The 57671-nt window shown below is 46.4% G+C and carries 47 protein-coding genes, 1 tRNA gene and 2 pseudogenes (2 of these 50 running past the window's edge); 16 read left to right on the top strand and 34 right to left on the bottom strand.

Going from position 1 to position 57671, the window contains the following annotated elements:
• The 3 genes in view from PCO85_03870 to PCO85_03860 are tightly spaced (at most 5 nt apart) and all read left to right on the top strand, a layout consistent with a single transcriptional unit that may run on beyond the window.
• Positions 1 to 1195, top strand: partial view of a glycosyltransferase gene (locus PCO85_03870; GenBank protein ID WJV54597.1) — the 3' end only. The gene continues 3431 nt to the left of window position 1, outside the view; only the last 1195 of its 4626 coding nucleotides appear in the window; its start codon lies off the left edge, out of view; its stop codon occupies positions 1193 to 1195.
• Positions 1192 to 2106 carry a glycosyltransferase family 2 protein gene (locus PCO85_03865; protein ID WJV54596.1) on the top strand — a complete coding sequence of 305 codons (915 nt, stop codon included), beginning with the start codon at positions 1192 to 1194 and terminating at the stop codon, positions 2104 to 2106. The genes PCO85_03870 and PCO85_03865 overlap by 4 nt, the downstream gene beginning before the upstream one ends.
• 5 nt (positions 2107 to 2111) lie before the next feature.
• Positions 2112 to 3347: a class I SAM-dependent methyltransferase gene (locus tag PCO85_03860; protein WJV54595.1), complete on the top strand. Its 1236-nt coding sequence runs from the start codon at positions 2112 to 2114 to the stop codon at positions 3345 to 3347.
• A gap of 403 nt (positions 3348 to 3750) precedes the next feature.
• On the opposite strand, the gene PCO85_03855 is transcribed toward PCO85_03860, so the two are convergent.
• The 11 genes from PCO85_03855 to PCO85_03805 all read right to left on the bottom strand — a co-directional run bounded on the left by PCO85_03855 (position 3751) and on the right by PCO85_03805 (position 16300).
• Positions 3751 to 5535, bottom strand: coding sequence for a hypothetical protein (locus PCO85_03855; GenBank protein WJV54594.1), 1785 nt, complete (start codon positions 5533 to 5535; stop codon positions 3751 to 3753).
• 45 nt (positions 5536 to 5580) lie between these two features.
• Positions 5581 to 6393, bottom strand: a complete 813-nt coding sequence (locus PCO85_03850; protein WJV54593.1) for a class I SAM-dependent methyltransferase — start codon at positions 6391 to 6393, stop codon at positions 5581 to 5583.
• A 7-nt stretch (positions 6394 to 6400) separates the two neighbouring features.
• Complete coding sequence (locus PCO85_03845) at positions 6401 to 7696, bottom strand: ABC transporter ATP-binding protein (protein ID WJV54592.1); 1296 nt, start codon at positions 7694 to 7696, stop codon at positions 6401 to 6403.
• Complete coding sequence (locus PCO85_03840; protein WJV55984.1) at positions 7696 to 8481, bottom strand: ABC transporter permease; 786 nt, start codon at positions 8479 to 8481, stop codon at positions 7696 to 7698. The genes PCO85_03845 and PCO85_03840 overlap by 1 nt, the downstream gene beginning before the upstream one ends.
• Before the next feature lie 14 nt (positions 8482 to 8495).
• Positions 8496 to 9857 carry a phosphomannomutase CpsG gene (locus PCO85_03835; GenBank protein WJV54591.1) on the bottom strand — a complete coding sequence of 454 codons (1362 nt, stop codon included), beginning with the start codon at positions 9855 to 9857 and terminating at the stop codon, positions 8496 to 8498.
• Entirely contained in the window at positions 9854 to 11284 is a 1431-nt protein-coding gene (locus tag PCO85_03830; protein ID WJV54590.1) for a mannose-1-phosphate guanylyltransferase/mannose-6-phosphate isomerase, read from the bottom strand. The genes PCO85_03835 and PCO85_03830 overlap by 4 nt, the downstream gene beginning before the upstream one ends.
• Positions 11285 to 12287: 1003 nt before the next feature.
• Positions 12288 to 12848: a dTDP-4-dehydrorhamnose 3,5-epimerase gene (rfbC, locus tag PCO85_03825; GenBank protein WJV54589.1), complete on the bottom strand. Its 561-nt coding sequence runs from the start codon at positions 12846 to 12848 to the stop codon at positions 12288 to 12290.
• Positions 12849 to 12854: 6 nt separating this feature from the next.
• The gene (gene rfbD, locus PCO85_03820; GenBank protein WJV54588.1) at positions 12855 to 13727 is read right to left on the bottom strand and encodes a dTDP-4-dehydrorhamnose reductase; all 873 of its coding nucleotides are present in this window, start codon (positions 13725 to 13727) and stop codon (positions 12855 to 12857) included.
• A 25-nt stretch (positions 13728 to 13752) separates the two neighbouring features.
• The gene (rfbA, locus tag PCO85_03815) at positions 13753 to 14616 is read right to left on the bottom strand and encodes a glucose-1-phosphate thymidylyltransferase RfbA (GenBank protein ID WJV54587.1); all 864 of its coding nucleotides are present in this window, start codon (positions 14614 to 14616) and stop codon (positions 13753 to 13755) included.
• The gene (rfbB, locus tag PCO85_03810) at positions 14616 to 15683 is read right to left on the bottom strand and encodes a dTDP-glucose 4,6-dehydratase (protein ID WJV54586.1); all 1068 of its coding nucleotides are present in this window, start codon (positions 15681 to 15683) and stop codon (positions 14616 to 14618) included. The genes rfbA and rfbB overlap by 1 nt, the downstream gene beginning before the upstream one ends.
• Before the next feature lie 239 nt (positions 15684 to 15922).
• Complete coding sequence (locus tag PCO85_03805; protein ID WJV54585.1) at positions 15923 to 16300, bottom strand: helix-turn-helix domain-containing protein; 378 nt, start codon at positions 16298 to 16300, stop codon at positions 15923 to 15925.
• 636 nt (positions 16301 to 16936) lie between these two features.
• Between PCO85_03805 and cspA the strand changes: the two genes are divergently transcribed.
• Entirely contained in the window at positions 16937 to 17149 is a 213-nt protein-coding gene (cspA, locus tag PCO85_03800; GenBank protein ID WJV54584.1) for an RNA chaperone/antiterminator CspA, read from the top strand.
• 368 nt (positions 17150 to 17517) lie between these two features.
• On the opposite strand, the gene PCO85_03795 is transcribed toward cspA, so the two are convergent.
• The 7 genes from PCO85_03795 to xerD all read right to left on the bottom strand — a co-directional run bounded on the left by PCO85_03795 (position 17518) and on the right by xerD (position 24500).
• Positions 17518 to 17688, bottom strand: a complete 171-nt coding sequence (locus tag PCO85_03795; GenBank protein WJV54583.1) for a YnfU family zinc-binding protein — start codon at positions 17686 to 17688, stop codon at positions 17518 to 17520.
• 315 nt (positions 17689 to 18003) lie between these two features.
• Positions 18004 to 18077 (bottom strand) — tRNA-Gly (locus PCO85_03790).
• 170 nt (positions 18078 to 18247) lie between these two features.
• A complete protein-coding gene (lysS, locus tag PCO85_03785; GenBank protein ID WJV54582.1) occupies positions 18248 to 19765 on the bottom strand; it encodes a lysine--tRNA ligase in 1518 nt (505 codons plus the stop codon).
• 9 nt (positions 19766 to 19774) lie between these two features.
• Positions 19775 to 20873, bottom strand: a protein-coding gene (gene prfB, locus PCO85_03780; protein ID WJV54581.1) for a peptide chain release factor 2 whose coding sequence is annotated in 2 segments (ribosomal slippage) — positions 19775 to 20797 and positions 20799 to 20873 — 1098 coding nt in all. Because the reading frame shifts where the segments join, the coding sequence is not laid out codon by codon here.
• Positions 20874 to 21061: 188 nt separating this feature from the next.
• Positions 21062 to 22795, bottom strand: coding sequence for a single-stranded-DNA-specific exonuclease RecJ (gene recJ / locus PCO85_03775; GenBank protein WJV54580.1), 1734 nt, complete (start codon positions 22793 to 22795; stop codon positions 21062 to 21064).
• On the bottom strand, positions 22796 to 23512 hold the full coding sequence (dsbC, locus tag PCO85_03770; protein ID WJV54579.1) for a bifunctional protein-disulfide isomerase/oxidoreductase DsbC: 717 nt from the start codon (positions 23510 to 23512) through the stop codon (positions 22796 to 22798). It lies immediately after the preceding gene.
• Between the two features lie 88 nt (positions 23513 to 23600).
• A complete protein-coding gene (xerD, locus tag PCO85_03765; GenBank protein ID WJV54578.1) occupies positions 23601 to 24500 on the bottom strand; it encodes a site-specific tyrosine recombinase XerD in 900 nt (299 codons plus the stop codon).
• A 315-nt stretch (positions 24501 to 24815) separates the two neighbouring features.
• Between xerD and PCO85_03760 the strand changes: the two genes are divergently transcribed.
• From PCO85_03760 to fldB, 6 genes are all read left to right on the top strand, one after another.
• Positions 24816 to 25598: an IclR family transcriptional regulator gene (locus tag PCO85_03760; protein ID WJV54577.1), complete on the top strand. Its 783-nt coding sequence runs from the start codon at positions 24816 to 24818 to the stop codon at positions 25596 to 25598.
• Positions 25599 to 25633: 35 nt separating this feature from the next.
• Positions 25634 to 26839, top strand: a complete 1206-nt coding sequence (gene rhmD, locus PCO85_03755) for an L-rhamnonate dehydratase (GenBank protein WJV54576.1) — start codon at positions 25634 to 25636, stop codon at positions 26837 to 26839.
• 72 nt (positions 26840 to 26911) lie between these two features.
• Positions 26912 to 28198 (top strand): MFS transporter, encoded by a 1287-nt coding sequence (locus PCO85_03750; protein ID WJV54575.1) that lies wholly within the window; start codon positions 26912 to 26914, stop codon positions 28196 to 28198.
• A gap of 25 nt (positions 28199 to 28223) precedes the next feature.
• Entirely contained in the window at positions 28224 to 29060 is an 837-nt protein-coding gene (gene yfaU / locus PCO85_03745; GenBank protein WJV54574.1) for a 2-keto-3-deoxy-L-rhamnonate aldolase, read from the top strand.
• Between the two features lie 341 nt (positions 29061 to 29401).
• Entirely contained in the window at positions 29402 to 30727 is a 1326-nt protein-coding gene (locus PCO85_03740) for an MFS transporter (protein WJV54573.1), read from the top strand.
• 350 nt (positions 30728 to 31077) lie between these two features.
• The gene (fldB, locus tag PCO85_03735) at positions 31078 to 31596 is read left to right on the top strand and encodes a flavodoxin FldB (protein WJV54572.1); all 519 of its coding nucleotides are present in this window, start codon (positions 31078 to 31080) and stop codon (positions 31594 to 31596) included.
• A gap of 207 nt (positions 31597 to 31803) precedes the next feature.
• Here the strand turns inward: fldB and PCO85_03730 are convergent.
• The 5 genes and pseudogenes from PCO85_03730 to cydD all read right to left on the bottom strand — a co-directional run bounded on the left by PCO85_03730 (position 31804) and on the right by cydD (position 38232).
• Positions 31804 to 31962, bottom strand: a pseudogene (locus PCO85_03730) (IS5/IS1182 family transposase).
• A gap of 73 nt (positions 31963 to 32035) precedes the next feature.
• Positions 32036 to 33082 carry a cytochrome d ubiquinol oxidase subunit II gene (locus PCO85_03725; GenBank protein ID WJV54571.1) on the bottom strand — a complete coding sequence of 349 codons (1047 nt, stop codon included), beginning with the start codon at positions 33080 to 33082 and terminating at the stop codon, positions 32036 to 32038.
• Positions 33083 to 33103: 21 nt separating this feature from the next.
• Positions 33104 to 34558, bottom strand: coding sequence for a cytochrome ubiquinol oxidase subunit I (locus PCO85_03720; protein ID WJV54570.1), 1455 nt, complete (start codon positions 34556 to 34558; stop codon positions 33104 to 33106).
• Positions 34559 to 34783: 225 nt separating this feature from the next.
• The gene (gene cydC, locus PCO85_03715; GenBank protein ID WJV54569.1) at positions 34784 to 36463 is read right to left on the bottom strand and encodes a thiol reductant ABC exporter subunit CydC; all 1680 of its coding nucleotides are present in this window, start codon (positions 36461 to 36463) and stop codon (positions 34784 to 34786) included.
• Positions 36460 to 38232, bottom strand: a complete 1773-nt coding sequence (gene cydD / locus PCO85_03710) for a thiol reductant ABC exporter subunit CydD (GenBank protein ID WJV54568.1) — start codon at positions 38230 to 38232, stop codon at positions 36460 to 36462. The genes cydC and cydD overlap by 4 nt, the downstream gene beginning before the upstream one ends.
• Positions 38233 to 38353: 121 nt before the next feature.
• Between cydD and PCO85_03705 the strand changes: the two are divergent.
• Positions 38354 to 38916, top strand: a pseudogene (locus tag PCO85_03705) (transposase).
• Between the two features lie 31 nt (positions 38917 to 38947).
• On the opposite strand, the gene rlmF reads toward PCO85_03705, so the two are convergent.
• The 3 genes from rlmF to sdhE all read right to left on the bottom strand — a co-directional run bounded on the left by rlmF (position 38948) and on the right by sdhE (position 40759).
• Positions 38948 to 39880 carry a 23S rRNA (adenine(1618)-N(6))-methyltransferase RlmF gene (gene rlmF, locus PCO85_03700; protein WJV54567.1) on the bottom strand — a complete coding sequence of 311 codons (933 nt, stop codon included), beginning with the start codon at positions 39878 to 39880 and terminating at the stop codon, positions 38948 to 38950.
• A gap of 200 nt (positions 39881 to 40080) precedes the next feature.
• Positions 40081 to 40512: a protein YgfX gene (locus PCO85_03695; protein WJV54566.1), complete on the bottom strand. Its 432-nt coding sequence runs from the start codon at positions 40510 to 40512 to the stop codon at positions 40081 to 40083.
• A complete protein-coding gene (sdhE, locus tag PCO85_03690) occupies positions 40493 to 40759 on the bottom strand; it encodes an FAD assembly factor SdhE (GenBank protein ID WJV54565.1) in 267 nt (88 codons plus the stop codon). Before sdhE ends, PCO85_03695 begins: the two co-directional genes overlap by 20 nt.
• A gap of 271 nt (positions 40760 to 41030) precedes the next feature.
• Between sdhE and ygfZ the strand changes: the two genes are divergently transcribed.
• Entirely contained in the window at positions 41031 to 42017 is a 987-nt protein-coding gene (gene ygfZ / locus PCO85_03685) for a tRNA-modifying protein YgfZ (protein ID WJV54564.1), read from the top strand.
• A 67-nt stretch (positions 42018 to 42084) separates the two neighbouring features.
• On the opposite strand, the gene PCO85_03680 is transcribed toward ygfZ, so the two are convergent.
• The gene (locus PCO85_03680) at positions 42085 to 42732 is read right to left on the bottom strand and encodes a hemolysin III family protein (GenBank protein WJV54563.1); all 648 of its coding nucleotides are present in this window, start codon (positions 42730 to 42732) and stop codon (positions 42085 to 42087) included.
• A 226-nt stretch (positions 42733 to 42958) separates the two neighbouring features.
• On the opposite strand from PCO85_03680, the gene PCO85_03675 reads away from it, so the two are divergent.
• On the top strand, positions 42959 to 43567 hold the full coding sequence (locus PCO85_03675) for an HD domain-containing protein (protein ID WJV54562.1): 609 nt from the start codon (positions 42959 to 42961) through the stop codon (positions 43565 to 43567).
• Positions 43568 to 43935: 368 nt separating this feature from the next.
• Positions 43936 to 44868 (top strand): restriction endonuclease, encoded by a 933-nt coding sequence (locus PCO85_03670; GenBank protein ID WJV54561.1) that lies wholly within the window; start codon positions 43936 to 43938, stop codon positions 44866 to 44868.
• Between the two features lie 411 nt (positions 44869 to 45279).
• On the opposite strand, the gene PCO85_03665 is transcribed toward PCO85_03670, so the two are convergent.
• The 4 genes from PCO85_03665 to gcvT form a co-directional block, all read right to left on the bottom strand.
• Positions 45280 to 46493 (bottom strand): IS3 family transposase gene (locus tag PCO85_03665; GenBank protein WJV54560.1). Its coding sequence is split into 2 segments (ribosomal slippage): positions 45280 to 46151 and positions 46151 to 46493, totalling 1215 coding nucleotides; the frame shifts between segments, so codons are not numbered across the junction.
• Between the two features lie 158 nt (positions 46494 to 46651).
• Positions 46652 to 49525: an aminomethyl-transferring glycine dehydrogenase gene (gene gcvP / locus PCO85_03660; GenBank protein ID WJV54559.1), complete on the bottom strand. Its 2874-nt coding sequence runs from the start codon at positions 49523 to 49525 to the stop codon at positions 46652 to 46654.
• A gap of 80 nt (positions 49526 to 49605) precedes the next feature.
• Positions 49606 to 49998 (bottom strand): glycine cleavage system protein GcvH, encoded by a 393-nt coding sequence (gene gcvH, locus PCO85_03655; GenBank protein WJV54558.1) that lies wholly within the window; start codon positions 49996 to 49998, stop codon positions 49606 to 49608.
• 33 nt (positions 49999 to 50031) lie between these two features.
• Positions 50032 to 51132 carry a glycine cleavage system aminomethyltransferase GcvT gene (gene gcvT / locus PCO85_03650; protein WJV54557.1) on the bottom strand — a complete coding sequence of 367 codons (1101 nt, stop codon included), beginning with the start codon at positions 51130 to 51132 and terminating at the stop codon, positions 50032 to 50034.
• 917 nt (positions 51133 to 52049) lie between these two features.
• Between gcvT and fucO the strand changes: the two genes are divergently transcribed.
• Positions 52050 to 53201 (top strand): lactaldehyde reductase, encoded by a 1152-nt coding sequence (gene fucO / locus PCO85_03645; GenBank protein ID WJV54556.1) that lies wholly within the window; start codon positions 52050 to 52052, stop codon positions 53199 to 53201.
• A gap of 135 nt (positions 53202 to 53336) precedes the next feature.
• Here fucO and alsS read toward each other — a convergent pair whose 3' ends face one another.
• Together alsS and budA are read right to left on the bottom strand one after the other, a co-directional pair.
• Positions 53337 to 55064: an acetolactate synthase AlsS gene (gene alsS, locus PCO85_03640; protein ID WJV55983.1), complete on the bottom strand. Its 1728-nt coding sequence runs from the start codon at positions 55062 to 55064 to the stop codon at positions 53337 to 53339.
• 113 nt (positions 55065 to 55177) lie between these two features.
• A complete protein-coding gene (gene budA, locus PCO85_03635; protein ID WJV54555.1) occupies positions 55178 to 55960 on the bottom strand; it encodes an acetolactate decarboxylase in 783 nt (260 codons plus the stop codon).
• A 116-nt stretch (positions 55961 to 56076) separates the two neighbouring features.
• Here budA and PCO85_03630 point away from each other — a divergent pair, with 116 nt between their 5' ends.
• The gene (locus tag PCO85_03630; GenBank protein ID WJV54554.1) at positions 56077 to 56970 is read left to right on the top strand and encodes a LysR family transcriptional regulator; all 894 of its coding nucleotides are present in this window, start codon (positions 56077 to 56079) and stop codon (positions 56968 to 56970) included.
• Positions 56971 to 57152: 182 nt separating this feature from the next.
• Here PCO85_03630 and PCO85_03625 read toward each other — a convergent pair whose 3' ends face one another.
• Positions 57153 to 57671 carry the end of a gamma-aminobutyraldehyde dehydrogenase gene (locus PCO85_03625; GenBank protein ID WJV54553.1) on the bottom strand. It continues 900 nt past the right edge of the window, so the window shows 519 of its 1419 coding nt (coding positions 901–1419); its start codon lies beyond the right edge, outside the window; the stop codon is at positions 57153 to 57155.

Below are 57671 nucleotides of genomic sequence, written 5' to 3'. Positions count from 1 at the left end.
GAAACTTGTGGAAGAGGCATTAAATCGCCACTTTAAGACATGGAATCAATATGCAGAGGAGCTTGTTTCACTCATTTGCAAACATACTGCGTATAAAAAGGTGGCAGTTCTACCAGAAGTACCAGATACGTCAATTTCATTGTTCCTTCCGGAAAGGCCCAAGCTGTCTGTTTGCATAACAACATATAATCGTAAAAAGTGGCTTGCGATTAACATTGAGAACTTTATCTCGGTATCTACCGGTCTGGAAAAGGACGTCGAACTAATTATTTGCGATAACTACTCTCATGAATGTATAGATGATCTGATTGCGAAATATCACCATTATTCAAACATAACGATTTACCAGAACAGTGCGAATATCGGGATGTTAAATAATCTTCCCCAGACAGTTTCGTTTGCAAATGGCGAATATGTCTGGCTGATAGGTGATGATGATCTGATCCACAAAGATGCTTTGCAAAACATCCTTGACATAATTAAGAAAAAATCTCCCGACCTTATCAATTTGAATTACAATGTCAGTAGTGCTGATGTGCCGGAAAGTCTGGATTCTCTCGATGAATATTTAGACAAAGCTCAGAATTATACCCTGGACGGGGTGAGCAAAGTTGCACCGATCAGGGAAATATCGTCTCGGAACGAAAATTATTACACAGCCATTTATTCCTTTGTGGCGCGCCGAAATTTCTCATGGCGTATTTTTAACCAGGATACGTCAGGCGCTCCGTTCAGCAGCATGCAAACCTGTGTTCCTTCATCAAAATATATCCTGTCCAAGATGATGGAGGAGAAAGGCTATTGGTTAAACAAGCCAGCAATAACCATCAATCTGAAGGTATCCTGGGGAGAACATGCGTCAATCTGGCTGCTGGAACGAATCCCTGAAGTATACGATCTGGCTGAGTTGAATGGTGCGCCAGAAAAGGATGTATCTCATTGGCGTGACCATACATTCCGAAATAGTATCCATTGTCTAGATCTTCTCCAGAAAGCTGACAATAATGGATCTTACCCTAACTTCAGTTTTGCTCGCTATCTTCGTCGTAACCGAGGGGTGGACAGTTTTGAAACATATCTTCCAATCGTCAAGAAGAGCTATCAAAAAGCTCGGGATAATGGGATCCCATTTGCGGATCTTACCGAAGAAGAGTTTGCCACAATCTCAACTACTAGAGTGGAGCAGCAGCAATGAGCAACCCTCTTCTTAGTATTGCTATCCCTACCTATAATTTCGGCCGATTTCTTCCGGATACGCTCAATACTCTTCTGCCGCAGGCAGAGGAGTATGATGTCAATGTTTTGGTTTTTGATGGCTGCTCGACTGATAATACACAAGAAATTGTTTCACAATTTCAAGAGCGCTACAATAACCTTAGATATATAAAGGCTATGGCGAAAGGCGGCATTGATTATGATATGACATTGAGTGTTTCCTTTGCCGACAGTGATTATTGCTGGCTTTTTTCGTCAGATGATTTGTGCCTTGATGGCTCTGTAGATTATCTTCTGAGCCGAATTAAACGATATAGACCCGATTTGCTTTTGGTCAGGCACAATGAATGCGATTTTGATATGAATGTGCTGACAGATTGGCCTATTCTTAATCATAAAAATGAACGTTTGTATGATCTGAATAATCCACAAGAGTTAGAGCAATATTGTGGCTCGTCAAAAACATCAGAGGCGTTTTTCTCGTTTATGGGTGGTCTCGTTGTCAATCGTAAAACATGGTTCGATGTTCCGTTGAATCTGGATGCCACGAACAAAAGCTGGGCACATGTTACCCGCATTTTTTCGTTGACCCGTAAAAGCTTCAAGTTGCTTTATTGCCCTCAAGTGTTACTTAATAGACGTGGTGGCAATGACAGTTTTTCTCAGAGCGGGATGCTCGAACGTCTGAAACTTCAGGTTAATGGCCTTCAGTCTGCTGTTGCGAAATCAACTGAAAATCCGGTAGTTATGCGAAATCTGAAGCGTGTTATTTTGAACGAAATTTATCCTAATTGGTATAGGGCCGTTGAGGCTGACCTTGTGTCTCAAAATGCATCAGCAGAAACGATGTCGGAATTGGGATGCTTACTTCAATCAGTCAAGGAAGTTTAAGCTAAATGAAATATAATGCCATAAAACAGTGTAGAATCGGAAAGTCGGAAAATCTTCAAATGGTTCTTTCGTTAGGGAATCAGGCTCTTACTGGCGTTTTCCCCAAAAGTCCTGATGAAACTATCACATCAGGCCCGCTGGAACTTGGCTGGTGCCCGGATAGCGGCTTGCTGCAGTTAATGCATTCTTATGAACCTGATGAAATGTATGGTGATAATTACGGGTATCGCTCTGGCTTAAACCAATCAATGGTAGATCACCTTACCAGAAAGATTTCCTGGTTGGAACGTCGTGCTGAATTGCAGAATGGCGATACAGTTCTGGATATTGGATCAAACGACTGCACTTCTCTCAAAGCCTATTCTGTATCACATATCAAACGCATCGGCATTGATCCAACGGGACGTAAATTCAAGCAGTACTATCCTGATGATGTGAAACTAGTCCCTGATTTTTTCAATGCTGTAAATTTTAAATCCGCTAGTAATGAAAAAGCCAAAATCGTAACCTCGATTGCTATGTTTTACGATCTGGAAGATCCGATTGCCTTTGCGCGGGACGTATCGTCCATCCTGCATCAGGATGGAGTCTGGCATCTTGAGCAAAGCTACATGCCTTCCATGCTCAGGATGACATCTTATGACACTATATGTCATGAGCATCTGGAATATTATTCTCTCGAAGCCATTTGCTACATCATGGACCAGGCCGATCTCAAAGTAGTTGACGTGTCAATGAACGCAGTCAACGGTGGCAGCTTTGCGGTAACAGTTGCACATAAAGGTAACACTCGTATTAAACCAAATACGCCAGTTATCGAGTGGCTTCTGGCTCAAGAGGACGCAATGGGACTTTATACTCCGCGCCCTTATCGTGATTTTGAAGAACGCGTATATCGCCATCGTAAGGATGTTACCAATTTGATCCGTACCTTGACGGCTGATGGGAAAAAAGTTCTGGGTTATGGCGCGTCGACGAAGGGCAATGTGTTGCTGCAATTCTGTAATCTGACAGCAGCAGATATTCCAGTGATCGCTGAAGTAAACGAAGAAAAATTTGGTCGCTTTACGCCGGGAACGAATATTCCAATCGTGTCCGAGGCCGAGGCACGTGCAATGAAGCCTGACTATTTCTTTGTCCTGCCATGGCACTTTAAAGAAGGTATACTTAAGCGGGAAAAAGACTTCTTGAACTCTGGTGGCCACTTCATTTTCCCATTCCCGGAAATTGAAATCATCTGATACAATTTCTAGTGTTATAGGGAAAGATTGAGTCTATCTTGTCAACTACTGGAGAAAGGTTTTAAGTCTTTAGAACCTTTCTCAATATCAGCGCAGCGGACTTTTTGGCTGAGTAGGAATTAGATATTCATCGGCATCCAAACCGTGACCAATCGGCTAACTCTCGTTGTGTGGATAAAAAGATAACGTAATAATCTGGACAGATATCAAAACTATTTTCGACGTAGGACAACAGCTCGTTTATCCGGCTGCTGAGCCAATGTAGCATTATAAAAGACAGAGTCTATCCCTCCGCCCCTTACATTTCACATTTCAAGCATTTAACTTTTTAAACTCTTAGATACAGTTATCATAACATCTGCATTTACCATATATTCAATTTTCTTCAAATATCATTATTTATTCATTTTTGAATAAATAGAAATAATTTCATGAAACATCTTTTTATAAAACGAAAAGGGGATGTTACTATCCAAGACCTACTATTAAGTAATGCATTTACATGTTGCTCACTGCGTTCTAACTCTATCAAATAATAGTTATTTCGCTCCTCTAGGTTAGAAATCTCATCCTGTATAGTTTTAATTACAGCATATATTTCCTGCTCTTTATTATTGGTTGTGGTATATACTCTCTGCTCTTTACTATTAATTTTGGCATATATTCCCTGCTCTTTTCTATCAATTGTAGTATATATTTCCTGATCTTTACTATTAATTTTGGCATATATTCCCTGCTCTTTGTTATCAATCGTGGTATATATTCCCCGCTCTTTACTATTAATTGCAGTATATATTTCCTGATCTTTATTATTAATTTTTGCATATATTTCTTGCTCTTTATTATTAATTGTTGTATATATTCCCTGCTCTTTATTATTAATTTCGGTATATATTTCTTGCTCTTTACCATTAATTTTTGCATATATTTCCTGCTCTTTATTATTAATTGTTGTATATATTCCCTGCTCTTTATTATTAATTTCGGTATATATTTCTTGCTCTTTACCATTAATTTTTGCATATATTTCCTGCTCTTTATTATTAATTATGGTATATATTCCTTGGTCTTTAGCATTTATTTTGGCATATATTCCCTGCTCTTTATTATTAATTGCGGTATATATTTCCTGCTCTTTATTATTAACTGTGGCATATATTTCCTGCTCTTTATTATTAATTTTGGTATATATTTCCTGCTCTTTAGTGTTAATTATGGTGTATATTTCTTGTTCTTTAGTAATATACCCCCAAGATTCATATACATCCCGCAGATAATTATCTGGAACGGCTATCGATATATTAAACGAATTAGAACACAATCCCATATTAAGGAATTTATTGCCCCAAAAATCACGATCATCAAGAAGAGATTTATAATTTACTGCAACACCATATTTCCTGGCTCTATCATCTAAATTAACAGATTCAACTCCAAAATAGGGTGATTCTGTATTTACAGATGAACTTATTGCACAGCATTTATCTATAGACTCTGTTATTAAAAATTTATAAAAATTTTTCTCTGGTACAATTTCCGCGCCATATCGTTCTATAATTATTTGATCAACACTTTCGTCGGTCAAATTAGGGTGTGGGCGATATATAACTCGCGGATAATCTCTGGCTAAGGCATCAATCTTATCGAGATAAGACGTTAATTTTTTAAATTCGCCATCGAAATAGATGCTCTTATCAATTGGAGTTTGGCCAAATATTGCTAGCGTTTTTTCTTTCTTTATTGATGTTGAATTAATAGATGATTTAATTTTATTGACACAAAAATCGATTAAACCAGTGCTTGCCGCATGATTTGAAAGATCATAGTCAAATGATGTTGTAACGTCAAAATATAAATCATCTAAGAAACGTATAGGATGAATAGAAAAATTAATCCATGGTATTTTATTTTCAGAAAAATAATTTATGTCTGCATCAGAAATTTCAAAACCAATAATAGCCGTATTAGACAAATCTAGACTGGCAATTTCTGATACTCTATTTTTATCAATGGACTCCCGCCATACCTCAAGCCAATCAGATATGCTTACCTTCTTATTTACCTCACTTATATACATAGAGGCTGTGACGTTAACTTCTTTAAATACAGGAGAAAAAAGGCGGAATAACCGCTCTATATTCACATCTTGGGCACCGCGATTCACATCACCAATAAATAAGACATTCATTAATTATTTCCTGTTTTCATTACTATATTTGGCAAGTATTGAATCTTATAAATTGTATCTTTTTTCAAGAATGTAAATATTAACCTGACCAAACTGGTTTTCCACAAGCTTCATTTCATCCATAGGTAATAACTGGAATGTATTTATTCCATCTTGTTCAAATCTATAAACATCTTGACCAAACCATTTTACAAGTTTCACTTCTGGAGGAAGCATTTCTATAAATTTAGAATGTTTATAATGCCGGAAATGAAATTTATGAGGATTTTTCTCTAAAGAATGAATCTCATCATTAGGCACTGAAATAAATGCAGTACCACCAGTTTTCAATGAACTGATGATTTCATTTAGCATCTTTTGATCTTCTTCTACATGTTCTAATGATTCAAAACATGTGACGAAATCAAAAGATGAAATGGGTAATTTAAACGGGAAAAGTTTGTGGCTGAAATAGTTATTTTCTTGAGTATAACACTCATTTGCTAGTAATATTGCTTCCTCAGATCCATCCAATCCAATTACCGTAGCTCCAGGTATATTTTTAGATATAATATAAGTACCATATCCATTTCCACAGAACACATCGGCAATATGAATAGAAGCGTCTTTTTTACAATCAGCTATATACTCAACAGCCATATAATATCTATTGGTATGATCTGATCTAATATCATCCAATTCTCTTCCAACTTGTCTTTCGCCACTTGTTAAAGAATAATCTTTATCCGTATCACAAGAAGCCTCTATATTTTTATCATCATTAGAATGATCATTCGTAACCGAATCATTATTTTTATCATGAGTATTTATTGCTTCATCGGTTCTACCAACAAGGATTTTTTTAATAAAATTGATCATATTTAACTCACTTAGCTACTTTAATTTTTTCAATATGAATATCAGCATCAGCAAAAATATATCCACCAAAATTTCTTTTCAGTAATTCTATTTTTGGCGTTACCGTTATCACTTTTGCACAAAAAACTCTATCATAGAATATGATCGAATAGGGATCTGGTTTGATACCAATATCTATACGAATTTCACCTGACGCTAAAGGAAACTTCATTTTCCATCTAATTACAATTAATTCTCCCTTATTTACTGCAGGTAAAAAATAGTCATAGTAATTTGAATTACACGCTACCAATGGATAGCCTGTTTTATCAGCCATTAATAATCCAATAGCGGAACCAGCTTCTACGTCATTATTAGCTTTGATATATGCAGAAAACTCTACAAGCTCACCTTGAGTACAGTTTGTAATTTGTACTCCTTCACGATTTTTTAAATCAAATTTTAAAAACTGTAAATGAAATGTACCAGTTTCAGAATCCAGAGAGTATTTTCTCAAATTTTTATCTTCTTCGATTATTTCACTCCCTATGTCATTTTCTATTTTAGAAGTAACTTCATCTTTCACTTCTCTATCTAATCCAAGAAGATCATTTTGAAATAAATCACATACTTCTGATACATTTGAAAATTGTTCTAATCTTCCATCTTTAATATATATAGCTTTATCACAAAATTGCCTAATTTGATTAATCGCATGGCTAACAAATAGAATAGTCGTCCCAATGTTTTTCAAATACTCCATACGCTGCATACATTTTGCTTGGAAGGCTATATCACCAACACTTAATGCTTCATCAATAATAAGGATGTCCGGTTTTACACAAGTTGCGACTGAAAACGCTAATCTAGACTGCATCCCACTAGAATATGTTCTTAATGGCTCATCAATATATGATCCTATATCAGCGAAGGCTTCTATTTCGGGCATTAACTTGGTTATTTCTTCTATGCTTAGCCCTTGCAACTGCCCTGACATGTAAGTATTCTGACGACCGGTAAAATCAGGATCAAACCCCATACCCAGTTCAAGCAAAGCTGCTACTTTGCCGTCAGCTCTAATAGATCCTTCGGTCGGCTCCGTTGTGCCGGTAATCATCTTTAGCAACGTGCTTTTACCAGCACCATTTTTCCCAACGATTCCAATAACCTCTCCAGGCTCAATATCAAAATTAATATCTTTTAAAATCCATGTCAGAGTGTGCTTTTGTACAGGAGTTAAGCTAATCCATTCAATTAGTCTTCCCCACTTATTATGATATTTTTTGTAGGCTTTACCTACTCCTCGAACTGATATATTTGCCATTACAATTCATCCACCATCTCGCCCACATGTTTTCTAAATAGATGCATGCCCAAAAAGCACATCGCAATACTAATAATTGTTACTAATATTAAGCCATCCCATTTTGGAACCTGTTTTAAAACAAAAATAGACTGAAATGCAGAAATGATTGGAGTCATAGGATTGAGTGATATTATCTTCCTTATGTTTTCTGGCAGTGCATTTATTGGATAAACAATAGGGGTAAACCAGAACCAAAATTGAAGAATGATATTAAATAGCTGTCCGACATCCCTAAAAAATACATTTAAAACGCCCAATGTGATGCCTAATCCAATTGAAAAAATGCATACTATGATTAGTACTGGAATAAAAGAAAAATATACAAAACCAGGATTTTCTCCACTAATAAGTAAAAAAACAGTGAACAGAGAAAATATAATAATAAAATTAATTAATGCATTAGCTACTACCACAATCGGTAGGCACATTCTGGGGAAACTAACTTTCTTTAGTAAGTTTGCATTATCAATAAAAACATTTTGAGCCCTACTGACAATTTCTGAAAATAGTCCCCACGTCAGCACACCAGAACATAAATAGATACTATAAGCATACGTATCGTCAATTCCAGCAATTTTTGCTTTCATTACATGTGAGAAAATTACAGTATACACAATGATCATCGCCAGAGGATTTAGTACCGTCCATGTGGCTCCCAATAATGAATTACGATATTTGCTCTGAAATTCGCGCTTAACATTGCCGAGAATAAATCCCCGGTAATTCCACAACGCTCTCAACATTATGAGTGGCATACTTATCCTTTAATCAAGTGATCTATTTCAGCAACCTTTGCCCATACCAGCCCTGGCTGAGCCTGGGTTTCAATGTTCAGGCGCAAAAGAGGCTCGGTATTTGAGGTACGGACATTAAGACGCCAACCTGGCATATCCATACCAAGACCATCAGTGCGATCAATACTAACAACCTCAGACTTAAAGGTTTCTTCAATACGAGCAATGATTTCTTTAGCATTGGTAACTTTATAATTAATTTCACCACTACATGGATAAGCTCGCATACGAGCACCAACCAATTCGGACAACATCGCTCCCTTAGAAGACAGTAGTTCAATAACCAACAGCCATGGAATCATACCGCTATCACAATAAGCAAAATCACGAAAGTAATGGTGGGCACTCATTTCGCCACCATATATGGCGTTTTCAGCGCGCATACGCTCCTTGATAAAAGCATGACCCGTCTTGCACTGTACTGGTGTACCACCAGCTTCCTTCACCATCTCAATGGTATTCCAGGTCAGACGTGGGTCATGGATAATCCTGGCCCCTTGGTTTTTAACCAGGAAAGCTTCAGCCAGAAGACCTACGATATAATAGCCTTCAATGAACTCACCATTTTCGTCAAACAGGAAGCAGCGGTCAAAGTCACCATCCCATGCAATGCCTATATCAGCCTTATGCATCTTGACAGCATTAGAAGTTACGGAACGGTTTTCAGGCAATAGCGGATTAGGGATTCCATTTGGAAAATTACCATCCGGCTCATGATGAATTTTGATAAACTCAACGGGAATCTGCTGTTTCTGCAGCATCACTTCAATCGCGTCCACTACATGCCCGGCAGCACCATTACCTGAATTGACCACCAGCTTCAACGGTTTAATTTTTTTTACATCAATATAAGACATTAGATGATCGACATACTCATCCACCAGAGACAATTTGGTATAACCCCCTCTCTGATTCACAGTACAGAACTTACCCAGCTCAACTAAATCACGTATATCATTCAGCCCTGTATCACCACTAATCGGTTTGGCTCCACGGCCGACCAATTTCATTCCGTTGTAATCCATAGGATTATGGCTGGCCGTCACTTCAATCGCCCCATCCACATCTAGATGAAAAGCAGCAAAATAGATCTCTTCTGTTCCCGTTATGCCAAGATCAATAACATCAGCACCAGCATCCATCAATCCCTCAGACAAGGCTGATTTTAGTTCTTCACTACTCAGACGAATATCACCGCCTATAGCCACTTTTTTCGCCTGCATGTATTGACCAAAAGCACGCCCAATTCGATAGGCAAGATCTACATTCAGTTCATCACCCAAACGGCCACGAATATCATAGGCCTTGAAGCAAGCTAATGTCATTGGTGAACACTCCCATTTTCATCAAATCTAACAATATCGTCGTCCCCCAGATATTCCCCACTCTGCACTTCAATCATGATGAGATCGATAACGCCTGGATTTTCTATTCTGTGTTGTTCACCTGGAGGGATGTAAGTGGATTGGTTCGTGGAAAGGAAAATATGTTTATTACCGTTGACGATCCTTGTCGCTCCAGCCATTACGATCCAGTGTTCACTTCTGTGATGATGTAACTGCATACTCATCTTCGCGCCTGGTTTGACAAGAACACTATTGATCTTGAAATTGTGTCCTTGTTCCAACACTGTCGATGTGCCCCAGGGACGATGAACCGTTCGGTGAATCTTGTAGGCTTGATGCCCCTTGTTTTTGAGCTGGTTATAGATAGATTTTACATCCTGACCGCTATCCTTGCTTGCAACAAGCAAAGCATCCGGGGTATCGACAATGACCAGGTTATCGACACCTACCGCACCAATCACACGCTCATCAGCCTTGATATAACAGTTAGTTGCATTATGCGTCAGTATTTCAGCATCACCTTCTATGGCATTACCATTCTCATCTGGCACGATTAATGCCCCAAGCGCCGTCCAGGAACCGATATCACACCAGCCAATATTGCAGGATACAACGGATACCTGTCTGGATTTTTCCATCACTGCATAGTCGATGGAGATATCTTCAACTTGTGAGAATGTATTCATATCTAACTCAAGTTGAGTCGCCCCACCACCTTCAAGCCTGCGAGACAGGCTCATGCTATGCTTAACATCTGACAGCACCTGTGGACACAACATTTCCATTTCTTTAAGGATAGTTCCACAAGAGAAACAGAACATACCGGAGTTCCAAAGGTATTTCCCCGACTCAAGATATTCCAATGCTTTGTTATAGGAGGGTTTTTCAACAAAATGCTCAACCAGGTTACCCCGATACTTGATATATCCGTATCCGGTTTCTGGTTTTTCCGGCTGAATACCAAAAGTAACTAATCGAGATTGTTTCGCAAGTTGAGAAGCTTCTGATACAGCCTGTATGAATGCAGTATGATCTTTTATCAGATGGTCGGCAGCCAGAATCATCAGTACGGCATCATCACCATATTTTTGATGTGCCAAAAGCGCCGCTGATGCAATTGCAGCGGTAGTGTTACGACCAACAGGCTCCAAAATATAAGAGATGGGAACGGTTCCTTTGTACACCTCAGAAAATGCATCAACAGCTTTAAAAAGAAGTTCCTTATTCGTGACGGTAATGATCTCCTTAACACCATCAAATGTTAGAGCACGCAACAGAGCCTTTTGAATCAGACTACTTCCGTCGGCCAAACGAATAAATGGTTTCGGGTGTTGCTCACGAGAAACTGGCCAAAGCCGTGATCCACTTCCACCACACATGATCACGGGAATAATCGTTATTGACAAAGAGACCTCCTGCCCTTATGGGTTTCTCTTGCACCATAAGGAATGTAATTACATGAAATTTTCTTTAAAAATAGTAACAAAAGATAAAAAATACTAGTTTCAGGCAAAGCTACCGCACGAAAGTAGACACTCTCGATGCAAATATATTGTACAAATTTTGCTTTTGGTATTCACCAAATCACCCTAGGCCAAATCCCCAAGACAGTGTGCGGGTTGGTCCTTTTCACACTACATCTACATTTATTACACGGTAATGATCAACACTCGCGCAGATGTATCTTTCTTACATTTCCTCCAAGGTATCATCGCGCCATCAGACCGAATCAACGTGTCCGGGCATGATATTGACTACCTAAAAATTTCTATCGATTATACGCTGATGCCATCATTACCATTTGCTTTATCAGTATCTATTCCATGGAGATGGTATTCACAATGAAACGTAACGCAGAACAAGAATGAAATCATGGCGCATAGTCGTCCTACGGGCAAGTTCGACAGCATAGAAGGAGTTTTTTCAGACGTATCCCAAAGGGACGAAGCCACTTCAAGACAATGTTTCGTTGTTCCCTTATATAACTGTAGTGTCATTCTGGGCACCGATTTAGAAGCATTGAAGTAGTCAATAAAAATTGGCCATGGCTTTTTAGTCATTTTCAGAATCTTTCCGATTCATTGGATATGAATCCATCGTGGTATTGGCAAGGATGGTGTTGGTTGTAATTACCAATAATATAATTATAGTGCTCCCATTTAAGCCAGACATTTCACCACAAGTATTAAGACGAAGGGGCTGACAGGTATTTAGCCCACCCTATCAGCACTTTTCGAAGTATAATACTAGCTCATTGATGTGAATTTTGTGGAAATCCCTCAGCCCATAGTGTGCTAACAAATGTGGCCGTTACATGAATACCGTGAACAGATGTTAGTGACCAATCACCCGTATCCGTTTTTTGTGAAGCAACGACAACGATCGCAATTAATGTGCCTAAACCAGCACTCAAAACAATTTGGCTTCAACACCACAAATACTATTGAAATATATACCTTTTTTATCTTTTTCGGATAAGACAGGGATTCCTGTCAACGGCCATTCAATACCAAGATCAGGGTCATTCCATAAAATGGACTGCTCAGCATTGGGATTATAATAATCAGTACATTTATAAACGAATTCGGCTTCATGACTGGTCACATAAAAACCATGCGCAAATCCTTCAGGAATCCAAAGTTGACGCTTGTTTTCAGCAGAAAGGTAAACACCGGTCCATTGACCAAACGTGGATGACGATTTACGTATGTCAACGGCGACATCGTAAACCTCACCAGAAATAACACGCACCAACTTACCTTGGGCATTCTCAGTCTGATAATGAAGACCGCGTAAAATGCCTTGTCTCGATTTTGAATGATTGTCCTGAACAAAATTGCAAGGGCGTTTTACTACCATATCCTCGAATTTTTTTTGCTGCCAGGTTTCCATAAAAAAGCCACGTTCATCACCAAATACAACGGGTTCAATAATTTTTACATCAGGGATTTCAGTATCGATAACGTTCATAATCTATTATTTATATGCATGAATATTATTTAGTGCCAGTTGCCAGTTACTCGGTTCGATACCAAATTGTGCATTGACCTTCTGGCAATTCAAACGAGAGTTTACCGGCCGTTTCGCCCGGGTTGGATAAGCCGAAGTGGGAATTGATGTTAGAACAGGGATCGTCTGCAGGACGGATTTTTCCGCTGCATGAGCAAAAATTGCTTTAGCAAAATCAAACCAGCTTACATGAGGCATACCAGAGAAATGGTAAATTCCCCATTCCGGAATTTTACCTGTTTCCAGGTAGTCCACCATTTTGATCAAAGCACCCGCGATATCACCCGCATAAGTTGGGCCACCAAACTGATCACCAACAATACTCAGTGCCTCGCGAGTTGCCCCTAAGCGCAGCATCGTTTTAACAAAATTATTGCCATGCTCACCAAATACCCAGGCAGTTCTCATAATTAAAAACTTATCAGTCGCTGCCGCCACCGCAAGTTCTCCGGCAAGTTTACTTTTGCCATATACGCTCTGCGGATTGCAGGGCATTGACTCATCATAAACAGATTCACTGTCACCATCATAGACATAGTCGGTCGAGATATGCAGCAACACCGCACCGATTTTTTTTGCCGCTTCGGCAAGATAGGCTGGCCCATCACGGTTTATCGCATAAGAGAGATCTATTTCATCTTCGGCTTTATCTACAGCAGTATGTGCCGCCGCATTGATAATGTAGTCAGGCTTGAATTGCGTGATAGCACGAGCCACCGCTACTTTATCAGTGATGTCCAGTTCATTCCGATCTACGGCCAACAGTTCGGCCTTACCGGCCAATTGAGAGACCAGACAATGTCCTACCTGACCACCACTACCCGTAATTAATACTTTCATGATTTCCAATCCTGAAATCGTTCGGTTATTTAAGCAGAGCCATAAGATATTTACCGTACTCATTCTTCAACATAGGCTCAGCAAGCGACATCAACTCTTGATTAGATAACCAACCATTTCGCCAGGCAATTTCTTCCAGACAAGCTACTTTTAGCCCTTGCACATTCTCAATGGTTTGTACGAAAGAAGACGCATCATGCAAACTCTCATGCGTTCCCGTATCCAACCAGGCAAATCCGCGACCAAAAATCTCTACGTTCAATGAGCCATCATCGAGATACATCTGATTAATTGACGTAATCTCCAGCTCTCCTCTGTGAGAGGGTTTTACTCGCTTGGCAAACTCAATAACTCGTTTATCGTAAAAATAGAGACCGGTGACAGCATAGTGTGATTTGGGTTTAGCTGGTTTTTCTTCTATTGAGATGGCTTTCATTTCGGTATCAAATTCAACTACGCCAAAACGTTCAGGATCTCTTACCTGATAACCAAATATCGTGGCACCGAACACTTTCTCAGCGGCACTTTTCAGCATTTTACTGAATGATTGTCCGTAGAAAATGTTATCCCCTAACACCAGACAGCATCTGTCTTGCCCAATGAACTTTTCGCCAATAATAAATGCCTGGGCCAAACCATCTGGACTGGGCTGAATAGCATATTCGATATGGATGCCAAAACTGCTGCCATCCCCAAGCAGGCGGCGGAAACTATCACTGTCCTCAGGAGTGGTGATAATAAGCACATCTCTGATATCTGCTAGCATCAGTGTCGAAAGCGGATAATAGATCATCGGCTTATTGTAGATAGGCAACAACTGCTTTGATACGCCGCGAGTAATGGGATAAAGACGAGTGCCGGAACCACCGGCCAGAATAATACCTTTCATTATTTATCCCCCGCGCCTAACCGTTCACGGCTATAAGAACCATCAAGGATACGGCTCCACCAGCTCTGATTATTCAAATACCACTCTACTGTTTTGCGAATCCCGGACTCAAAGGTTTCTTCCGGTACCCAGCCAAGCTCCCGTGCAATTTTCCCGGCATCAATAGCATAACGAACATCGTGACCGGGCCGATCTTTAACATAGATAATCAGATCCTGATACGCCTTCACGCCCTGGGGCTTATTGGGAACCAACTCTTCCAATAGTGAACATATTGTTTTCACCACACCAATATTGGTTTTTTCGTTATGACCGCCAATATTGTACGTCTCCCCGACTTTCCCTTCGGAAACGACCTTATAAAGGGCTCTGGCATGATCCTCAACAAATAGCCAATCACGAATCTGCATTCCATCGCCATAGACAGGTAGCGGTTTCCCTTCAAGCGCATTAAGGATCATTAGTGGTATGAGCTTTTCCGGAAAATGGTAGGGGCCATAGTTATTCGAGCAGTTAGTGATGATGGTCGGCAAACCATAAGTCCGATACCATGCCCGAACCAGGTGATCACTTGACGCCTTGGAGGCAGAATAAGGGCTGCTTGGAGAATAAGATGTCGACTCAGTGAAAAGCCCGTCAGCACTTTCCAGGTCACCATAGACTTCATCGGTAGAGATATGATGGAAACGAAATCCGGATTTTTTCTCCGTACCTAATGTATTCCAGTAAGTACGAGCAGCCTCCAGCAGGGTATAAGTTCCCACGATATTCGTTTCAATAAAGGCAGCCGGGCCATCAATTGAGCGATCAACATGCGATTCTGCAGCCAGATGCATGACAACGTCTGGCTGGTGCACCTGGAAAACGTGATCCATTCTGGGCCGATCGCAAATATCGACCTGCTCGAACGTATACCGTTCATGGTTTTCGATATCGGTCAGTGACTCCAGATTTCCCGCATAGGTAAGCTTATCAACGTTAACAACAGCATTCGCCGTATTTTTAATGATATGACGAACTACCGAGGAACCAATAAAACCGGCCCCGCCTGTAACCAGTATTTTCATGCTATTACATCCAATGACGAAATTGCTCGGGTCCGACAAGAGCTAATCCGAAGCGACAACTGACAATCCTTAATCACGCTCTCGCCCTTAGTACCGCGCTTGAAAGACAAATTTCAATTCAATTATTGATTATCATGTGTTTTTGACTGTCTGATAATGAAATCAAATTAACAGGGAAACAGTGCGCACATTCTACATGTCCATTGAGCAAGGTGTAAAACACCACGGGTTGACTCCTGTTAAGCAAGTGACGCGGTGACATTAGCCTCATCGTAACGCTGCTGAGACTGCATTATCACCTCGATATTGTTTTCGGCCCAATGTGTTAATTCGTTAATGGTTTTAACTAATGTTTGCCCCAACGAGGTAATGGAATATTCCACTGTCACCGGTACCGTGGCGAAAGCCTGCCGGTGAATCAGACCATCACGTTCCAGATTTTTCAGTGTCTGTGACAACACCTTCTGAGATATTCCTTCGACATCCCGTCGCAGTTGGTTAAATCGTACCGGTTCATCTGCTAAGCGATCCAAAATCAATAACGCCCACTTGTTAGATAAACGATCCAGTACAAAGCGGGCTGGGCAGTTTTTGCTATACACATTGAATTCAGACATAACGTTCATCCTCAAAAAACATTCCATCAGAGTGAAATATTCACCGTCAACTCCAACACTCCGCTAACCATACTGCACTTGATATCTTATTGAAAGTTAGTTTCAAATAAATACCAACATAACAAACCCACTGCCAATAGACATTTTAAAAATGCCACTTTTAATTACTATCCTACTTCTACCCAATTATTTTATAACGCTACGAATACATTGATATAAACGGTTTGGTTTATCTCAGGAGAGATTTTATTTCTCTTATACCCACTATTTGTTGAGGAAGGATCCAAGACAACGATCTATGATAAATATCATGCTACAAATCATAACGATACCATTCATGACGATAATCATTTCACTGAGTATTTATGCCTTCCTTCGACTTTTTACTACTGACTTTTTAAGGATTATTGAACTTTATAAAAATAAAGCTTGCTTAATGAACATCAGATGTGTGTTAATAGCGCCATCGGTTTGCAAGTCAGACCTTATGTAAGCAGTTTTAGTAAAGCAGTCCTCAGTTCAAGCGCTATCATAGATATCTCTTCTTCATAGGTCTCACCTAAGTGCATCATAAGCTATCTCGAAGGCAGGCCATAATATCCACATTTTGTGGAAAAAAATATAAAGGAAATATCTGTGTCTAATAAAATGACTGGTTTAGTAAAATGGTTTAACGCCGATAAAGGTTTTGGTTTTATCAGCCCTGCTGATGGCAGCAAAGATGTATTCGTACATTTCTCCGCTATCCAGAGTGATGATTTCAAAACACTGTATGAAGGTCAGAATGTGGAATTCTCTATTGAGAATGGCCAGAAAGGACCGTCAGCAGGTAATGTCGTTATACTGTAACCAGTATGCGCCAATGAAGCTTATAACAGCAATGAAAGTATATCTCTGAGCAGCTAAGCTTCATAAAAAAACAATCCATATAATGTGGATTGTTTTTTTTGCATTCAACATAGGGGTCAATATAATCATTTCACTATCCATTATTCCACGACATCACAGATAGCCTTTCAAATAAATCACCGATGATTTTTATTTATAATTAAAATTGCCACCATGAAAATAATGATAAAAATAACTCGCCCATGAAAATTGTAAAAATATATAAATCATTTATTTTTACATAAATAAATCGCATATCCTCTAATAAATCAGATCAACGCTAATAATGTATTTTTTTAATAAAACCTATAGGTTCTATATTCTAGAATTTACGACGGTTTCGCATCTTTAGGCAAAAAAAGCGTGCCGCAATTAGGGCAAATCAGCGTAACATCCTTACTGATTTTTGAGGCTGTCTGTTTAGTCACATAGGCACATTTAGGACACGCGATAGAAACTTTCCGCTCATTAAACAGTTTTAATCCATCCAAAAAAGACATCACGGTTTCCTCACCATAGATGGGTGGCTAATAATACGCCGTTAGAAAGAAAATTACCCGATATGTTTACTCCTTGACCACTCCAGTTAGATGTCTGACGCTTCCTCTGTCGCTCTCATATCGGTACTCATTGCCGCCATAATACCATTAGTATAGACATTACGATGGCTCAACGCGTGCCTGGCACCAACCATTCTCGCTTTACCATGTCCGTTCGTGCACGCGCTCACATCACGGCGCAGAAACAACCGCAACGCAAAAGAAAAAGTTTATTGAGGATGAAATTTGGTAAGGAGTATGAGATTAGACTATTTTTGGAGCGAGCGAAGGGAATCGAACCCTCGTATAGAGCTTGGGAAGCTCTCGTTCTACCATTGAACTACGCTCGCATAATAAATTGCACTGCATTATAACGCTATCTGTTTGCCGGGCAAGACAAAAACCCAGCCAACTGCATACGGTTTGAGCAATCAACCTGCCAGTACAGCAATCAGTAGAGAATGTGACAAAAAAACCGGCGCATAAGGCACCGGTTTTGATATCACGATAGTTACAGTGATTATTTCTGCGGGCGCATGGCCGGGAACAGGATCACGTCGCGTATGGTATGGCTATTGGTGAACAGCATTATCATACGGTCGATACCGATACCCAAACCTGCCGTCGGCGGCATACCATGCTCCAGCGCCGTGACATAGTCTTCATCATAAAACATGGCTTCATCATCACCCGCGTCTTTGGCTCGAACTTGATCGGCGAAACGTGCAGCCTGATCCTCCGCATCATTCAGCTCGGAGAAACCGTTACCAATTTCACGACCACCGATAAAAAACTCGAAACGATCAGTAATATCCGGATTCTGATCATTACGACGCGCCAGCGGAGAGACCTCCGCCGGGTATTCGGTAATAAAGGTGGGTTGAATCAGATTACTTTCCGCCGTTTCTTCAAAGATCTCGGTTACGATGCGACCTAAGCCCCAGCTTTTCTCGATTTTGATCCCCAAAGACTGAGCAATCGCGGCGGCTTTATCAAAATCATCCAGATCGGCGACATCGGTTTCCGGCCGATATTTGCAAATCGCTTCGCGCATGGTCAGCTTTTCAAACGGTTTGCCGAAATCGAAAGTCTGATCGCCGTACTGTATGATCGTCGTGCCTAGCACGTCTTGCGTCAGCGTACGAAACAGGCTTTCCGTCAACACAATCAGGTCTTTATAATCAGCATACGCCATATAAAGCTCCATCATGGTGAACTCGGGATTATGGCGCGGGGAAACGCCTTCATTACGGAAGTTGCGGTTGATTTCAAATACGCGCTCAAACCCTCCCACCACCAGACGTTTCAGATACAGTTCCGGCGCGATGCGCAGATACATATCAATATCCAGCGCATTGTGATGAGTCACGAACGGGCGAGCCGCTGCACCGCCGGGGATAACCTGCATCATCGGCGTTTCCACTTCCATAAAACCGTTACCAACCATGAAGCCGCGGATCGCAGCCATCACCTTTGAACGGATGCGGAAAGTGTGACGGGACTCCTCGTTAGCGATCAAATCCAGATAACGCTGACGATAACGGGTTTCCTGATCCGCCAGACCGTGGAATTTATCCGGCAACGGACGCAGTGCTTTGGTTAACAAACGCAGTTCAGTACAGTGAATAGAAAGCTCGCCGGTTTTGGTTTTGAACAGCTTACCGCGTGCGCCGAGAATATCCCCCAGGTCCCACTTTTTGAACTGTTCGTTGTAAATGCCTTCCGCCAGATCGTCACGGGAAACATACAATTGAATACGGCCACCAACGTCCTGTAACGTCGCGAAAGAGGCTTTCCCCATGATACGGCGGGTCATCATCCGGCCAGCCACCGTGACTTCAAGATTCAGTGCTTCCAGTTCTTCATTTTCTTTATCGTCGTAACTGGCGTGCAGTTGTTCAGAGATGCTGTCGCGGCGAAAATCATTCGGGAATGCAATGCCTTTTTCACGCAGCGCTGCCAGTTTTTCACGACGTGCTTTCAGTTCGTTATTAAGATCCTGCGCCTGCTCGGCACCCTGTGATTGAGGTTCAGACATGTGGATTCCTTATAGCCCCGCTTTTAAACTTGCTTCAATAAATTTATCCAGATCACCATCCAGTACCGACTGAGTATTTCGCGTTTCCACCCCGGTACGTAAATCCTTGATACGGGAATCATCCAGCACGTAGGATCGAATCTGGCTTCCCCAGCCGATATCTGACTTACTGTCTTCCATCACCTGTTTCTCAGCATTTTTCTTCTGCATTTCAAACTCGTACAGCTTGGCTTTCAACTGTTTCATCGCCTGATCTTTGTTTTTATGCTGGGAACGGTCATTCTGGCACTGAGTAACAATGTTGGTAGGAAGATGGGTAATACGTACCGCAGACTCGGTTCGGTTAACGTGCTGACCACCCGCCCCCGAGGCACGGTAAACATCAATACGCAGGTCCGCAGGATTGATTTCGATATCAATATCGTCATCCACTTCAGGGTAGACGAAAGCGGAACTGAAAGAGGTATGACGACGACCGCCGGAATCAAATGGACTCTTACGCACCAAACGGTGTACGCCGGTTTCAGTACGCAGCCAACCATACGCGTAATCACCCATGATTTTGATGGTGGCAGACTTGGTGCCAGCGACTTCCCCATCAGACTCTTCAATGATTTCGGTTTTGAAACCTTTGGCTTCCGCCCAGCGCAAATACATGCGCACCAACATGCTGGCCCAGTCCTGGGCCTCTGTACCGCCAGAGCCCGCCTGAATATCAAGATAACAGTCTGCACTGTCATACTCGCCAGAGAACATGCGGCGGAATTCAAGCTGACCCAGTTTATTTTCTAAAATATCCAGTTCGGCGTTGGTTTCGTTGAAGGTATCTTCGTCGTCCTCTTCCACCGCCAGCTCCAGCAAGCCAGTTACATCGTCCAGTCCTTGTGTCATCTGGTCGATAGTTTCGACAATGGCTTCCAGCGAGGAGCGCTCTTTCCCCAGCGTCTGTGCACGTTCTGGTTCATTCCAGACGTCAGGCTGTTCCAGCTCGGCGTTTACTTCTTCGAGGCGTTCTTTCTTGGCATCGTAGTCAAAGATACCCCCTAAGGACGGCTGTTCTTTCAGACAGGTCCTGAATGCGGTTTTTTACCGGATTAATTTCAAACATGATTTTTAGGATCTTACGTTAAGTCGTAGATGACGGAATGCATTTAAACCATCAATTCTAACGGATTAAGCTCAGGGTTTATAGCAATCTGTACAGATTTTGACGCTATCCGACGCGATCGGGCTCTGGCTGGCAAGATGCCGAGACCAGAGCAAAGGCAAAAACAGGATAATCACCACGAATCGGCATTACAACGGCCACAGATGTTCAATCAGTAACTGTACCGAACGTTTGCCGCGGTATTCATTAACATCCAGTTTATAAGCCATCTCCACCTGCCGTACGCTGATATCAGGCCACAACAACGTGTCGATGTTAAAGGCGATACCATCCAGCAGGGGCCCGCCGTTCATCGGTTCCACCATGACTTTCAGATGACGTTCTCCCACCAGTTTTTGCTGCAACAGACGAAAACGTCCATCAAATGTTGGCTCCGGAAATGCCTGCCCCCACGGGCCAGCCTCACGCAACATTTCCGCAGTAGTCAGCGTCAGATCAGGTAATTCCAGCTCTCCGTCCGACCAGATCACACCTTCTAACTGCGATGCATCCAGCCAGTCGCCCACCAACTCACCGAAACGCAGCCGGAATTCATCAAAATGGGTTTCCTCCAGCGATAGTCCAGCGGCCATCGCATGGCCGCCAAATTTCAGCATCAAACCGGGATAAAGCGTATCCAGTCGCTCCAGCGCATCGCGCAGATGCAAGCCAGCAATTGAGCGTCCTGAACCTTTCAGAATACCGTCACCGGCAGGCGCAAAAGCGATCACCGGACGATGAAAGCGCTCTTTGATACGTGACGCCAGAATGCCAACCACGCCCTGATGCCATTCCGGGTGGTACATTGCCAGCCCATAAGGTAATGCGTCACGGCTGCGTTCCAACTGATCACACAGACGCAGCGCTTCCACTTGCATTCCTTGTTCAATTTCACGCCGGGTCTGATTCAGAGCATCTAAATCATTGGCCAGCATCCGCGCCTGCACAATGTCATCACTTAGTAGCAATGCTACACCGATGGACATATCATCCAGCCGTCCTGCCGCATTCAACCGCGGTCCCAGCGCAAAGCCCAGATCACTGGCGGCCAATTTACTCGCATCACGATTAGCAACTTCGAGCAAGGCACGGATACCCGCACGGCATTTTCCCGCGCGAATACGGCTTAACCCCTGCGCGACCAGAATGCGGTTATTGGCATCCAGCGGTACCACATCAGCAACAGTGCCAAGCGCCACCAAATCCAACAATTCTGCCAGATTGGGCTCAGCCAGTCCCTGTTGCACGAACCAGCCAGTCTCCCGCAGCCTGGCACGTAGCGCCATCATCAGATAAAACGCCACACCGACGCCCGCCAGCGATTTGGACGGAAACGCACAGCCGGACAAATTGGGGTTAATCATGGCATCGGCGGCAGGCAGAGTTTCACCCGGCAGATGATGGTCAGTCACCAGTACGCTAATGCCTCGTTGATGGGCATCATCCACACCGGCATGGGAAGAGATACCGTTATCCACGGTAACGATTAATTCCGCGCCTTTTGCCGCCGCCTGCGCCACCACCTCCGGACTCAGGCCGTAGCCATCTTCAAAGCGATTTGGCACCAGATATTGAATATGACGGCCACCCATACTGCGCAGCGCCAACAACGTCAATGCGGTACTGGTGGCACCGTCGGCGTCGAAATCGCCGACGATCACGATGCAAAGGTTGTCGGCCAGTGCTTGCTGTAACACATCAACCGCATGTTCAATACCGTCCAGCAAATGGTAGTCCAATAATCCCCGCAGGCTGCGTTCCAGCTCTTGTGCCGCCTTAACGCCACGTTGAGCATACAGCCGACGTAACAAAGGCGGCAGAGAAACGGGTAAATCAATATGTTCCGCCGCCGGACGGCGACGGAGCTGGGTAATGAATTCCACTTAATCACCTGACTTCAGTGATGCCTTATGCGCTTCCAGCATAGCAAGCATCTCTTTCGGATCCTGATAACCTGGAACCACCGTGCCATCGTCCATCACGACAGCCGGCGTACCCCGTACACCGAACAATACGCCAAGCCGGTACTGCGCAGTGATGTCGGTCTTGCAGGTAGCCGGGGAAATATCATCCCCTTTCATCGCGGCATCAAACGCTTTTTTTCGATCGGCGACACACCAGATGGACTGCATGTCTTTTGCTGTCTCCGAGTGAGGCCCCTGCCGTGGAAACGCCAGATAGCGCACGGTAATGCCCAGGGCGTTGTAATCGCTCATCTGCTCATGCAGCTTGCGGCAGTAACCACAAGTGATATCGGTGAATACCGTGATGACGTGCTTTTCATGCGCCGCCTTGTAGATGATCATCTGATCCTGCAAGGCTTCCATGTTATTTTTCAGCGCATGATTCGTGACATTGACCGGTGTCTTACCGCTGACATCATATAGCGGCCCCTGTAGCAGGTGTTTGCCATCCTCGGTGATATACAACACACCACTGTTGGTCAGCAGCGTTTTCATCCCATTGACCGGAGCGTCCTGAATCTCTGCATTTTGCATCCCCAGACGGGCCAGTGTCTGTTTAATTGCCGCATCATCGGCGTGAGCCAGCCCGGTTACGCTGGTAGCCAACAAAGAAAGCAGTAATACACTCTTTTTCATTCGTTAATCCTGTTATCGGTAAGGCGCATGCGCCGGGCTAATCCGTTATGGCAGGTCTTCGTCAGTCATCATATCCGTAAATGGCCTGTCATGCCCGAGGATGATGCTGTTTATGCAGTTGTTTAAGGCGCTCTGTCGCGACATGTGTATAAATTTGCGTGGTGGAAAGGTCACTATGACCCAACAGCATCTGTACAACCCGCAAATCAGCGCCGTGGTTCAATAAGTGGGTCGCAAAGGCATGACGCAAAACATGCGGAGAGAGTTTCGCACTATCAATAGAGGCGAGAATCGCATAGTGCTTGATACGATGCCAGAAAGTCTGACGAGTCATTTTCTGACTCCGGTTGCTGGGAAACATGATATCCAGTGTCCGGCCATTCAGTAACCAGGGACGGCTGTATTCCAGGTACTGCTCCAGCCAGTAAACCGCTTCTTCCCCCAGCGGCACCAGCCGTTCCTTGTTACCTTTTCCGACTATGCGCACCACCCCCTGATGCAGGCTGACATCACTGATGGTCAGTCCCACCAGTTCGGAAACACGCAACCCAGTGGCGTACAACACTTCCAGCATGGCTTTATCCCGCAGTTCAAGTGGTTGCTCGACGCTGGGTGCCTTCAATAGAGAGTCGACTTGCGCCTCCGACAAGTCTTTTGGTAAACGCTGCGGTAACTTGGGAGAAGAGAGCACCGCACTAGGATCGTCCAGCCGCTGTTTTTCCCGATAAAGATATTGAAACAGGCGCCGCATGGCACTCAACAGACGAGCCGAACTGGTCGCTTTATAGCCACCCTCGATCCGTTCCGCCAAAAATGCTTGTAAATCCAGTGATTGAACCTGCAACAGATGATTGTCGTGATGCGCCAGCCACTCGGCCAGCGACTGCAAATCCAGCCGATAAGACGCCAGCGTATTCTCCGCCAGATTCCGCTCCAGCCATAAGGCATCGAGAAACTGCTCAATCAATGCCTGATCCTGTTCATGCATACGCTTTTCCTCTTTATCTTTCGGCTGACGCTTATCTGTCTCTACAGACTATTTTCCGTTGCAACAGAACGTAAATGGAATAAAACCACACTGAATACCCCCCATGTTACGCCAACAGAAAATGAAGACGGCTCCGTAATATGAATTGTCAGTACAACCTGTTGTACTCAAAACAAAAAAATCCGTGAAGTTGCTCACAACTATAAATGCTATTTTCCCGTTTTTTCGCACCACCTACGGTTACATGACCTCCGTCACATAATACCTGAAGAGAACCCACAATACTGATTCCACTAAGCAAGACAGGAGTCCAATATGTTGGAATCAAGCAAAGTTCCGGCGCTGACCCGCGCGATAGAGATCATGAATCTAATTGCCCGCCGAGGTCCACTTTCAGCCGCAGAGATCATTGCTGAACTCACCATCCCGAAAAGCACCGCCTATCTGTTGCTGGCTGAACTGAAGCGGCATCGCTTCATCTCTGTGGATACCAACGATAACTATTGCCTGTGGACAAAACTGGTGGAATTGGCAGAACACGCGCTTAGCAAAATCGATCTGCGTGAAATCTCCCGTGCACGCCTGACACAATTGATGGAGCAGACCAACCTGCTTTGTCATCTGGGAATCATTGACAATGGAAACGCCTACTACATTCTGAAAGTCGAATCCTCTTCCACCATCAGTGTGCGTTCACATGAAGGGAAAAGCCTGTCGCTCTCGCGTTCAGGTATCGGCAAATGTCTGCTTGCCTGGCAACCGGAAGAACAGCGCGAAAAAATTATTGCCGACCTCGACTTCACAGCCAAAACCCCCAGCACCATCACGACACCGGAGCAATTACACACCGAACTCAACCATATTCGCCGCCAGGGCTGGAGCTATGACAATGGCGAAGATTATGGGGATGTTCGCTGCGTCGCCGCACCGGTATTCAACAGTCGTAACGAACTCACTGCCGCCATTTCGGCAGTAGGAACACGGTTGCAAATCAATAACGACAACCGTGATCTGCTCGCGAGCCAAACCCTCGCCTGCGCCAGGGATATTTCCCGTTTACTGGGTTGGAGAAGTCCGTTCGATTCCCAAACAGCCTAAACCTTATATATAACTACAATAGTGGAGAATGAAAGATGACCTTACCTACTATCAAACATATCCGCGCCTGGACCTTAGGTGGAGCCACCGCAGAGAAAGGCAGTGGTGGTGCCGATTACCACGATCAGGGAGGCAACCACTGGATCGACGATCACATCGCCACACCGATGAGCAAATACAAACAGTATGAACAGTCACGTCAGTCTTTCGGGATCAACGTGCTGGGTACACTGGTGGTGGAAGTCGAAGCGGATAACGGCCAAACGGGCTTTGCGGTGTCTACCGCGGGTGAAATGGGCTGTTTTATTGTCGAAAAACACCTCAACCGCTTCATTGAAGGCAAATGCGTCAGCGACATCAAGCTGATCCACGATCAGATGCTGAACGCCACCATGTACTACTCCGGTTCTGGTGGTCTGGTGATGAACACCATTTCCTGCGTTGATTTGGCGCTATGGGATCTGTTTGGCAAGGTCGTGGGGTTGCCAGTGTATAAACTCTTGGGTGGCGCAGTACGCGACGAGATCCGTTTCTATGCAACTGGCGCACGTCCCGACCTCGCCAAAGAAATGGGTTTTATCGGCGGCAAAATGCCCACGCACTGGGGGCCACACGATGGTGATGAAGGCATCCGCAAAGATACGGCCATGGTGGCGGATTTCCGCGAAAAATGCGGACCAGACTTCTGGCTGATGCTTGATTGCTGGATGAGCCAGGACGTCAACTACGCCACCAAACTCGCCCACGCCTGTGCGCCTTACAACCTGAAATGGATCGAGGAGTGTCTGCCGCCACAGCAATATGAAGGCTACCGGGAATTGAAACGCAGCGCGCCGGCGGGAATGATGGTCACCAGCGGTGAACACCACGGCACACTGCAATCCTTCCGTACACTGGCGGAAACCGGCATCGATATCATGCAACCGGATGTCGGCTGGTGTGGCGGCCTGACCACACTAGTCGAGATTGCCGCTATCGCCAAATCTCGCGGCCAGCTAGTGGTTCCGCACGGATCATCCGTCTATTCCCATCACGCGGTGATCACCTTTACCAATACACCGTTCAGTGAATTCCTGATGACCAGCCCTGACTGCTCCACCCTACGTCCGCAGTTCGACCCCATCCTGCTCAATGAGCCGGTGCCGGTAAACGGTCGTATGCACAAGTCAGTGCTTGATAAACCGGGATTCGGCGTCGAGTTGAACCGGGATCTCAACCTGCTGCGCCCTTATACCCATTAATTGCGCTGTCACGGGCCCCATTACCTGCTGGGGGACCGTGGCTACACATCACCTCTGACGAGGACACATACTATGAATACCGTTCTGGAAAGCGCGGTGAAAAAGAACCGTGCGCGGTTGATTCCGTTCATGCTGTCGTTATACATCCTGGCATTTCTCGATCGCTCCAATATCGGATTTGCTAAAGAGGCTTATCAGCTTGATACCGGTCTGAGCAACGAAGCATATGCACTGGGCGCCGGTATTTTCTTTGTGGTGTACGCCTTCCTCGGCGTCCCAGCCAACTTGTTGATGCGCAAATGGGGAGCTCGTCGCTGGATTGGAGGCACCGCCCTGATATGGGGTTTGCTCTCTGCCGCAATGGGATATGCTGATAGCGAAGCCAAATTTTTGCTCGTACGAACCCTGTTGGGTGCGGCGGAAGCGGGCTTCTTTCCTGGCATGATTTATCTGACCTCGCAATGGTTCCCACAAAACCATCGAGCCAGGATTATGGGACTGTTTTACATGGGTGCGCCACTGGCGTTGACGCTGGGTTCCCCGCTATCCGGCGCGCTACTGGAGATGCATGGTTTTATGGGGCATCCTGGCTGGTACTGGATGTTCATCATCGAAGGCGGACTAGCGGTAATTGCCGGACTAGTGACATTCTTCTATCTTGATGACACGCCACAGCAGGCTCGTTTCCTCAGTACAGAAGAAAAACAGGCGCTAATAGAGCAGTTGTCAGGGGAAGAGGAGAAAAAAACCACCTCTCGTTTTACCGATGCCATCACCAATGGCCGGGTCTGGCAATTAGCCATTATTTACATGACCATTCAGATTGCAGTATATGGATTGATCTTCTTCCTGCCGACGCAGGTAGCAGCACTGATGGGCACCAAAGTCGGCTTTGTCGTCTCTCTGGTTGCTGCCATTCCCTGGGTAGCGTCGCTGTTTGGTACGTTACTTATTCCCTATTACTCTGATAAAACGGGTAACCGTCGCAACCTCGCGGCGATGACGCTGCTGGCAGCTGCACTCGGTATTGGTATTTCCGGCCTCGTCAGCCCTATATTGGCGATGATCGCCTTGTGTGTAGCGGCAGTCGGATGTATCGCCGTACAACCGGTATTCTGGACCATGCCGACGCAGTTGCTTTCCGGTACGGCGCTGGCGGCAGGGATTGGTTTTGTCAATCTATTCGGCGCAGTTGGCGGTTTTCTGGCACCACTTATCCGTGTTAACGCCGAATCGTTCTTCCATAACAGTGCTGCCGGACTATTGGCCCTCGCAGGCGTCGCGGTTATTGGCACATTGATTATTCTCACCCTGAGTGTGGCAAAAAAGGCAACGCTGACGACCCAGGTCAATCGCTAAAGCACCACCTGAAGTAAGGATTATTATGAACAGTGAATTAGAAAAGGATGCCTTAAACAACAAGGTATTAGCCAACCCGTTCAAACGGGGACTCCAGAATGGAGAGGTACAAATAGGCCTATGGCTCAGCAGTACATCGTCTTATCTGGCAGAGATAGCCGCAACATCATCTTACGACTGGCTACTGATCGACGGCGAACACGCACCCAACACGATGCAAGATCTCTATCATCAGCTCCAGGCCATTGCGCCTTATCGTAGCCAACCCGTTATCCGACCGGTAGAAGGACAACGCAGTGTCATCAAGCAGGTACTGGATATCGGTGCGCGTACCTTGCTGATCCCCATGGTGGATACCGCTGAACAGGCACGGGACGTGGTATCAGCGACCCGTTATCCGCCGCATGGCATACGCGGCGTCGGCGCCAGCGTTGCCCGTGCCGCACGCTGGGGCAGAGTAGAAAACTACATGGCGAAAGCCAATGAAGAGCTGTGTCTGCTGATTCAGGCGGAAAGTAAAACCGCGCTGGATAATCTGGACGAGCTACTGGAAGTAGAAGGCATTGACGGTATTTTTATCGGTCCCGCCGATCTCTCTGCATCGCTGGGCTACCCCGATAATTCAGGCCACCCGGAAGTACAGCGAATTATCGAACAGAGTATCCGACGCATTCGCGCCGCTGGCAAAGCCGCCGGTTTTCTGGCAGTAGATGTCGACATGGCGAAGCGATGTATTGCCTGGGGAGCCAATTTTGTAGCGGTTGGCGTAGATACCATGCTCTATACAGAGGCGCTGGATGCGCGTCTGGCGCAGTTCAAACCCGCCACAACCGCTGCAACGCAGCAAAAAACCAGCTATTAGTCGTTGTTCAACAGCCAGGGACGGCTGTACACCCGAGACAGTTTCACCTGCCAGAGTGTATCGTTTCTCATCAGAACCGGTCGTTCCCTATTACCATCCCTTGCCTGTCAATTTCCCACCATTATTTTCCACAAGCATGAACGGGGTACAATTCGGCAATAATGTTCATATTTGTAACATCCTGTGGCAAAACCCAGACGTTAAGGAATTATGTTTCATTATTTCTCAATCTTCCGGGATACGCGCCCCATAAGGCCTGGCAACCAACGTTAGCTGAGTTTGAAAAGAAGTTTTTTCTATGCATAGAATGCGCGTTCGTATGTTAAAAAAAAGAAAAACTTATGCAAGCCTCCATCACATCCACCATCGAAAATGACGCTCTTGCCACACCGGTTAACTCCCGTAACAAGGTTGTGGTGGCTTCATTGATCGGTACCGCGATCGAATTTTTCGATTTTTACATCTATGCCACTGCGGCAGTGCTGATCTTTCCGCATATTTTCTTCCCCCAGGGCGATGCCGCGGCAGCCACGCTGCAATCGCTGGCCACCTTTGCCATTGCCTTCATTGCGCGCCCCATTGGCTCGGCGTTGTTCGGCCATTTTGGCGACCGCATAGGACGAAAAGCCACACTGGTTGCCTCACTATTAACCATGGGTATTTCCACCGTACTTATTGGCCTGTTACCAAGCTATGCGTCTATCGGCGTTATGGCACCATTGCTGCTGGCACTGGCCCGCTTCGGACAAGGGCTGGGGTTAGGTGGTGAATGGGGTGGCGCTGCCCTGCTGGCAACCGAAAATGCCCCCGCCCATAAGCGTGCGCTGTATGGTTCATTCCCACAGTTAGGTGCGCCGATTGGCTTTTTCTTCGCTAACGGCACTTTCCTGCTGCTCTCCTGGGGACTGACCAACGAGCAGTTTATGAACTGGGGCTGGCGTGTACCGTTTATTTTCTCTGCGGTACTGGTCATCATCGGTCTTTATGTTCGAGTTTCCCTGCATGAAACACCGGTGTTTGCCAAAGCGGTCAAAGCCGGGAAGCAGGTACGTATCCCGATAGGTACGCTGTTAAATAAACACCTAAAAGCAACAGTTCTCGGCACTTTCATCATGTTGGCCACCTATACGCTGTTCTACATCATGACCGTCTACTCCATGACATACGGCACTACGCCAGTCCCTGTCGGTCTGGGTATTCCACGTAATAACTTTCTGTGGATGTTGATGATTGCGGTCATTGGTTTTGGCCTGACGATCCCGATAGCCGGCCATCTGGCGGACATTTTTGGCCGTCGCAAAACCATGATCGTGATAACCTGCGCAATGCTGGTGTTCGCGATGGTTTTCCCTTCTCTGCTGGGCTCGGGTAATCAAATACTGATCATGGCATTTCTGGTGTGCGGGCTGAGCATGATGGGATTAACCTTTGGCCCGATGGGTGCTCTGCTGCCGGAACTGTTCCCCACGGAAGTGCGTTATACCGGCGCATCGTTTTCCTATAACGTCTCATCCATTCTGGGCGCTTCCGTTGCACCCTATATCGCCGCCTGGCTGACCAACCACTATGGTTTGTTCTATGTGGGTGTTTATCTGGCCGCGATGGCATCATTGACGCTGATTGCCTTGTTGCTGACCAAAGAAACCCGCCATCACTCGTTCGATTAATCTTCACGGTGAAGGCGTTACTGCCTTCACCGCAGACCGTTGACAAACCTACGTAGAGCGTCAGAACGGTGATAATGAGGAAGAGAAGTAAAGCATCCGCGCCAGGGATGGCGCGGCTTGAGCTTACAGGGAGGTACTTGCAGCGTCTTTACGATCTTCTCATTATCGCCGCTATATAGACATTGTCATCAAACTCCGGTGAAGGCGTTACTACCTTCACCGCTTCCTGAATCACATCATCATTTCGTCTATACGAGCACCGAATATTCCGTTAGGCTAGCGGCCATAACACCGTTCTGCCCATCGTGGTAAACGGTATCCTTCATCCATTCAACAATCATCAACTGCTTATGAATATCGGTCTTTTTTACGGTTCCAGCACATGCTACACAGAAATGGCGGCAGAGAAAATCCGCGACATTCTGGGTGAAGAACTGGTTGAGTTGAACAATGTCAAAGACGTCGCCCCGCAACACATGGAAGAGTACGACATCCTGATCCTTGGCATTCCCACCTGGGATTTTGGCGAAATCCAGGAAGATTGGGAGGCTATCTGGGCCCAGCTTCCCGAGCTGAATCTACGGGGAAAAATCGTGGCGTTATATGGCATGGGCGACCAACTAGGGTATAGCGAATGGTTTCTTGATGCGCTGGGCATGTTACATGACCAATTGCAGCCACTGGGCGTGAAATTTATCGGCTACTGGCCGACCGAAGGTTATGAATTCATCAGTCCGAAAGCATTAACGGCAGAGGGTAAACATTTTGTCGGACTGGCGCTGGATGACGTGAATCAATACGACCTGAGTGATGAACGCCTCCAGCAATGGTGTGAACAGATTTTGCTGGAAATGGCAGCACTGCTGTGAATACCAGACTCTGATACCACATCACGCGATGCGTTGAGCTCAACAACAACGTCATCACGAAAGGACGACTATACACGGGCCCGACACGCGTTAAGGCCCCTGCCAGAACCTCTCGTTTTCACCCTGCAATCCGGCTCTGCTACGGTTTGCAGCTATTTTTCCGGCAAATGACTAGGGGCTGTTTATCTTTTTCTGTATAAATTTTACTCAGCGATACATCGGTAGCCACGTCATTGAAAACGCCAGTGATACCATACTAACGTAATCCCTTGCTAATTCGTCATATCTCATTGATATTGTACGAAAGTGTTTAATCCTCGCAAAAGCATTCTCAACTGAATGTCAATACTTATATAAGCACCAATCATGGCTTTTCCAAACTACTCTGCTTCTTACAGTTTTTGTCTTTATGATTTTACGGCAATCATTGCTGTGAAAATTAGTTGTCATATCCTGCCAACTCGCTAAGTCGAGCTCGAAAAACCCAAGCCTGATAGAAGTTGTAAAAAAGCATGACGGGGACGAAACCAAGCATGGTATAGGTAAAGGCACCTGATGAGTTTGAAGGGTTAGCCGCATCAAATATAGTCATGGTACCAGGTACAAACCAAGGATAGAGCGTCACCATCATGATTGAAAAATTAATAAAGACAATAACAGCGAGCCAAAGCATGGCCCGCACATCTCGCTGCTGATGTGATGCATTACGCATTGCCCAGGTGGCGTACAGAACCACAGCACCTGAAAGCATAAAAGCCCACCAGTAGGGTCCAGTCCACTTATCTCTGGCCCATGAAAACTGGATAAATGTCCAGATAACGGTACTGAGAATGGCCACCAATGCCAGATAAAACATAACATTCGTCCATTTCAATGCGTTATGGTAAATATTGCTTTCCCGATCAAAACGGGCCCGAAGATAGGCCCCCCCGGCCAACGAAGCAGCAATCGTTGCAGTGACTCCTGTCCAAAGGCTAAACGGGGTTAGAAATGCTAGATAACTGCCAGAAAATGTAGGCACCTCTGTCCCCGTCATCGGGAATCCCTGAAGAAATGCCCCCAAAGAAACACCCGCAGAAAATGCCACCATCAGGCTACCAACCCCAAATCCCAAATCCCAAAAAACTCTACTGCGTTTTGAATAGTGGTGAAATTCCAAAGATATCGCCCGCAGGATGATACCCCAAAGTACAAACATCAGAGGAATCATTAAATAGTGGAACAGTGAACCATAGGCCATGGGGAAAGTACCAAAAAGTGCCCCACCTACCACCACAAGCCAGGTTTCATTTGCGTCCCAGGTGCCTGCCATGGAAGCCATGATCGATCCTTTTTCTTCACTATCCGAATAGAATAAAGAATAAATGCCGGCCCCCAGATCGGAACCATCAAGAATGATGTAAATCACGACAAACAAGCCAATTAAAACCCACCAAATAAGCGTTATCCATTGGTAGCTGTGTGTAATATCCATAATATGTTGCATATTCATTCTCTTTAACTTCGACTAAATGGTAGGCCGTACAAACAACGGTTTTCCTTCAGACTCTTCTCTTTTGGACATATTGCCCAGCGGCATGACCTCTGTTGGCGCTACACCATGAACCACTTCTGTATTCATATCGGGGCCTTTGCGGATAACTTTGGAAAAAAAGTACCAAGCCCCAAACCAGACAAGAAGGTCAAAGACCATAAAACCGATAAACCAAATAATCTCTGCTATAATGCTCATTTGGCTCACACCTTCTGAGGTGCGCATCAATCCGTTGATAATCCAGGGTTGACGGGCTATTTCACGAGTCCACCAACCTGTCCAAATGGCAAGGTAGGGCAAAATAGAACTCAAGACAACCGTGCGCAAAAACCAAGGGTGATGCTGTAATTTTTTGGCTGTAAACTGCCCACGAATACGCAAATAAAGTGCCCAAAAAGCCACTAACATCAAAGCCATTCCAGCAGCTACCATAATGCGGAAGGCGTAAAAAGGAATCAGAACAGGAGGGCGATCCGTCTTCTTAAATTGATCCAGGCCTTTTACAGTGCTAACCCATTTATGATCTTCAATCAAACTGAGAACATGAGGAATCGCAATCTGAACATCGTTTGTTCCTTTGGCTTCATTAGGCCATGCAAGCAGGTTCCAGCTTGTGTTTGGACTACCATCGGCATTATATGTATGCCAGTGTCCTTCCATTGAGGCCAAAGCAGCAGGGTCATGTTTAGCGACGGATTGCCCTAACGCATCCCCCATATAAACTTGCAGGGGTGCCACAATGACCAGTGCCATAATTGAGGCTGTCAAAGTGTGCATAAACATTTTAGAGTAGCGATTTTTATAAATCATCCAAGCTGAAATACCCGCCACAAAAAACAGTCCAATTTCAAAACAAGCAATAAGCATATGAGGAAATGCGGTCAAAAAATTTGGATTGAAAATGGCATCTGTCCAGTTATCAACCAAAAATAATCCTTTTTCTAAGTGAATACCTGTTGGTGTTTGCATCCAGGAATTGGCATCCAAAATCCACATGGCAGACAACATCGAAGAAAACGCAACGTTAAAGGTTGCGAAAAGATGCATTTTCTTGCTTATTTTACCCCAGCCAAAAATCATCAGGCCGATGAAACCCGCTTCATACATAAAGGCGGTAATCGTTTCGTAACCGAGAATATTGCCAAAAAACGGCCCTGCGGCTTGGGAAAAAGGTCCAAAGAGAATGCCAAAAGACATTTCCATTGTGACCCCTGTGGCCACGCCTGCCCCAAAATTAATGATGAATAGTTTTTCAAAAAAACGTGTCAACCGATACCATTCATCATTATTAGTCTTAAGCCAACGCCATTCACTAAAAAACAGAAAGGTGGCTAAACCAATGGTCAGCGGCGGATAAATAATGTGCATCGTCGTGATCCATCCAAAATCAAGTCTGGCAAGGTCAGTCATGAGTGAGGGGTCTGTCATTTTGTTTCTCCAGACGTTTGAAATTAAAAGACTGTTACGAGGCAGATGGTGTAAGGATGCATTGATCTTGTTGAAACCAGAGCAAGCTTTTTTCTCTAAAACTTATCATATATTATGATGATTTTATGATGTATATCAACCTATGTTTAGTATCTTGACTATTTAAAGCATAGAAGCCGCTTACCTCCTTAATCTGCAGTTATTGCAATTTAAGGAGGGCTAAAATTAAGGGATAATACGCCCTTCATCCATCATCAAGCTGTGATCCGCGAGTGTAAGTAACTGTGGACGGTGAGTAATAATGATTGCCGTTCGGCCCTGCAATAACCTCGCCAATGCTTGGGTCACTTGTTGTTCTGTGGTGGCATCTAGCCCTTCTGTGGGCTCATCCAAAATGACGATAGGGGCGTCCTTAAGGAGTGCTCTGGCAATGCCGATGCGCCGAATTTGTCCGCCTGACAGCCGGGTTGCCGCTTCCCCCACCTCGGTGTCAAACCCCTCAGGCAAAGCCAGAATATCATCTAGGATAGCCGCAGCACGACAAGCATTGAGCAATTCCTCATGTGTCGCATTGGGTTTTGAGAGGTATAAATTAGCCGCTAGAGTTGTATTAAATAGATGGACCTGCTGAGTGACAACCGCACAGAGTTTGCGGACAGTGTCGCCACTCAAATCCCCTAGACTCGTCTCGCCGATTGTAATTTGCCCACCATCGGCCGCCCAAAATTTGAGTAATAGCTGTGTCAAACTGGTTTTTCCAGAACCACTTGCTCCCCGAATGGCCAATTTTTGTCCTTGTTCTAAATAAAAGCTCACCTCGTGAAGAGCGCGTTGCTTGCCTTGCGGATAGGCAAAACACACCGAATCAAATCGTATGTCAAACTTTTGTGGTGCCGCACAAGGATTAATTGGGTCACTGACAGCTGGTTCTGCATTGACCAGATCCAGAATGCGACGTGCTGCACTTCGGGTTTCGCCTAATGCACGAAAGGCAACGGGTAGCGTAGCAACAGCCTCAAAGCTGGCCATGCCAAAAAAGGCCAGCATGACGAGTTGTGGCCCATCGAGTTGAGCACTTTGCACCAAAGAAATGGCAATAACAATCATGGACAGCCAAGTTAATTGACTAAAAAGCCCCGTCAAAGCGGTGCTACTTGCATCAATGCGATTTTGTTGCCTTTGAGGCACAACCAGTGCTTTGTTTTCTTCTTGAATGATGTCTATGCGTTGTTGCGGGTCATCATAGAGCGTTATTTCGGCCAAACCTCGTACAGTCTCACTGGTTCGTTGGCGCAAGGCCGCCCTTGCTTCAACAATTTTCTGACCACTGTTCATGCCCAAATATAGGGCCGCCCAAGGTAAAACTAGACCAACGATCAACAACCCCACTAGATTAGTCAAGGCAATAGCAGGGCTCCAAAATAAAAGGAACATCATCATCAAAAAACTGGCAAACAGCGCAGCTAAAGTAGGAGTCAATAACCGCAAATAGGCGTTTTCCAAACTATCAATGTCAGCACTAATTCGGCTTAATAAATCACCGCCTTGATAATCCTGAAGTCCTGCAGGCGCTAAAGGCTCTAATCGTTCAAAAAACCATTGCCGCAACCCAGCCAGTAGTCTAAAAGTCGCTTCATGGGTAATCAATCGTTCAAGATATCTGCCAACGGTACGCAAAATCGCCAAACCACGAATCGCTGCCGCTGGGGTAAAATAATTTATAGCTGTAGCGGTCAAGCCACTAATGGCCATTGCCGTAATAAACCAGCCAGACACAGCAAGCAATGCCACATTAGCGAGAATAACAGTGGTAGCAAGCAGCACCCCTGTAATCATCCAACCAAGATACGGACGACTGATCTCGAAAAGCCAGCGGAGTTCTCTATTATTTTGTTTACGATTCATAACCCAGCCTTGCGATACTGATGATAGTATTTAGCGTAAGCCCCTTTTAAAGACATCAACGCGTCATGTGACCCTTGCTCGATGATTTCTCCACCATCAAGTACCACAATTTGATCACTTTGCTCAATCGTAGTCAGTCGGTGTGCGATAGTTAGCAGGGTTCGGCCAACAGCCAGTCTGGCAATGGCCTCTGTAATCAGTCGTTCACTGTGAGGATCTAAACTGGCAGAAGGTTCATCAAGAAGCACCACGGGGGCATCCTTGTAGAAAGCACGCGCCAGGGCAATCCGTTGAATTTCGCCACCAGAAAGTCCTTGCCCCCGGTCACCTATAATCGTCTGAAAACCGTGTGGCAGACGATTAATAAAATCCAATGCGTATGCATCCTGTACCGCTTGGTGTAGTGCCACATCATGACCCTGCAAGCGAGGAGACAAGGCAATATTTTCTTCGATGGTGCCATGAAACAAGGTGGGGTTCTGGGGCACCCATGCCACATGCTGATACCAACTACGAGGGGATATCTGTGCTAAGGGTTTTGTGTCAATTATAATTTCACCTTGCGTAGGGCTTAAAAAACCCAGCAGTAATTGCCCCAATGTCGACTTCCCAGCACCACTGGCACCAATAAGCACCGTGTGACTGCCTGCTGGAAGATTAAGGTTCACACCACAAATAACGGAATCACGCTTGGGGTAAGCAAAATGGAGGTGAGAAAAGGTAATTTGTGGTGCCTGTTTTAGGCACAGTTCAATTTCGCCATTGTGCCCAGAGGGCGCCTGGGTATTGAGCAGTTCAATAATCGGTTCGACGGCACCCAGTGCATCCATCCGAGCATGAAACTGAGTCCCCATGCTGCGCAAAGGAAGGTAGAACTCTGGGGCAAGTAAAAGCACAAAAATGCCATTAAGGTAATGAATATCGCCATACATCAAGCGAAAACCAACATATACGGCTACCATGGCAATGCTGATGGCCGCAAAGAACTCCAACACCATTGAAGAAAGAAAAGCGATACGCAATACTTTCATGGTTTGCAGGCGGTAATCTTCTGCGATCTGGCCGATAAAATGAGCTTCTCTTTGGGCTGCATTAAATAATTTGAGTGTCGTCAGTCCCTCAATCATATCAAAAAAGTGTGCCCCCATTCTCGTCAGGATGCGCCATTGGCTACGATTAAGCTTTTCTGTTTGACTACCGATGATAATCATAAACACGGGTAACAACGGAGCTGTAATAGCCAGAATCAGTCCCGATACCCAGTCAAATGGAAAAACAAAAACCAAAATAGCCACAGGAATAATGATGACCAGTTGCCTTTGCGGCAAATACAGGCTGAAATATTTTTCAAGTGCCTCTACACCATCAACCAACTCGGTTGCACAAGCACCAGAGCGTTGCTCCCTGCTCCAGGCTGGACCTAGATCACTAATATGATTAAACAGGAGTGCTCTCAACTGGGTGCGCAGTCGAGCAGCAGCTTCAAAGGTGAATCGTTGGTTACCGTAATTGAGGATAGCTCGCAGAATAAATAAACCCACCATCCCTGCCAAATACCCCCAGACAGCCACAATAGACTCGTGTCTGATTGCTGTAGAATTCAGCACCCGTGCCAACATCCAGCATTGAGCAATTAAGAATAATCCATTAAAACCACCGAGAATGACGGCAATATTGAGAGGATTTTTAACCGCTTTAGCCTGTTTTTTGAGCCAACGATCCAATTCAAGAGTTTGTTCTCTATCTTGTAAGGAGATAGGGTTGGCCATGTGTTAATGTCCTTCGTGTTCAAATTACTAAGGAGCAGTATTGTATAGGTAAAAATTAGAGTATCTCAATCTAGTTAAAAAATCACAAACAAAGCGGTGGGAGGAAAACCCGCTTCAAATAATGAAGAACACAGGCCGCATATACAATAAACCTGAACATAGAATGACCTTTGAAGGCATCCTTTAGCGATTGCGAACAGAAATTTCCTAACATGATTTACCAACAGAGTTTGGTGACTGGAACGCCGTTTATCGTTGCTTTAACCTGCGGTCTAAGAAAGATGTATTGGATAAATTATTCAATGCGTTAGCAAAACCCGTTGATTATGATTGGGTATTTATCAGAGGGATAAAAAAATGATATTGCTCGAACAGAAAGTCTCGTTAACCATTTGAAGGAATGAACGTTTTTATCGCAGACAAACGTTATGACAGTGAAGATTTGAGGATGTAGTCGGTTCAAAAGGTAGTGAGACTGTTATTCCTAAAAGGAACGCTGTTCGAAATATAAATAAAGAAAGCATAGATTGGTGCTTATATAAGTATTGACATTCAGTTGAGAATGCTTTTGCGAGAATTAAACACTTTCTTGCAATATCAATGAGATATGACGAATTAGCAAGGGATTACGCCAGTATGATATCACTGACGTTTTCAATGATGTGGCTACCGATGTATCGCTGAGTAAAATTCATACAGTAAGGATAAACAGCCCCTAGCGTTTTTGAAACCATCTTGCACGCGCTGACGTATCAAAAAAGCTCCAGGCCACAAAGCGGCTTTGTTTCTGTCCCTGCGCCATATTGATGGTCCGCACTTTTTCGACTCCCACACTTTCCAGCGCACGATAAAGATCTGGCAGGTTTTCTTTACGGGAAACCAGTGACGTAAACCACAAACACTGCCGGGCAAAACCGGCGCTTTCATGGATCATCTGGCTGATAAAGGCTTTCTCTCCACCCTCACACCACAGTTCATCTTGTTGACCACCGAAATTCAGCGGCGAATTTTTGTCCAGCCCAAGATTATGGAGTTTACGCTGCGAGCCTTGTCGAGCATCGGCGGCTGACGCATGGAATGGCGGGTTACACAGAACGGCATCAAACGATTCATTCTTGTGGATGATCCCCGTCAGGATCGCGTTACTGTTTTTTTGACGGCGTAACCGAATAGCTCGATTAAGACCGGGGTTCGCCTCAATGGTGGCATTCGCCGCCTGCATCGCCTGAGGATTAATCTCACTTGCAGTAAAACGCCAGCCATACTCTCGATGACCAATCAATGGGTAGATGCAATTGGCACCGCAGCCAATATCCAGGATTGATGCATCACGCGGTATGACAGATTGATTATCCTCGGCCAGCAAATCAGCCAGATAATGAATATAATCCGCGCGCCCCGGCACCGGCGGGCAGAGAAAGTCTGCCGGGATAATCCAATGCTCAATCTGGTAAAAATGGTGCAATAACGCCTGGTTCAGCGTTTTAACCGCCTGTGGGTCGGCAAAATCAACCGATTCATCACCGTGGGCATTTACTTTCACGAACGGTATCAACGCCGGATGACTTTGTTTCAGCGTAGTAAAATCATAACGGCTGCGATGGCGATTACGGGAGTGCAGTACAGTTTTATCAGCGGGCGTGGTCATCAGCTTCTCTCTCATTGAACGGCGCGTAAGATACCTGCTGCGGTGCTCCCCGTAAATCATTGCCGTCATTTTTCTGCAAACGCCCAACCACGAAACATCATGCAGGTGGGCAAAAAGTGTATCAACAGTATTGATAGTAATGGAAAGGAACCGGGCCAGGCAGGAAAATGACAGGCGCCGGCAAGGCGCAGAAAACTATTTTACATCAGGCGATCACTCTGCCAGTTCTTATGCTGCAACAGCAAATGACACAAATGACGCCACTCTTCGTTCCCCATACTGTCCGACGCCAGCCATAAACTACGGCGGTACGGGCTTTTGCCCTCTACTGTGCGCAACGATAACAGGATACCGTTTTTCATTACCCACGGACGTTTTGTTATCTGCCATTCCCGGTGCTGCCAACGCAGATGGTTTTCGTTATATAGCACAATCTCCCCATGCCGGGATTTAATATTCCGTTGACTGCGAATAAAACCAAACATCACCAATGTCACCAGCCCCAGCCAGACAGACACATAACCATCTGGCCAGGGAGCCAGCAAAATCAGCAACACCAATAATCCGTGCGCCAGCAACGAGAAAAGCTGCATGCGCCAGGAAACCCGCAGATTACATTGCCACTGGACCACGGTTTTTATTTCGCGTTTGAATAAGGGAAACCATATGCTTCAAGCCCTGATCCGTTGGCTCACCGTGGTTCATCAGCCAGTTGAACAGATCGGGATCGTCGCACTGCAATAGACGGATAAAATTACGCTTATCGTCGTCACTCAATGTGTCATAGTCATGCTCAAAAAACGGCATGATTGAAATATCCAGCTCACGCATTCCGCGTCGACACGCCCAGTGAATACGTGGTTTATTATCGATATCCATGCTCTTTGCCTACTGTATCTTGGTGGTAACCGCCAGCCGCGATGAGAAGCGGTAGTGTAACCCGATTTCATCCGGTGGTATTCAACTAATAGTAACACTTTGACATATTTTACCGCAGCATTGACTCCCGTACATTTATGTCCTGCGAACTGCATCGAAAATAAGCGTGGTAACCCCATGACCATTAATAAGCCAATAACCGCTTGCAAAGCGCCGCCGCTCTTTTACCATGAAGTCATTCGCTTAAAGCACCTCACCGCAGGATGGTAATATGGCTAAGCCGCTTCCTTTTTCATCACAACCACTGTTTGCTTCATCCCAACTGCCCGCAACCCTGATGTCACTGGAAGACTGGGGGCTGGTCACCTTGTCTGGACCGGATACCGTCAAATACCTACAAGGACAGGTCACTACGGATGTCGTGGCACTGACGGCGGAACAACACGTCCTGTGCGCCCACTGCGACGCTAAAGGAAAAATGTGGAGTGACTTACGTCTGTTCCACTACGCCGATGGCATGGCATATATCGAACGCCGTACCGTGCTCGAAACCCAACTAAACGAGCTAAAAAAATACGCTGTCTTCTCAAAAACCACCCTCACCGCCGAGGACAACGTGGTGCTGCTGGCTGCCGCCGGTCAGCATATCCGCGACCTCATCGCGCCAGAGTTCGATACGCTGCCTGATGCAAAAAACACCGTAGTACAACTGCCGGGCGCGACATTGCTGCATTTTACGTTGCCTACCGAACGTTTTCTGTTGGTCCTTTCGGTTGAACGGACGACCTCCCTGTTGGAAACGTTGGGAGACAGCATTCGACGCAATAACAGCCATCAATGGTTGGCACTGGAAATAGAAGCCGGCCAGCCAATTATTGACAGCGCAAACAGCGCACAGTTCATCCCACAGGCGACCAATCTACAGGCGTTACAAGGTATTAGCTTTAGCAAGGGATGTTATGCCGGGCAGGAAATGGTGGCACGGGCCAAGTACCGTGGTGCCAACAAACGCGCCCTCTATTGGCTTTCGGGCAATGCGGCTATCGTGCCGGTAACGGGTGACAGTCTTGAACTACAGATGGGTGAAAATTGGCGGCGTACCGGCACCGTACTGGCCGCCTGTCGACTACAGGATGGGACGCTGTGGGTACAGGCAATACTGAATAACGATCTTGAGGTCGACAGTGTGCTACGGGTACGTGAAGACATCGGCAGTCAGTTGGCAATCCAAGCGTTACCGTATTCACTGGAAGAATAACCGGATATTGGTCATCAAGCTCATGGTCACGGAAATAATGAGCTTGGTGACCAGCCAAGGCACGGAATCAGACATACAAATAGATCGCCAGAAAATGACACAGACTGCCGCCCAGCACAAAACCGTGCCAGATAGCATGGTTGAAGGGAATACGCTTGCATACATAGAAGATAACGCCCAGCGTATAAAACGCGCCACCGATAACCAGTAGTGTAATACCGCCGGCAGAAATCTTCATCACCAACTGGTAGATGACAACCAGCGACGACCAACCCATAACCAGATACGTCATTAATGACAGCACTTCAAAACGGTGTGCGAACGCCAGCTTGAATATCACACCCAACAACGCCATGCTCCAGATGACAATCATCAACCCGTCAGCCAACGGGGTATTCAATCCCACCAACAGAAACGGCGTATAGGTTCCAGCTATCAGCAAATAGATGGCACAGTGATCAAACTTCTTCAGCCAGAGTTTTGCCCGTGGATGAGAAATGCCATGATAAAGCGTTGAAGCCAGAAACAGCAGAATCAAACTACCGCCGTACAGGCTGTAACTGGTAAGGGCCAGAGTATTATCACCATTGTTCACCGCCTGCACCAGTAGCAACACCAACCCGACAATCCCGAATACACAGCCAATCCCGTGGCTAATGCTGTTGGCAATTTCTTCTGCCAACGAATAATCCAAACCCCATATTTTCTTTGTCATTGCCAACCTCTGGTACTACGCGCAATCTCGCATCTCGTCAAAGACATTTTTGCGTCTGCGACGCACAAACCATGAACAGCTTAACTGAGAATAATTTCAGTGTACACGTGTAAGCTAAAATAAATCAGCTGATCCAACTTCATCACCTAATGGCAACCATCACTCGTATTAATCTCCACTCGCTTCCCCTACAATTGATGGGTTTTTATTGCCGGAGGTTACCTGGATGTCTCTTGCTTCAACCGTATTGAATTTTGGCTCCCTGACCGACGTAGTCGGGTTTTTAATGGAAATTGACAAGTTAAAAAGCGTGCAACGCCGTTCAAAAGTGATCGGCACATCACGCCATGAAGATTCCGCTGAACATAGCTGGCACTTTGCCGTCGCGGTAATGAGTCTGGCGCCTTACGCGGGAAAAGACGTGGATATTCAACGCGTCATTCAGATGGCGTTAATCCACGACATCGTTGAAATCGACGCAGGTGATGTTCTGGTCTACGACTTGCCCGCTCGCGCTGCGGTACATCAGCAGGAAGTTGCCGCCGCCGCACGTATCTTCGGCCTGCTGCCGGAGCCGCAACGACATTATTTCCAACAGTTATGGCAGGAATATGAAACCGGGGAAACAGCCAGCGCCCAATTTGCACTGATGATTGACCGCATCATGCCAGTCCTGATGAATTTGCATAATGGTGGTCAGAGCTGGGTGGAAAACGGCATCCGGCTGGAACAGGTATTGGCCCGTAACACCTTTATCAACGACATCAATCCAGAACTGTGGCAACACATGAAGCAACATCTGGAAGCCGCACAGAGCAAAGGTTGGCTGAAATAGTCGGCTTTATCATGCTTGAACAGAAGGTAAATCGGGTTCCGGCCACCGTGCTGGAATCTGATTTGCTATCGGGGGGCGGTATCGCTTAAAACCCGATACGGGCGGTGATTTGCTCATGAGTGAAAGAAACCGGGCAAGTAATTGCTATGGATGTCATTGAGCCCTACACATTTTTCTCATATCCTCATCATGTTAGGTGTGACCATCTACTCAGGTTTGTGTTTTCTGATAAGAAGTCATCATTTACCTAACCCAATAGAAACCGTAAACCCTGCGGCAACACCGGAAATTCCGCTGGTGTCACGACCTTACAGATTTACAATGTTGACGGAAAACACCTGATACCTTCACAGAAAAAAGGACTGGACGTGATACCAAGTTACCAGCAATTTATGCAGCCTTTTCTTGAGATTGCCCATAATGCTCGTGGACAGGAAGTTAAACTGCGGGATGTTATCAATCAGCTTGCAAACCAGTTTGGTTTAACTGAAGAAGAGCGTGTTGAAACCCTGCCTAGTGGCAAACAACCGGTACTCGATAATCGTGTTGGGTGGGCCAAAACCTATTTGATCAAAGCAGGGATGCTAGATTCGCCCCGCAGAGCTCACTTTATCATCACTTCTCGTGGTATCGATGCACTGAAAGACCCCAACGTAGAGATCAATAACGATTACTTAAAGCAATTTGATGAGTTTGTGGCCTTTAAGCAAAAAAGTAATGAGATAGAACTTCAGCCAACACAAATCTATGAACCCGGAATTGATACCGAGAGCGATATCACACCTGATGAAGCGTTGTTAAATGCATATAAACGTATTAACGATGCTCTGGCTGAAGAGATGCTTTCTCGCACCCGAAAAGTGTCCCCCGCGTTTTTTGAAACGCTGCTAATCGAGCTTTTACTTGCCATGGGCTATGGCGGTAGTGGCGAAGGCGCGGCCCAAGCATTAGGAAAATCTGGCGATAACGGTATTGATGGTGTAATTAACCAAGACCCGTTAGGCGTTGACCAAATATACATACAAGCCAAACGCTATGCCGAAGGCAACAACATTAGCGCCAGCGATATCCGCGGCTTTTTTGGAGCATTGAATCTTAAAAAAGCACAGAAAGGGATTTTCATTACTACGTCAGATTTCACGCCATCAGCAGTACAAACCGCCAAAGATTTATCTACACGTATTGTACTAATTAATGGCAAAGAATTAGCCAAACTCATGTTGCATTACAACATCGGCAGTCGTGATGAACAGGTATTATACCTGAAGAAAATTGACGAAGAGTTTTTTGAAGCCAGTTAAATGAGTCAAATGGAAGCACAAACCAGGGCAGAGTTAATTGATACACTATTGGCAATTTCCGGCTGAAATGTCAACGTTCCTACTCAGGTCGTCGAAGAGTTCGACATTCTTACGCAAGCGCTCAGGGAGTAAAAAACCCGCACAGGTAGTGCTCTGGTTGATGCCCATATGCGATCAGGCCATGCTGAGAACGTGCTGTTTTTGGTTGACCGCTACAATTGCAAGAGATCAAACCCACCGCTAATAATGAAGTCCTGAAGCAATTTATCGACTTTCATGTTGACCTTGAATACCGAAATACAGATATGCCACCATGATGATACTTCTCTACTGACCTTTTTGATTTCGCAAACCCACATTGAGGCAGACACAAATTTGACTAGTCCTGATATAGGTTGACACTTTTAAGCCTTAAAACGCCTGATGAACTTCATCGGGCGTTTTGTATTTTAAAGACAGATGGGGGCGCCGTGTGTTGTAGATTTCCACTGACTCCCTGACCATCTTTCTTGCCTGCACGATATCTTCTGGCCTGACGAGCAGATATTCCATTTTTAATATTCCGTTTACCCGTTCCGCCAGCGCATTCTGATAACAGTCATATCCATCCGTCATCGAGCAGATGACACCGTGACGTTCATGTAGCGCCTGATATTCTGTTGAACAGTACTGAATACCTCGGTCTGAGTGATGTATCAGCGGAGCGGCTGTGCGCTTGCTCACCAATGCCATTTTGAGCGCGGCGGCCACATGCCGGGTATGCAGACTTTCATGCACATGATATCCCACTATTTTTCTCGACCAGGCATCGGTCACCAGACTGACATACGCCGTTCCATGACGTAGTGGAAGGTACGTGATATCCGCGACCCATACCTGTTCCGAGTGGCTGGCAACAACCTGATTTTCACCTGACTTCAGTAAGTTAGGGTGACGGTGAAAGCGATGATGGCTATTCGTCGTTTTGTGATAGGCCCGTTTAGGCATCACCAGTAACCGCGAGCAACGCAGTATCTGGAACAGGCGATCACGGCCAACATGTAACGCCGGTTCTGCGTGTTGTCGCAACAAGTAATGCAATTTACGCGTTCCCAAACGGGGCTGTTGCAACCGAATGGCTGTCACTTGTTCAATGATATTTTGAGCCAGTATTTCTCTTCCACGCTCACGCTGCAAAGACTGATACCACGCCTGTCGGCTAATCCCCATGAACCGGCACACACGCGTTACTGTGAGTCCCGGCGCTTGTGCTTGCGTGATAATGTGGCTAACTGCTTTTTTGTCAGTGTGGCTCCGAACTCTGTGTTCATGACCTTCACAACCGCTTCAAAAAACTGGGCTTTGACTTCTGATTCAGCGAGTTGCTGTTCGAGCTCTTTAATTCGTTGCTCGGGAGTGAGAGGCATTTTGGGCATGTTAACTCCGCACGTTCTTGCAGGAGAGGAGGAAAACCAGTCAAGTTGACCGTACTTGCGTAGCCACGTCATGACGGTGTGGCTACCTTGAATGCCGTAGCGGTCTTGCGCCTGGCGGTAAGTCATTTCACCTTTTTCGACCTGTTCGACAACGGCCAATTTAAAGGATAGAGGGTAATCGCGTTGCGTGCGTTTAACATATTGGTTCATCACATTTTCCTCAGTGTGCGAGTTAAATGTGTCAACGCTATTTAGGATGGGTCAATTAAAACAAAAAAAGCGAACCTTTCAGTTCGCTTTTTCAGTTTTGGCATTTAACAACTCAGTCAGACACAAACTGTATTAACCGCCGTTAAATCTACTCGCTGTTACTCATAGTCGCTCATCGGTACACAGGAGCAGAACAGGTTACGGTCGCCATAAACGTCATCCAGGCGCTTCACTGCCGGCCAGTATTTGTGGCTCTGTCCAGCCGGGAATACCGCCAGTTCACGACTGTATGGGTGTTGCCAGTCACCAGCCAGCTCGGTTTGCGTATGCGGCGCGTTAACCAACGGGTTGTCATCCAGTGGCCATTCGCCACTAACTACACGGTCAATCTCTTCCCGAATCGCCAGCATGGCATCAATAAAACGGTCCAGCTCAGCCTGACTTTCAGACTCTGTGGGTTCAATCATCAACGTCCCTGCTACCGGGAACGACATGGTTGGGGCATGGAAACCGTAGTCGATCAAGCGTTTGGCAACGTCCATTTCACTGATACCACTGCTCTCCTTCAGCGGACGAATATCCAGAATACATTCATGCGCCACGCGTCCGCCACGGCCAGTGTACAACACGGGATAAGCTTCATTCAGCCTGGCTGCCACGTAGTTGGCATTCAGAATCGCCACCTGACTGGCCTGCTTCAATCCTTCCGCGCCCATCATGCGGATATACATCCAGCTGATCGGCAGAATTGACGCACTGCCAAACGGCGCGGCGGAAACGGCGCCTTGCTGCGTCAGCATGCCATCCATTGTTACCACGGTATGGCCCGGAACGAACGGGGCCAGATGGGCTTTCACACCAATCGGTCCCATGCCCGGCCCACCGCCGCCATGCGGAATACAGAAGGTTTTATGCAGGTTGAGATGCGATACATCAGCACCGATGTAGCCCGGTGTGGTAATGCCAACCTGGGCGTTCATGTTGGCGCCATCCAGATACACCTGACCGCCGTACTGATGCACAATCTGGCATACTTCACGGATGGTTTCTTCATACACGCCATGAGTAGACGGATACGTCACCATAATGCAGGCAAGATGATCATCCGCCTGCTGGGCTTTTTCCCGCAGATCATGCAGATCGATATTGCCCTGTTTGTCACAGGCCACCACCACCACATCCATTCCCGCCATATGTGCCGAAGCCGGGTTGGTGCCGTGGGCCGAACTGGGGATTAAACAGATAGTACGCGCCGCGTCGTTACGGCTTTCATGATAGCGACGAATCGCCAGCATACCGGCATATTCACCCTGCGCCCCGGAGTTCGGCTGCATGCAAATGGCGTCATAGCCAGTCAACTGTACCAACCAGCCGGAAAGCTGTTCGATCAACTGACGATATCCCAGCGCCTGCTCTGGTGGGCAGAATGGATGCAGTTCGGCAAATTCCGGCCAGGTAATCGGCAACATTTCAGCTACCGCGTTAAGTTTCATGGTGCAGGAACCCAACGGGATCATCGCCTGATTCAGCGCCAGATCCTTGCTCTCCAGACGATGCAGATAACGCATCATTTCGGTTTCGCTGTGGTAACGGTTGAAAACCGGATGGGTCAGGATGGCGTCATTCCGCCATAACGCTGCGGGAATAGACGCTGACTGAGCGCTGACGGCGGCATCGAGCGTATCAATGTTCAACCCGTGATTATCACCCAACAGAACGGCAAACAGTGTCAATACATCATCACGGCGGGTGGCTTCATCCAACGCGATACCCACCGCACCGTTCAGATCACTGCGTAAGTTGATGCCAAAACGTTGCGCCCGACTCAACACAGCGGCTTTATCAGCCACGTCAACAGTAATGGTGTCAAACCAGGTTTGATGACGCAGTGTCAGGCCGCGTTGTTGCAGACCATAAGCCAGGATATCCGTCAGCCGATGAATACGCTGGGCAATACGCGCCAACCCTTCAGGACCATGATAAACCGCATACATTCCGGCGATGTTCGCCAGCAATACCTGCGATGTACAAATATTGGAGTTGGCCTTTTCACGGCGGATATGCTGTTCGCGAGTCTGCATCGCCATGCGCAGCGCTGTATTACCGGCAGCATCGCGGGACACGCCAATGAGTCGTCCCGGCATGGCGCGTTTGTATTCATCGTTGCAGGCAAAAAACGCCGCATGCGGGCCGCCGTATCCCATCGGCACGCCAAAACGCTGGGCCGAGCCAAACACCATATCGGCGCCTTGTTTGCCTGGTGCGGCCAACAACACCAGCGCCATGATATCGGCAGCCATGCAACTGATAACCTTTCGTTTTTTCAGATCGGCCATCAGCGCGCGGTAATCATGCAGTTCGCCGGTCGTCCCACACTGCTGTAACAGCACACCAAACACATCATCATGTTTCAGCGCATCCTGCGCCTTGCCGGTGACAACCTCAAAACCCAGTGTCAGGGCACGGGTACGCACCACATCCAACGTTTGCGGATGCACATCATCCGCTACAAAAAAGCAGTTTGCCTGCTTGAGTTTGCTGATGCGCTTAGCCATTGCCATCGCTTCTGCCGCCGCAGTCGCTTCATCCAGCAATGAGGCCGAGGCCAGATCCAGGCCAGTCAGGTCTTGAGTCACCTGTTGGAAATTCAGCAACGCTTCCAGTCGCCCTTGCGACACTTCCGGTTGATACGGCGTATAAGCGGTATACCAACCCGGGTTTTCCAGCACGTTACGCAGAATCACCGGTGGCATCAGTACGGCGTGATAGCCCATTCCGATGTAGCTTTTGTAACGTTGATTGCGGCCAGCGATAGCTTTCAGCTCCGCCAGTGCCTGATGTTCCGTTACTGCCTCTCCCACCGCAGGCGGGCTGGGTAACTGAATATCAATAGGGACAATCTGCCGGGTAAGCGCATCCAGTGACTCGGCACCGATAGTCGCCAACATCTGTTGCTGCTGGCTGGCAGACGGGCCGAGGTGACGTTCAACAAAAGCGCTGTCGTGTTCAAGTTGACTGAGAGTCTGGGTCATGACGGAAATTTCCTGCATCAAACAAAATCAAACGGGCACAATAAAACGCCCCGGTTCGTTTGACGTCCGGGGCGTTGCGGTTATTCGTCTTCTTCCAACAGTGCCTGATATCCATTGGCATCAAGCAATTCATTCAGATCAGACTCATCAGCAGCTTTGATGCGGAATAGCCAACCATCACTATAAGGTGCGCTGTTAACCAGTTCGGGAGTAGTTTCCAATTCGTCGTTAATTGCCACAATCTCACCGCTGATCGGCGCATAAATATCCGATGCGGCTTTCACCGATTCCGCAACAGCACAATCTTCACCCACAGCGACGGTCGTTCCTATTTCAGGAAGATCGAGAAACACCATGTCACCCAACAATTCCTGGGCGTGTTCCGTGATACCGACACTATAAATACCATCACCTTCCGCCATCACCCACTCATGCGAAGTGGTATATTTTAACTCTGCCGGGACATTGCTCATTGCCACTCTCTCCTTCAATTCATCACAAAACGGTTAATACTGAACAATCGATTTTCCTGCGCGGACAAAATTCGGTTTGGTTACTCGCACGGAGACTTCTCGATTACGAATCTGAACAATCGCGTTTTCACCGATACCTGCGGGTACCCGCGCCAGCGCAATGCTGACACCCAACGTCGGCGAGAACGAACCACTGGTGATAACACCTTCCTGCATAACACCGTGGGTATCGGTAAAATGAACCGGCAGCGCATTACGCAGCACGCCTTTTTCCGTCATGACCAACCCGACCAACTGCTCAGTGCCGGTAGCTCGCTGGAGCTCCAGTGCTTCACGGCCGATGAACTGACGATCTTCCGGCTGCCAGGCAATAGTCCATCCCATATTAGCGGCCAGTGGTGAAATACTTTCATCCATATCCTGACCATAGAGATTCATGCCAGCTTCCAGACGTAGCGTGTCGCGCGCACCCAGTCCACAAGGTTTAACACCCACTGCCAACAACTGCTGCCAGGTACTGACGACCTGCTCTTGTGGCAGGGCGATCTCATAGCCCGCTTCGCCAGTATAGCCCGTCGTGGCAATAAACCAGTCATCTGCCTGCACGCCAAAAAATGGCTTCATGCCTGCCACCTGCCGACGCTGTTTTTCCGTCAGTAAACCTTGTACTTTTTCCTGTGCCTGCGGCCCCTGAATGGCGATCAACGCCAGATCGTCGCGCACCTGAATATCAACCCCGAAAGACGTAGCATGCTCGCTGATCCAGGCCAGATCTTTGTCACGGGTGGCGGAGTTCACTACCAGACGGAAATAGTCTTCTGTCAGGAAATAAACGATCAAATCGTCAATCACGCCGCCAGAAGGCAGCAGCATAGCGCTATACAGCGCTTTACCCGGTTGGGTGAGTTTGGCAACATCGTTCGCCAACAGATAGCGCAGAAATTCGCGCGTGCGGGCACCGCGTAAATCGACAATGGTCATATGCGACACATCAAACATCCCGGCACTGTTGCGCACCGTATGATGTTCTTCCAACTGGGAACCATAATGCAGCGGCATCATCCAGCCGTGAAAATCCACCATTTTGGCCCCATCGGCCACATGCTGTTCATATAACGGAGTTTGCTTTGCCATCTTTTCCCTCTGCTTAGCTGCGCCTTAAAGAGATAAAACCACGACGCAAACGTTATCTATGCACTGAACTTACCACTGAAATCGTTTCGCCACCACTGCCATTGTCATAAGTTAATTTATATAATAATGATGTTTTCCTATTAATTTTAGCTTATCAATATCAGTTAATAGCACCACTAAAATAATAAAAATAAGAATTTTATACAGATAAAAAATAAATTAATCGATTTTTTATAGTGATTTTTATTAAAAACGCGGAATTTAAATAAATCATATATATTGTTAACGCATTATTTAAAGTAATGCGAAAAATAGGCAAAATTAGATTATTTCAGGCAAGCGTACTTCATTGTGATCAGCGAAGGCAGCACCGTAATCCGTACCATGAAAACCAGACTGAAAAACCTGATCTGCTCGCAGCCACTGCCTCTCCATCGTCTCCCGCGTTCTTCTTCTGACTGCCACCCACCTGCCGATAATGGCAATTGCCGGAAGGTAACCTCTGCGCGTAAATACCATACTATTTGTAGTAGTACCTATTGGCTAAATATCGACATAAACGGGTTGAGCACAGACATCATGCGCCCCTCCAGGTGCCTTCCCTGGCTATCCTGGTCTAGTTAACTGGACCATTCTGTATACCGGGATCACAGGTCTTTATCTTGCTGCCCTTAGGGTTTGATTTGCATCAATACCAAACAAACTTCCTGACTTGCCAAAACATTACAGGATTAGAGTCATTGGTAGATTACGTCCTTTTCACATATAGGAACGGGTCGGTGGAGACAACGACTTACCTCTGTCGGTATCGCCGACCCATCACAACCCGCTGACACTGCCGACCTGGTCTCCATACAGTGGGAAATCGAATTTTTGAGTCTGAAATTTTAAAAATCAAAACGTTAAGGAGATACACCATGACACATAGAATGATACTGAACGAGACATCGTACTTTGGTAGTGGCGCGATCACTCACCTCGTCGAGGAAGTAACAAGGCGGGATTTCAAAAAAGCGTTAGTGGTTACCGACAAAGATCTGATCAAATACGGCGTAGTGGGTAAAGTAACCACACTGCTGGACAACGCATCGTTACCTTATGAAATATATGATGAAGTCGTGCCCAACCCTACCATCAGCGTGGTGCAGAATGGGGTTGCGCACTTTAAGGCTAGCAAAGCGGATTATCTGATTGCCATTGGTGGTGGTTCACCACAGGACACCTGCAAAGCCATTGGCATTATTATCAATAACCCGGAATTTGCCGATGTTCGCAGTCTGGAAGGCGTGGCGGCAACCAAACGGCCCAGTGTGCCGATCTTTGCTATCCCTACCACATCGGGTACGGCAGCAGAAGTTACCATCAACTACGTTATCACTGATGAAGAAAAGCGACGGAAATTCGTCTGTGTGGATCCACATGACATTCCCATCGTCGCCATTATTGACGCCGATATGATGACCAGCATGCCGGCCTCGCTAAAAGCAGCCACCGGTATTGACGCGTTGACTCACGCCATTGAGGGGTTTACCACCAAAGGCGCCTGGGAATTGACGGATATGATGCACATAAAGGCCATCGAAATTATCAGCCGTTCACTACGTGATTCCGTGGCTGGCAAGGCTCAGGGAGTGGAAGAAATGGCGCTGGGGCAATATATCGCCGGCATGGGTTTCTCCAACGTCGGTCTGGGGTTGGTACACGGAATGGCCCACCCGCTGGGGGCGTTCTATAACACACCGCATGGTGTCGCCAACGCGATTCTACTGCCGCATATCATGGCCTGGAACGCCGACTATACCGGTGAGAAATTCCGCGCTATCGCAGTGGCAATGGGAGTGAAAGATGTACAGAATATGTCGATATCCAAAGCCAGGGAAGCCGCTATTCAAGCTGTGAAGCAACTATCGCAGGATGTGGATATTCCCGCCCGTCTGCGCCAGGTTGGCGTGAAAGAAGAAGATATTCCGGCATTGGCACAAGCCGCCTTTGATGATGTCTGCACCGGTGGCAACCCACGCTCCACCAGTGTGGAAGAAATAAAAACGTTGTATCAGTCTATCTTCTGATATTGAGAAAAATGCGCGTCTTATACGGAGTAAGACGCGCCGTGCGATAAGTATTCTTGTTGATATAACGACAACCGGGAATGTCGCACTCAAAAGCCACAGTAACTGTAGCAGGTAGGTACTGAATGAGAAGGATCAGATAAGCTGACTGATATTCAGATTCTCCATCAGGTAATGGTTGTCGGAATAATCCACCGGAATCGCAATCACCGCAGGCCCTTGCACATCCATCGCCTGCCACAGCTTACTTACCAGCTCGTCAGCGGACTCTACTGCAAATCCTTTGGCGCCAAAGGATTCGGCATAAGCCTTGAAGTCAATCGGGCCAAATTTCACGCCTGACGAACGGCGATATTTTTTCTCTTCCTGAATCTCAACCATGTTGTAGGCGTTATCAACCCAGATGATATGCAGAATATTGCTCTGCAAACGTACCGCGGTTTCCAGTTCCATACTGGATTGCATAAAGCCACCATCACCCGATACCGAAACCACCTTCTGATGCGGATTCACCAGCGATGCACCAATTGCCCAAGGCAGCGCCACCCCCATCGTTTGCTGACCATTAGTCATCAGAATCTGGCGCGCCCGGAAGCTATACAGATAACGCGCCAGCCAGATATGAAAACTGCCCATATCCACACACAACGTGACATCCTTATTGACCAAATCCTGCATCGCCCGTACCAACCGTAACGGATGGATAGCAAAGCCGCTCATATTGATGCCGCGTGCAGCCAACTGTTGGCGCAGTTGGGTACGCTCTTCCAGAATGGCTATTGATGACGACGAAAGATGCAGAGGGGAGTGAATATATTCATTAAGCATATCGATGGTGATACAGATATCGCCCACCAGCTCGATATCCGGGCGATACGCGGTATCAATTTCGGCCGGTAAAACATCAATATGTATCAGCGTTGCGTTACCACTGTTCCACAGTGATGGCGCATATTCAATCGGACTGTACCCCACGGTAATGATCAGATCTGCCTGCTGTAACAGCTTGTCTCCCGCCTGATTATTGAACAAGCCAACCCGCCCGGCAAAATGGTCGAAATGTTGCTGGTCAATGACCCCAGCAGCCTGATAGGTACTGGTCACTGGCAACTGACTGTGGTGCAACAAACGGCGTAACGCCTGTGCATTTTCAGGCCGGCTCGCCATTAATCCCAGCAACAAAATCGGATTTTTCGCTTTTTCAATCATGCGAGCTACCCGTTCAACATTAACCGCGGGTGCGCTATTAAAAGTCGGCAAATGTGGATAAGCCAAAATCGGACCGGTCGCCGGGTCATTAATAATATCTTCCGGCAAACTGATAAACGCAGCACCGGGACGGCCAAATTCCGCCGCACGAAAAGCATTGGCGAGCACTTCAGAAATGGCAGACGATGCGGTGATTTCAGCACTGAACTTGGTTACCGGATGGAACAGGCTAACCGTATCCAGACTCTGATGGGTGAGCTTCAGCCGATCCGCACGCTTAACCGCCCCGCCCATCGCCACCACCGGATCGCCTTCCGCCGTCGCCGTCGCCAGTCCCGTCACCAGATTGGAGCAGCCGGGACCTGATGTTACCACTGTCACCCCGGCTTTCCCTGTCAAACGTCCTATTGCCGCCGCCATAAAAGCGCCATTCGCCTCATGACGTACCGGGATAGTCTGGATGGTTGAATCAACCAACGCATCATAAACACGATCTATTTTAGCGCCAGGAATACCAAACACATACTTAACCCCTTGCTTTTCCAGGTGTTTGACTATCAACTCCGCACCACTGGACCAGTGTTGCGGCTCTCCGTTTGCTGGTTGATCCTGTTTTCGGGGTTGATCAATACCCTTTTGTTGGCCAACATTCATTGTTCTATCAATGGGTTGTTCTCTATCAGCAACTAACTGCTGGCCGCCGGTGTATTCCATGATGTTATCCTCTGCGATTCATTGTGCTTACTTTTCAGTACCTTGCCAGCGGGTTAGCTTTCAACGGAATGAATAGCGCTATCGAGATCTTCCGGGGATAAGTTGGCGCGCAGGAAATCCTTGTTCTGGGGGAGGTCTAGCACCAATTTGGTGATAGTTCCGAAGGTAAGAACACCTTCCTCCAGTTGGTAATCAAGGATGTGTCCGCCGCCCTGACGGTCATCGGTAATAAAGTGTTCGTGATAACCGGCGACATTAATCCCCTGAACATAGGCAGGACTACGGAAACCGATCACGCTGCCCCGGCAACGCTCAAAATTGAACATGGGTTGCTGGGCAATCGCTTCTAACATCGGTTTATAAGGGCGTTCCTGGCGAGGTACTGTGCGGGTTACAACATGGCTAAAACAGCCATCTATCCGCAGAGCACAAAACAGATTGTCAGTGTCGATAACATCGTCAATACGACGATGAAGATCATCACGGCTGATTTTCTGATCAAAGTGCATTTTTTCTGTTGGTCTAAAAAAAGTCATTACTGCAAAGGGCGTCTTTTGATAAGGCGTGGCAGCACGGGCACTACCGTCTGAACGAAGCTGGAAAATATGACTATTGAAGGCCACCAGCTCACCATCCAGATGGTTAAATGTTCCTAATCCAAAATCACCCTGTTGCAGCAGCTCCTTCATGGTTTTACTTCCTTCATAAACCCCATTAATAAGTCCACTCATTAATGATGTTTGATAAACAACGCTCTCCGGGTGGAGACTATGCTGATGGGACACAAAATTGGTGAGCTCGTCCACACAAGGATCAGCCCAGTTGAAATCTTTCATATCCCTTTTCTCCCGATCACGTTAACTTAAATTTATTTAATGATTAACTTGAATATTGGCGCGATGGTCACCAAAGTTCCAATATAGAGATGTGGCTATTTGGAGATCGAAAAAATATGGAACTACGTTACCTGCGCTATTTTGTTGCCGTGGCTTCAACGCACCATTTCACCCGGGCAGCAGAAATCCTGGGGATATCTCAGCCGCCGTTGAGCCAACAGATTCAAAAACTGGAACGGGAAATCGGGACACCGCTATTCAAACGGCTGACGCGAGGAGTAGAAATGACCGAAGCGGGTGAGGCGTTTTATCAGGATGCCAACCATATTCTGCAACTGACCGACTCAGCCATCGACCGGGTACGCAGTATCGCCCGGGGAGAAAGCGGATCGATTAATGTCGGTTTTTCCTGCGCTGTGACTTTTCATCCGTTGATATTGATGCTACTGCGCCGCTACCGCCAACACTTTCCCAGTGTTAAGTTGCAACCGAGAGAAGAGCATATTCAGCAGATTCTTGAGAGTCTGAGGAACCGGAATACCGATATCGCTTTCGTTCGGCTTCCCTGTGACATTGGCGAAGAGTTTGATGGCGAGATACTGACTGATGAACCCATGCAGTTGGTGTTGCCTGATAACCATCCACTTAGTAAACAAACACAGATCCAACTGAGTGACCTCAATCAGGAACCACTGATTATTTTCCCACGGGAACTCAGCCCCAGCCTGTATGACATGACTATCCGTGCCTGCTATCTCGGTGGCTATGAACCCAAAATCAATCCACTAGCGCCCCATATCACCGCAACTATCAGCATGGTTGCCAGCGGGTTTGGCGTGAGTTTCATTCCAAAATCGCTGTCATGCATTCAGACGGGTAATGTGTCATATCATGAGGTCGACACCCCACACCTGACCACACAAATTGCCGCTATATGGCGTGCTCATGAACGCTCAGCGGCCATCATGAATATGGTGCAGTTATTGCGCCAACTGGCACCACATCACTAACGACATCATCTGCCTACCCCCCTGCACGCGGAACATTTGCTCTCACAGGTGGGTTTATCGGCACGGGAAACCAGGCATGACTGAAATACTGTGAGTTATATAAATTAAAATCAGGTTGGTGAGTCATTGCCTTGAAAATAGGCAACAGGGCTGCGTGGCAACCCGCAGCCCTGTTGATGGAATCAGTGCTTAATCATGACATGGCGGATCGTGGTGTAATCTTCCAACCCGTACATCGACATGTCTTTGCCATAACCGGATTGTTTCTGCCCACCGTGTGGCATTTCGCTGACCAGCATGAAATGCGTATTCACCCATGTACAGCCATATTGCAAACGTGCGCTCAGACGGTGCGCGCGGCCGATGTTTTGTGTCCACACTGACGATGCCAGCCCGTAGTTTGACGCATTCGCCCAGTCCAGCACCTGTTCTTCAGTGTCGAATTCGGTCACACTGACCACTGGCCCGAACACTTCGCGCTGCACGATCTCATCGTCCTGATGTGCGCCGGCCAACAACGTTGGCTGAAAGTAATACCCTTCACCAGAAACCCGTGCCCCACCCGCCACCACCTGAATATGTGGTAACTGTTTTGCTCGTTGCACAAAACCTTCGACGCGTTCTAAATGCGCGGCCGACACCAGTGGTCCCATTTCGCTACTCTCGTCAGTGCCCAATTTAATGGTCGAAACCGCATCGCC

Source organism: Prodigiosinella aquatilis, assembly GCA_030388725.1.
GTDB classification, from domain to species: domain Bacteria; phylum Pseudomonadota; class Gammaproteobacteria; order Enterobacterales; family Enterobacteriaceae; genus Prodigiosinella; species Prodigiosinella aquatilis.
This window is presented reverse-complemented; position numbering and strand designations above follow the sequence as displayed.

Coding starts and splice junctions, on each gene's coding strand:
- gcvP (WJV54559.1), bottom strand. CDS start 49,525: ATGACCCAGACTCTCAGTCAACTTGAACACGACAGCGCTTTTGTTGAA.
- rfbC (WJV54589.1), bottom strand. CDS start 12,848: ATGAACGTTATCGATACTGAAATCCCTGATGTAAAAATTATTGAACCC.
- gcvT (WJV54557.1), bottom strand. CDS start 51,132: ATGGCAAAGCAAACTCCGTTATATGAACAGCATGTGGCCGATGGGGCC.
- PCO85_03845 (WJV54592.1), bottom strand. CDS start 7,696: ATGGCAAATATATCAGTTCGAGGAGTAGGTAAAGCCTACAAAAAATAT.
- dsbC (WJV54579.1), bottom strand. CDS start 23,512: ATGAAAAAGAGTGTATTACTGCTTTCTTTGTTGGCTACCAGCGTAACC.
- PCO85_03760 (WJV54577.1), top strand. CDS start 24,816: ATGTTGGAATCAAGCAAAGTTCCGGCGCTGACCCGCGCGATAGAGATC.
- cydC (WJV54569.1), bottom strand. CDS start 36,463: ATGAATCGTAAACAAAATAATAGAGAACTCCGCTGGCTTTTCGAGATC.
- PCO85_03865 (WJV54596.1), top strand. CDS start 1,192: ATGAGCAACCCTCTTCTTAGTATTGCTATCCCTACCTATAATTTCGGC.
- PCO85_03680 (WJV54563.1), bottom strand. CDS start 42,732: ATGACAAAGAAAATATGGGGTTTGGATTATTCGTTGGCAGAAGAAATT.
- rfbD (WJV54588.1), bottom strand. CDS start 13,727: ATGAAAGTATTAATTACGGGTAGTGGTGGTCAGGTAGGACATTGTCTG.
- PCO85_03795 (WJV54583.1), bottom strand. CDS start 17,688: ATGTCTTTTTTGGATGGATTAAAACTGTTTAATGAGCGGAAAGTTTCT.
- PCO85_03740 (WJV54573.1), top strand. CDS start 29,402: ATGCAAGCCTCCATCACATCCACCATCGAAAATGACGCTCTTGCCACA.
- PCO85_03805 (WJV54585.1), bottom strand. CDS start 16,300: ATGTCTGAATTCAATGTGTATAGCAAAAACTGCCCAGCCCGCTTTGTA.
- PCO85_03725 (WJV54571.1), bottom strand. CDS start 33,082: ATGCAACATATTATGGATATTACACACAGCTACCAATGGATAACGCTT.
- fucO (WJV54556.1), top strand. CDS start 52,050: ATGACACATAGAATGATACTGAACGAGACATCGTACTTTGGTAGTGGC.
- PCO85_03675 (WJV54562.1), top strand. CDS start 42,959: ATGTCTCTTGCTTCAACCGTATTGAATTTTGGCTCCCTGACCGACGTA.
- PCO85_03850 (WJV54593.1), bottom strand. CDS start 6,393: ATGATCAATTTTATTAAAAAAATCCTTGTTGGTAGAACCGATGAAGCA.
- PCO85_03835 (WJV54591.1), bottom strand. CDS start 9,857: ATGACATTAGCTTGCTTCAAGGCCTATGATATTCGTGGCCGTTTGGGT.
- fldB (WJV54572.1), top strand. CDS start 31,078: ATGAATATCGGTCTTTTTTACGGTTCCAGCACATGCTACACAGAAATG.
- yfaU (WJV54574.1), top strand. CDS start 28,224: ATGAACAGTGAATTAGAAAAGGATGCCTTAAACAACAAGGTATTAGCC.
- sdhE (WJV54565.1), bottom strand. CDS start 40,759: ATGGATATCGATAATAAACCACGTATTCACTGGGCGTGTCGACGCGGA.
- rlmF (WJV54567.1), bottom strand. CDS start 39,880: ATGACCACGCCCGCTGATAAAACTGTACTGCACTCCCGTAATCGCCAT.
- rhmD (WJV54576.1), top strand. CDS start 25,634: ATGACCTTACCTACTATCAAACATATCCGCGCCTGGACCTTAGGTGGA.
- rfbA (WJV54587.1), bottom strand. CDS start 14,616: ATGAAAGGTATTATTCTGGCCGGTGGTTCCGGCACTCGTCTTTATCCC.
- budA (WJV54555.1), bottom strand. CDS start 55,960: ATGAAAGATTTCAACTGGGCTGATCCTTGTGTGGACGAGCTCACCAAT.
- PCO85_03860 (WJV54595.1), top strand. CDS start 2,112: ATGAAATATAATGCCATAAAACAGTGTAGAATCGGAAAGTCGGAAAAT.
- ygfZ (WJV54564.1), top strand. CDS start 41,031: ATGGCTAAGCCGCTTCCTTTTTCATCACAACCACTGTTTGCTTCATCC.
- PCO85_03840 (WJV55984.1), bottom strand. CDS start 8,481: ATGTTGAGAGCGTTGTGGAATTACCGGGGATTTATTCTCGGCAATGTT.
- PCO85_03855 (WJV54594.1), bottom strand. CDS start 5,535: ATGAATGTCTTATTTATTGGTGATGTGAATCGCGGTGCCCAAGATGTG.
- PCO85_03630 (WJV54554.1), top strand. CDS start 56,077: ATGGAACTACGTTACCTGCGCTATTTTGTTGCCGTGGCTTCAACGCAC.
- alsS (WJV55983.1), bottom strand. CDS start 55,064: ATGAATGTTGGCCAACAAAAGGGTATTGATCAACCCCGAAAACAGGAT.
- xerD (WJV54578.1), bottom strand. CDS start 24,500: ATGCATGAACAGGATCAGGCATTGATTGAGCAGTTTCTCGATGCCTTA.
- PCO85_03750 (WJV54575.1), top strand. CDS start 26,912: ATGAATACCGTTCTGGAAAGCGCGGTGAAAAAGAACCGTGCGCGGTTG.
- PCO85_03720 (WJV54570.1), bottom strand. CDS start 34,558: ATGACAGACCCCTCACTCATGACTGACCTTGCCAGACTTGATTTTGGA.
- cydD (WJV54568.1), bottom strand. CDS start 38,232: ATGGCCAACCCTATCTCCTTACAAGATAGAGAACAAACTCTTGAATTG.
- gcvH (WJV54558.1), bottom strand. CDS start 49,998: ATGAGCAATGTCCCGGCAGAGTTAAAATATACCACTTCGCATGAGTGG.
- lysS (WJV54582.1), bottom strand. CDS start 19,765: ATGTCTGAACCTCAATCACAGGGTGCCGAGCAGGCGCAGGATCTTAAT.
- rfbB (WJV54586.1), bottom strand. CDS start 15,683: ATGAAAATACTGGTTACAGGCGGGGCCGGTTTTATTGGTTCCTCGGTA.